36 protein-coding genes, 1 tRNA gene and 2 rRNA genes (1 of these 39 only partly in view) are annotated in these 43,766 nt (G+C 41.7%); 25 read left to right on the top strand and 14 right to left on the bottom strand.

All coding sequences use genetic code 11. The features are described 5' to 3' along the window. Positions 1-236: 236 nt before the first annotated feature. The 14 genes from AC2SLT_RS10695 to yjgA all read left to right on the top strand — a co-directional run bounded on the left by AC2SLT_RS10695 (position 237) and on the right by yjgA (position 15,622). A tRNA-Ala gene (locus AC2SLT_RS10695) sits at positions 237-312 on the top strand. Positions 313-669: 357 nt separating this feature from the next. Further along, positions 670-3,523, top strand: a 23S ribosomal RNA gene (locus AC2SLT_RS10690). A gap of 151 nt (positions 3,524-3,674) precedes the next feature. Further along, a 5S ribosomal RNA gene (gene rrf / locus AC2SLT_RS10685) occupies positions 3,675-3,788 on the top strand. Between the two features lie 379 nt (positions 3,789-4,167). Continuing rightward, on the top strand, positions 4,168-5,265 hold the full coding sequence (locus AC2SLT_RS10680; RefSeq protein ID WP_486547636.1) for a TRAP transporter substrate-binding protein: 1,098 nt from the start codon (positions 4,168-4,170) through the stop codon (positions 5,263-5,265). 15 nt (positions 5,266-5,280) lie between these two features. Further along, entirely contained in the window at positions 5,281-5,811 is a 531-nt protein-coding gene (locus tag AC2SLT_RS10675; RefSeq protein WP_486547635.1) for a TRAP transporter small permease, read from the top strand. Next, positions 5,808-7,097 (top strand): TRAP transporter large permease, encoded by a 1,290-nt coding sequence (locus tag AC2SLT_RS10670; RefSeq protein WP_486547634.1) that lies wholly within the window; start codon positions 5,808-5,810, stop codon positions 7,095-7,097. Before AC2SLT_RS10675 ends, AC2SLT_RS10670 begins: the two co-directional genes overlap by 4 nt. A 263-nt stretch (positions 7,098-7,360) precedes the next feature. Further along, the gene (locus AC2SLT_RS10665) at positions 7,361-8,386 is read left to right on the top strand and encodes a 5'-nucleotidase (protein WP_486547633.1); all 1,026 of its coding nucleotides are present in this window, start codon (positions 7,361-7,363) and stop codon (positions 8,384-8,386) included. Between the two features lie 118 nt (positions 8,387-8,504). Next, on the top strand, positions 8,505-9,110 hold the full coding sequence (locus tag AC2SLT_RS10660; RefSeq protein ID WP_486547632.1) for a rhomboid family intramembrane serine protease: 606 nt from the start codon (positions 8,505-8,507) through the stop codon (positions 9,108-9,110). Positions 9,111-9,246: 136 nt separating this feature from the next. After that, complete coding sequence (pcnB, locus tag AC2SLT_RS10655) at positions 9,247-11,448, top strand: polynucleotide adenylyltransferase PcnB (protein ID WP_486547631.1); 2,202 nt, start codon at positions 9,247-9,249, stop codon at positions 11,446-11,448. Between the two features lie 169 nt (positions 11,449-11,617). Next, entirely contained in the window at positions 11,618-12,103 is a 486-nt protein-coding gene (gene folK / locus AC2SLT_RS10650; protein WP_486547643.1) for a 2-amino-4-hydroxy-6-hydroxymethyldihydropteridine diphosphokinase, read from the top strand. A 149-nt stretch (positions 12,104-12,252) separates the two neighbouring features. Further along, positions 12,253-13,065, top strand: a complete 813-nt coding sequence (panB, locus tag AC2SLT_RS10645; RefSeq protein WP_486547630.1) for a 3-methyl-2-oxobutanoate hydroxymethyltransferase — start codon at positions 12,253-12,255, stop codon at positions 13,063-13,065. Between the two features lie 29 nt (positions 13,066-13,094). Continuing rightward, positions 13,095-13,961, top strand: coding sequence for a pantoate--beta-alanine ligase (gene panC, locus AC2SLT_RS10640; RefSeq protein WP_486547629.1), 867 nt, complete (start codon positions 13,095-13,097; stop codon positions 13,959-13,961). Positions 13,962-14,134: 173 nt separating this feature from the next. Next, entirely contained in the window at positions 14,135-15,079 is a 945-nt protein-coding gene (gene rapZ / locus AC2SLT_RS10635; protein ID WP_486547642.1) for an RNase adapter RapZ, read from the top strand. Between the two features lie 33 nt (positions 15,080-15,112). Continuing rightward, entirely contained in the window at positions 15,113-15,622 is a 510-nt protein-coding gene (gene yjgA / locus AC2SLT_RS10630; RefSeq protein ID WP_486547628.1) for a ribosome biogenesis factor YjgA, read from the top strand. Between the two features lie 61 nt (positions 15,623-15,683). Here yjgA and AC2SLT_RS10625 read toward each other — a convergent pair whose 3' ends face one another. From AC2SLT_RS10625 to dapA, 4 genes are all read right to left on the bottom strand, one after another. Then, on the bottom strand, positions 15,684-15,995 hold the full coding sequence (locus AC2SLT_RS10625) for an NGG1p interacting factor NIF3 (protein ID WP_486547627.1): 312 nt from the start codon (positions 15,993-15,995) through the stop codon (positions 15,684-15,686). A 192-nt stretch (positions 15,996-16,187) separates the two neighbouring features. Next, positions 16,188-16,907 carry a phosphoribosylaminoimidazolesuccinocarboxamide synthase gene (purC, locus tag AC2SLT_RS10620; protein ID WP_486547626.1) on the bottom strand — a complete coding sequence of 240 codons (720 nt, stop codon included), beginning with the start codon at positions 16,905-16,907 and terminating at the stop codon, positions 16,188-16,190. A gap of 300 nt (positions 16,908-17,207) precedes the next feature. After that, a complete protein-coding gene (locus tag AC2SLT_RS10615) occupies positions 17,208-17,546 on the bottom strand; it encodes a hypothetical protein (protein ID WP_486547625.1) in 339 nt (112 codons plus the stop codon). A gap of 258 nt (positions 17,547-17,804) precedes the next feature. After that, the gene (dapA, locus tag AC2SLT_RS10610; protein ID WP_486547624.1) at positions 17,805-18,713 is read right to left on the bottom strand and encodes a 4-hydroxy-tetrahydrodipicolinate synthase; all 909 of its coding nucleotides are present in this window, start codon (positions 18,711-18,713) and stop codon (positions 17,805-17,807) included. Positions 18,714-19,192: 479 nt separating this feature from the next. On the opposite strand from dapA, the gene AC2SLT_RS10605 reads away from it, so the two are divergent. Further along, on the top strand, positions 19,193-20,674 hold the full coding sequence (locus AC2SLT_RS10605; protein ID WP_486547623.1) for a saccharopine dehydrogenase family protein: 1,482 nt from the start codon (positions 19,193-19,195) through the stop codon (positions 20,672-20,674). A gap of 102 nt (positions 20,675-20,776) precedes the next feature. Here AC2SLT_RS10605 and AC2SLT_RS10600 read toward each other — a convergent pair whose 3' ends face one another. After that, on the bottom strand, positions 20,777-23,320 hold the full coding sequence (locus tag AC2SLT_RS10600) for a Tex family protein (protein WP_486547622.1): 2,544 nt from the start codon (positions 23,318-23,320) through the stop codon (positions 20,777-20,779). Positions 23,321-23,640: 320 nt separating this feature from the next. On the opposite strand from AC2SLT_RS10600, the gene ompR reads away from it, so the two are divergent. Further along, positions 23,641-24,390 carry an osmolarity response regulator transcription factor OmpR gene (gene ompR / locus AC2SLT_RS10595; protein WP_486547621.1) on the top strand — a complete coding sequence of 250 codons (750 nt, stop codon included), beginning with the start codon at positions 23,641-23,643 and terminating at the stop codon, positions 24,388-24,390. 174 nt (positions 24,391-24,564) lie between these two features. Beyond that, positions 24,565-25,239, top strand: coding sequence for an exopolysaccharide biosynthesis protein (locus AC2SLT_RS10590; protein ID WP_486547620.1), 675 nt, complete (start codon positions 24,565-24,567; stop codon positions 25,237-25,239). Between the two features lie 137 nt (positions 25,240-25,376). On the opposite strand, the gene AC2SLT_RS10585 is transcribed toward AC2SLT_RS10590, so the two are convergent. From AC2SLT_RS10585 to ubiG, 4 genes are all read right to left on the bottom strand, one after another. Then, positions 25,377-25,643 carry a DksA/TraR family C4-type zinc finger protein gene (locus AC2SLT_RS10585; RefSeq protein WP_486547619.1) on the bottom strand — a complete coding sequence of 89 codons (267 nt, stop codon included), beginning with the start codon at positions 25,641-25,643 and terminating at the stop codon, positions 25,377-25,379. Positions 25,644-25,805: 162 nt separating this feature from the next. After that, positions 25,806-26,600 carry a YciK family oxidoreductase gene (locus AC2SLT_RS10580; RefSeq protein ID WP_486547618.1) on the bottom strand — a complete coding sequence of 265 codons (795 nt, stop codon included), beginning with the start codon at positions 26,598-26,600 and terminating at the stop codon, positions 25,806-25,808. A 91-nt stretch (positions 26,601-26,691) separates the two neighbouring features. Next, complete coding sequence (locus AC2SLT_RS10575) at positions 26,692-27,399, bottom strand: HAD family hydrolase (protein WP_486547617.1); 708 nt, start codon at positions 27,397-27,399, stop codon at positions 26,692-26,694. A gap of 34 nt (positions 27,400-27,433) precedes the next feature. Further along, positions 27,434-28,345, bottom strand: a complete 912-nt coding sequence (ubiG, locus tag AC2SLT_RS10570) for a bifunctional 2-polyprenyl-6-hydroxyphenol methylase/3-demethylubiquinol 3-O-methyltransferase UbiG (RefSeq protein ID WP_486547616.1) — start codon at positions 28,343-28,345, stop codon at positions 27,434-27,436. Between the two features lie 782 nt (positions 28,346-29,127). Here ubiG and AC2SLT_RS10565 point away from each other — a divergent pair. From AC2SLT_RS10565 to AC2SLT_RS10545, 5 genes are all read left to right on the top strand, one after another. Next, entirely contained in the window at positions 29,128-29,784 is a 657-nt protein-coding gene (locus AC2SLT_RS10565; RefSeq protein WP_486547615.1) for a thiol:disulfide interchange protein DsbA/DsbL, read from the top strand. Between the two features lie 317 nt (positions 29,785-30,101). Then, a complete protein-coding gene (locus AC2SLT_RS10560; protein ID WP_486547614.1) occupies positions 30,102-30,311 on the top strand; it encodes a (2Fe-2S)-binding protein in 210 nt (69 codons plus the stop codon). 450 nt (positions 30,312-30,761) lie between these two features. Then, positions 30,762-31,250: a bacterioferritin gene (gene bfr, locus AC2SLT_RS10555; protein WP_486547613.1), complete on the top strand. Its 489-nt coding sequence runs from the start codon at positions 30,762-30,764 to the stop codon at positions 31,248-31,250. 59 nt (positions 31,251-31,309) lie between these two features. Beyond that, a complete protein-coding gene (bfr, locus tag AC2SLT_RS10550; RefSeq protein WP_486547612.1) occupies positions 31,310-31,780 on the top strand; it encodes a bacterioferritin in 471 nt (156 codons plus the stop codon). A gap of 279 nt (positions 31,781-32,059) precedes the next feature. Then, entirely contained in the window at positions 32,060-33,205 is a 1,146-nt protein-coding gene (locus tag AC2SLT_RS10545) for an aminotransferase class V-fold PLP-dependent enzyme (RefSeq protein ID WP_486547611.1), read from the top strand. A 438-nt stretch (positions 33,206-33,643) separates the two neighbouring features. Here AC2SLT_RS10545 and AC2SLT_RS10540 read toward each other — a convergent pair whose 3' ends face one another. After that, entirely contained in the window at positions 33,644-35,326 is a 1,683-nt protein-coding gene (locus AC2SLT_RS10540) for an AMP-binding protein (RefSeq protein ID WP_486547610.1), read from the bottom strand. 284 nt (positions 35,327-35,610) lie between these two features. Here AC2SLT_RS10540 and AC2SLT_RS10535 point away from each other — a divergent pair, with 284 nt between their 5' ends. From AC2SLT_RS10535 to AC2SLT_RS10525, 3 genes are all read left to right on the top strand, one after another. Beyond that, positions 35,611-37,827 (top strand): 2,4-dienoyl-CoA reductase FMN-binding domain-containing protein, encoded by a 2,217-nt coding sequence (locus AC2SLT_RS10535; RefSeq protein WP_486547609.1) that lies wholly within the window; start codon positions 35,611-35,613, stop codon positions 37,825-37,827. 73 nt (positions 37,828-37,900) lie between these two features. After that, positions 37,901-38,026 (top strand): hypothetical protein, encoded by a 126-nt coding sequence (locus AC2SLT_RS10530; RefSeq protein ID WP_486547608.1) that lies wholly within the window; start codon positions 37,901-37,903, stop codon positions 38,024-38,026. Positions 38,027-38,221: 195 nt separating this feature from the next. Next, a complete protein-coding gene (locus tag AC2SLT_RS10525) occupies positions 38,222-39,460 on the top strand; it encodes an outer membrane protein transport protein (protein WP_486547607.1) in 1,239 nt (412 codons plus the stop codon). Between the two features lie 405 nt (positions 39,461-39,865). On the opposite strand, the gene AC2SLT_RS10520 is transcribed toward AC2SLT_RS10525, so the two are convergent. From AC2SLT_RS10520 to proW, 4 genes are all read right to left on the bottom strand, one after another. Next, positions 39,866-40,819, bottom strand: a complete 954-nt coding sequence (locus tag AC2SLT_RS10520; RefSeq protein WP_486547606.1) for a calcium/sodium antiporter — start codon at positions 40,817-40,819, stop codon at positions 39,866-39,868. Positions 40,820-41,244: 425 nt separating this feature from the next. Beyond that, positions 41,245-41,625: an aspartate 1-decarboxylase gene (panD, locus tag AC2SLT_RS10515; RefSeq protein WP_486547605.1), complete on the bottom strand. Its 381-nt coding sequence runs from the start codon at positions 41,623-41,625 to the stop codon at positions 41,245-41,247. A 317-nt stretch (positions 41,626-41,942) separates the two neighbouring features. Then, on the bottom strand, positions 41,943-43,025 hold the full coding sequence (gene proX, locus AC2SLT_RS10510; RefSeq protein WP_486547604.1) for a glycine betaine/L-proline ABC transporter substrate-binding protein ProX: 1,083 nt from the start codon (positions 43,023-43,025) through the stop codon (positions 41,943-41,945). Between the two features lie 146 nt (positions 43,026-43,171). Continuing rightward, positions 43,172-43,766 carry the 3' portion of a glycine betaine/L-proline ABC transporter permease ProW gene (gene proW, locus AC2SLT_RS10505; RefSeq protein ID WP_486547603.1) on the bottom strand. 533 nt of this gene lie beyond the right edge of the window, so 595 of the gene's 1,128 nt are visible here — the last part of the coding sequence; its start codon lies beyond the right edge, outside the window; it ends in the stop codon at positions 43,172-43,174.

Raw genomic sequence — 43,766 nt, 5'->3', positions numbered from 1 at the left:
TTAGAGCACCGTGTTGATAACGCGGGGGTCATAAGTTCAAGTCTTATCAGACCCACCATATTATTAGCACGGTAGATACAACAGCTTATTGTAAAAACGCTCAATGCGTAAGCAATTTTCTCTTGCTAAGAGTTAATAAAAAGAGCTCAGAAAGTAATTTAAGCTTTTTGAAAATCCCCTTTAAGGGATTTTCCTTGCGAAGCTAAAATTGCGATGCAATTTTTTAACGCTTCTCAGGGGCCATAGCTCAGTTGGTAGAGCGCCTGCCTTGCACGCAGGAGGTCAGGAGTTCGACTCTCCTTGGCTCCACCATATTACAGACTAACAGAGTCAAAGAAAGCATAGCAGTAAGACAAAGCCATAAAATAGAACTAAGTGATTATAAGGTTACTCAATAACCGGTAAACAAACAATTACTTACTTCTGTTTTATACAGAGAGAATATGACGACTGGATGACAGCGTCATTACTATTTAAAAACATAGATATGAGTTGTAATACGGTTAATACCTAAACTTTCACGTTTAAGTATTAACCAGTAACCAGCCTTTTAACGACATCAGTTGTTATCCCAAGAGGTTGGTTACAAAGTAAAGAGAACTGAATCAAGCGTAAATTATCAAGGTGATATCGTTATAATTGCTGACTAAAGACCCTTTGGGGTTGTATGGTCAAGTAATTAAGCGCACATGGTGGATGCCTTGGCAGTCAGAGGCGATGAAAGACGTGACAGCCTGCGATAAGCTTCGGGGAGATGGCAATAATCTGTGATCCGGAGGTTTCTGAATGGGGAAACCCACCTAACGTAAGTTAGGTATCCTAATTTATTAGGAAGCGAACGAGGGGAAGTGAAACATCTCAGTACCCTTAGGAAAAGACATCAAACGAGATTCCCCTAGTAGCGGCGAGCGAACGGGGAGGAGCCGACTTAATTTTATGTAGAAGAACAGAGTGGGAAATCTGGCCATAGTGGGTGATAGCCCCGTATTCGAAACATAAATGCAAGCATATTAAGTAGTGCGGGACACGAGAAATCCTGTATGAAGATGGGGGGACCATCCTCCAAGGCTAAATACTCCTGACTGACCGATAGTGAACCAGTACCGTGAGGGAAAGGCGAAAAGAACCCCTGTGAGGGGAGTGAAATAGAACCTGAAACCGTGTGCGTACAAGCAGTGGGAGCCCACTTGTTGGGTGACCGCGTACCTTTTGTATAATGGGTCAGCGACTTATATTCTGTAGCGAGGTTAACCGTTAGGGGAGCCGTAGGGAAACCGAGTCTTAATAGGGCGTTTAGTTGCAGGGTATAGACCCGAAACCGAGTGATCTATCCATGAGCAGGTTGAAAGTGCCGTAACAGGCACCGGAGGACCGAACCCACTGTCGTTGAAAAGCCAGGGGATGACTTGTGGATAGGGGTGAAAGGCTAATCAAACTCGGTGATAGCTGGTTCTCCCCGAAAGCTATTTAGGTAGCGCCTCGGACGAACACCATTGGGGGTAGAGCACTGTTTCGGCTAGGGGGTCATACCGACTTACCAAACCGATGCAAACTCCGAATACCGATGAGTGATATCCGGGAGACACACGGCGGGTGCTAACGTCCGTCGTGGAGAGGGAAACAACCCAGACCGCCAGCTAAGGCCCCAAATTCCTAGTTAAGTGGGAAACGAAGTGGGAAGGCATAGACAGCTAGGAGGTTGGCTTAGAAGCAGCCATCCTTTAAAGAAAGCGTAATAGCTCACTAGTCGAGTCGGCCCGCGCGGAAGATGTAACGGGGCTCAAACTAGGAGCCGAAGCTGCGGATTTGAACATGTTTCAAGTGGTAGGGGAGCGTTGTGTAAGCCTGTGAAGGTGTGTTGTAAGGCATGCTGGAGGTATCACAAGAGCGAATGCTGACGTGAGTAACGATAATGGGTGTGAAAAGCATCCACGCCGGAAGATCAAGGGTTCCAGTCCAACGTTAATCGGGGCTGGGTGAGTCGACCCCTAAGGCGAGGCCGAAAGGCGTAGTCGATGGGAAATCAGTTAATATTCTGATACTTGTTTATGATGTGATGGAGGGACGGAGAAGGTTATACCAGCCTGGCGATGGTTGTCCAGGTGAAAGGATGTAGGCAGACTACTTAGGTAAATCCGGGTGGTTATATGCTGAGATCTGATAGCAAGCCAGTTTACTGGCGAAGTGGTCTATACCATGCTTCCAGGAAAAGCTTCTAAACTTAAGTCATAAACGAATCGTACCCTAAACCGACACAGGTGATCAGGTAGAGAATACCAAGGCGCTTGAGAGAACTCTGCTGAAGGAACTAGGCAAAATGGTACCGTAACTTCGGGAGAAGGTACGCTGCTGGTGGTGAAGCCCTTTGCGGTGTAAGCTACTAGCAGTCGCAGATACCAGGCTGCTGCAACTGTTTATTAAAAACACAGCACTCTGCAAACACGAAAGTGGACGTATAGGGTGTGATGCCTGCCCGGTGCTGGAAGGTTAATTGATGGGGTAAGCCGTAAGGCGAAGCTCTTGATCGAAGCCCCAGTAAACGGCGGCCGTAACTATAACGGTCCTAAGGTAGCGAAATTCCTTGTCGGGTAAGTTCCGACCTGCACGAATGGCATAATGATGGCAGCGCTGTCTCCAGCAGAGACTCAGTGAAATCGAAATCGCAGTGAAGATGCTGTGTACCCGCGGCTAGACGGAAAGACCCCGTGAACCTTTACTACAGCTTTACATTGAACTTTGACCTGACTTGTGCAGGATAGGTGGGAGGCTTTGAAGCAGATACGCCAGTATTTGTGGAGCCAACCTTGAAATACCACCCTGGTCATGTTGGGGTTCTAACTCAGGTATAACAATACCGAGGACAATGTATGGTGGGTAGTTTGACTGGGGCGGTCTCCTCCTAAAGAGTAACGGAGGAGTACGAAGGTGCGCTCAGAACGGTCGGAAATCGTTCAAAGAGTATAAAGGCAAAAGCGCGCTTAACTGCGAGACCCACAAGTCGAGCAGGTACGAAAGTAGGTCTTAGTGATCCGGTGGTTCTGTATGGAAGGGCCATCGCTCAACGGATAAAAGGTACTCTGGGGATAACAGGCTGATACCGCCCAAGAGTTCATATCGACGGCGGTGTTTGGCACCTCGATGTCGGCTCATCTCATCCTAGGGCTGAAGCAGGTCCTAAGGGTATGGCTGTTCGCCATTTAAAGAGGTACGCGAGCTGGGTTTAGAACGTCGTGAGACAGTTCGGTCCCTATCTACCGTGGGCGTTGGAAATTTGAGAGGATCTGCTCCTAGTACGAGAGGACCAGAGTGGACGAACCGCTGGTGTTCGGGTTGTCATGCCAATGGCATTGCCCGGTAGCTACGTTCGGATTGGATAACCGCTGAAAGCATCTAAGCGGGAAGCCAACCTCAAGATTAGATTTCCCTTAAGAGCCGTTCAAGACTAGGACGTTGATAGGCAGGATGTGGAAGCGCAGTGATGCGTGTAGCTAACCTGTACTAATTGCTCGTTTGGCTTGACCATACAACACCCAAGTGGTTTTAGTATGTTGCCAATTATTTCGATATCATCCTGATGATTGCTTATAAATAGCAACCTTGATTCAGGTTCTTGATACTATAGTCAATACAACGTTAAGTAAATAACTTAACCAACTCATATCTATACCCCCTTTGCTGACGACAATAGCACGATGGAACCACCTGATCCCTTCTCGAACTCAGAAGTGAAACATCGTCGCGCCAATGGTAGTGTGGTTCGCCCATGTGAGAGTAGGTCATCGTCAGCTCCTTATACTTAAAAGCCCCCAACAAATTTCATGTTGGGGGCTTTTTCTTTGGTCTAAAATTATATTATTAATTTAAGCAGTTAGCTTATTGAAATCATGATTAATATTAAGGAGCTTTATTAAGGTAAATTTTATAAAATGATTTGACTTATATCAGTATAGTTGCTACTTTCATGATATAGTTTTTTCTTAATTTAACGTAGCTATTGTCTAGAATAACTTAAAAGTGTTCTTTTAAGTAATTAATACTTTAAAATAACAGCTAATTATAATTCGAGCTTGTTAAATAAGTATTCGAATTGCTACAAGTTAAAGCTATATCTCTTTTAAGCCTATTAAGGATTAATAGGTATTTATAATTTTATCAAAGGATCTGATAATGAAACTCCGCACCTCCCTTTCAGCTGCTATCTTAATTTCGTTTGGACTTTTTGGCTGTTCAAATCAATCTTCGGAAGAAACAACAGACAGGTCAGCGACATCTGATACTTCTACTGAAACCACCGCTAGCAAATCGAACTCTGACGAAGTTACCACACTTCGTTTTTCTCATTTTTGGCCAGCGACCTCTTCATTTAGCAAAGAAGTATTAGAGCCTTGGGCTAAAACTATCGAAGATGAATCTAATGGACGTTTGAAAGTTGAGCTCTATCCTTCGGCAACCTTAAGTAAACCGCAGGTGACCTATGAAGCAGCCGTAAAAGGCACCGCTGATATTGGCTCACAAGCACATGGTTATACTAATGGTCGCTTCCCTTTAACTCAGATTGCTGAGCTACCAGGTTTGTCCAGTTCTGCTACTCAAATGGGCTGTATATTACAAACACTTTATGAAGATGGCACCATTGCCAGTGAATATGAAGATTCGCATGTTCTATTCATGTACGGTGCAGGCCCTGGTGCATTGCATACCACCGACAAACTTATTAAAACTCCTGATGATATGAAAGGACTACGTATCCGTCGCCCATCTGCTGTCGCTGGAGATATTATCGAAAGTATGGGCGCTTCACCTGTAGGCTTACCTGCGAATGATATATATACCGCTTTACAACGTGGTGTTGTAGACGGCTTAAGCTTTCCTTGGGAAGCAGTGACTACCTTCAAGATTGATGAAGTCACCAAATATCATACCAATATTCCATTTTATAGTTCAGGTCTGATGGTCGCCATGAATAAGGATACGTATCAAAACCTACCTGACGATTTAAAAACTGTTATAGATAATAATTCAGGCATGGCACTTGCTAAGAAAGTGGGTGAAGTTTTTGATAAACATGATAAAACAGCTTTACAACATGCGAAAGATTTAGGTCATGAAGTGATTGAAATTCCAGATCCCTTAAATGATCCTGCTTGGAAGGGACCTTTAGAGAAAGGTACCAATAAATATCTGAGTGATGTAGAAGCTTTAGGGCATGACGCTCAAGGTGTTTATGAAAAAGCAAAAGCTGCCAGTGAAAACTGTGAAGCGTAATCGTCAGGATAAAGAATGATGTTATTTTTAAATAATATAAGCCGCTTTTTAGCTCGTATATGTGAAGTCATTGGTGGTATAAGCCTGATTGTCATAGTATTAGTGACGATATCTGATGTCATCACGCGTTATATTTTCAAGCTCACGGGTGGCGCGTTTGGTTTTACCATCAAGGGTACAGTTGAAATTGTGTCTTACATGATGCTATTTGCTTTACTGGCTGCCTTTGCTGCCTATGTTGAACGCTCTCAAGTAATTGTGGATGTTTTTACTCAAAAAATGTCTCAAAAGATGAAAGGTTATATGATGGGCGTATTTATGGTGGGTTTCTTTGCTCTAGGCATTATATTTGTCTGGGGTCTTTCCGAGAGTGCAGTGGATGCGGCTGAATTTGGAAAAGTAACTCAGGACTTAAGGATATCAATGACACCAATATACGGGTTTAGTGCATTCTTAAGCGTGATGTTAGCCATACGCTCATTTATAGAGTCTATCAAAATCTTTGTTACGGGCGAGTTTTATGATGCCGAGGAGACAGGCGCATGAGTCCAGAAATTATTGGTGCATTTGGCTTGGCAGCTATGATTTTGCTGGTGTGTTTGCGAGTGCCAGTAGCGTTAGCCATGTTGGGAGTTGGACTTGTTGGATTTGGTGCTGTGACTAGCCCAAGCAGTGCCTTGCAAATGCTAAGAGATATTCCAACCGATGTATTAGCAAAGTATGATTTTAGTGCCATTCCTCTATTTATCTTGATGGGAGTATTTGCAGCCCATTCGGGAATGGCAGGAAAGTTGTTTGATGCAACAAGAACTATTTTTGGCGGTGTACGTGGTAGCCTGGGGATTGCAGGTATTGGTTCTTCCGGTATCTTTGCCTCTATCTCAGGATCATCATTGGCGACGGCGTCAACGATGACTCGAGTCGCTTTACCCGAAATGGAGAAGTACGGTTATAATCCTGGTTTTGCTTGCGGAATTTTAGCAGCCGGTGGTACCTTAGGTATTATGATTCCACCAAGTATCGCACTACTTGTCTATGCGATCTTAACCGAGCAGTCCGTCGGTCATATGTTTATTGCTGGTTTCCTACCCGGTATACTGGGTATGGTTATGTATTCTATTACCGTGATGATTATGGTGCGATGGAAGCCTCATTTAGCTGAGCGAGGCGAGAAAACATCATGGAAGGCTAAGTTCTTCTCATTAACTGGATTGATACCTTTTAGTTTCATTTTTATCATTATTATCGCCGGTATATTCTTTGGTCTATTTACCCCAACTGAAGGCGCTGCTGTAGGTGCTTTTGCCTCATGGCTATATGCAGCATTTAAAGGCATGCGTCTCAAGGGCTTAAAGCAATCTTTGATAGAAACTCTCGCGTTATCAGCAGTTGTTTTCTTTATGCTATTAGGCGCTGAAGCATTAGGATATTTCATCTCAGTCTCTAGAATAGCAAATTCATTAGCTGCTTGGATTGGGGCATTAGACGTTAGTCCTCTTGTTGTACTGATTTGTATTTTAATCATGTATTTCTTGCTAGGGTTGTTTATGGACGCTCTTGCAATGCTGGTAATCACAATACCTGTGGTATTCCCAATTATTCTAGCATTAGGGTATGATCCAGTATGGTTTGGTATTGTGGCAGTGCTAACGGTGGAGCTTGGATTAATCACACCGCCAATGGGAATGAATATTTTCGTTATTAAAGCGATGGCCCCACATATTAAGCTTGGTGATATGTTTAAAGGGGTAACGCCCTTCATTGTCTCTGATGTAATACGTTTGGTTATACTGGTGGCTTTCCCAGCGATATCATTGGTGTTATTAAATTAATTCGGTCTAACTCAGCAAGTCAGTTATCATTTACCTTTTTCGATCACGTTTTTCGACCACACTATTTAAATAATGGTGTGGTTTTTGTTTTTTCATCTAGGCGTTCATAATAACGAACCACGAAATTATCCTGTCATAGCGCTTAAAGTATAAAAGGGTGAATGAAACATTTTTAAACTCACTAAAGAGGGATAACCTATATAATTGTTGATAGCAAAAATTTATTTATCATATATTCAATTAACTTTCCTGGTCTAGCGTCAATGTCTATAGATTTATCAAATACACTTATCGTAGCAATATCAGCCACTGCACTGTTTGATTTAACCGAGTCAGAAGAATATCGCGAAACGCTTTTAAACAGCCACCCTCAACAAGCGGCGCAGTTGTTCCGTGACTATATGCAAAAAAGTGAAAATGAACCTTTACAGATAGGGGCAGGTTTTCCGCTTATTCAAGCCATATTAAATCTTAATAAATACAATCGCGACAGTAAGGATCAAGACAACTGTATTCCGGATGAAGAGATTGATATTTATGCCGATAATGCCCCTTTGGTCGAGGTGGTTATTATCTCAAAAAGCTCACCTGAGACAGGTATCCGAGTGTTAAATGCTATTCGAGCGAGAGGCTTGAATATTACCCGTTCAGCCTTTATATCTGGCGGTAAAATTGCAGACTATATCGCAGACTTTAAGGTTGACTTATTCTTAACAACAAACCGAGAAGATGCACAGAGCGTGACGGATGCCAAAATATGTGCCTGTGCTATTTTAGATGCCACACCAGTTAATACCTTTAAACTGGATACAGAACAATTACGCATCGCATTTGACGGTGATGCCGTACTGTTTGATGATTCTGGAGAATTATTGTATAAACAAAAAGGGTTAAAGGCGTTTCATGATAGAGAAGCTGAAATGGCAGATTTACCTATAGAAAAGGGCCCTTATGCTGATTTGTTAATAAAATTGTCCCATTTACAACGTCGTTTGCCTTGTTGGTTAGAGCATTCGCCGATTCAAATCGCTTTGGTCACTGCACGCAATTCTCCAGCTGATCTGCGAGCCATCAAGACGTTACGGCAATGGGGCGTCACTGTCGATATGGCGTTCTTTTTGGGAGGACTGGAGAAGACGTCTGTGTTAAAAACCTTTGCGCCTCATATCTTTTTTGATGATTCTGTTCAGCATATCGAAGCGGCTAGACACTATGTACCTACAGCATTGGTGCCTTATTACTCAACCTCAGAGCTTCATTCACATACCTGGCACTTGGCTCATAAATAGAAATAACCTTTGATTGATCTTCTTCTCAAAAGTTTAGACTATGAGTCTAAACTTTGAAGAGATGAAGCCTATTTTTCCTAAACTGATTTTGATCTAAATTAATAATATGGCGTTGCGTATGAATTGGCAGAGGATATTGACACTAATACGGCATCGTGTTAGTCAAGTTTTTGGATTGTATGGCTTTGTATTTATCCCCATGTGGGTAATGTATGTCTTAAATAATACGGTGTTGTTCAATTTTTGGAACTCGCTAGGGATTGTTCCACGGTCACTAAGTTTGGGCAGTATGATCGGTGTGACAGCGTCATGGACAATGCATGGCAATTTTGCGCATATTTTTGGAAATACCATAGTATTGGCACAGATATTGTTTTTATTCGGTCTCTTTGAGCGAAATGCTTACCGTACTGTGGTAAAGCTTATTATAGGGTCCGGTTTGATGACATGGGGTCTAGGCTCACCCTTTTCTATTCATATTGGGGCGTCGGGACTAATATTTGCCATGTTAGGCTATATGATAGGCGGTGCGGTATTTGCTAGGCGTTGGGGTTATCTAATCGCCTGCATTGTTATGGGCGCAAGTTATTGGTTAATTCTCAAAGAGGGACTTATGCCGCAGACAGGCATATCGTTCGCCGCCCATTTTGGTGGCTTATGTGTAGGGCTATTAATCGGGTCAAATTCCAAACATTACTATCCTAATAGTTATTTAGAACGGTAGTTGTGACGTAAAAGTAGAGTATGTTAGGCATTTATAGTGAAAATTTGTTACACTAACATATATATATGCTTTGTATTATCGGTACTATTCACCGAACTAAATACAAGGCTTTGATTTGGTTGTAGGGAGTATATGCATGGCAGAACGTTCAGCCAAGCAATTAGGGTTAAGTAAGGCGGATTTACCCAATTCGATTATTGAAGTAATTTCCACTTTGAATAAAGGTGGTTTTGATGCGTATATTGTCGGTGGCGGTGTTCGTGATACGCTTATGGGTTTAAACCCTAAAGATTTTGATGCCGTAACTGATGCTAAACCGCATGAAGTAAAAGACTTATTTGGCAAACGTTGCCGTATTATTGGACGACGATTTCAGCTGGCGCATGTATACTCAGGTCGCGACATGATTGAGGTCGCCACTTTTCGTGCGCCACCCAATGGAGATGCTCATACTACCAGTGATGGTATGATTGTACGTGATAACGTATGGGGAACTATTGAACAAGATTTTGCCCGTCGCGACTTTTCTATCAATGCTATGTACTATCAGCCTATTAAGGGTACAGTGCTTGATTTTTGTAATGCCCTTGATGATATTAAAAATAAAACGTTAAGATTGTTAGGCGATGCGCCTGTGCGTATTGAAGAAGATCCGGTACGCTTGTTACGTGCCCTAAGGTTTAAGGCAAAACTAGGCTTTGAGTTTGATGCAGCCCTAGCTGAGCAGTTCCACGATGACAATTGGGCTTTATTAGATCAGGTGTCGCCGCATAGACTGTACGATGAGTCACAAAAAATGTTTACCGGTGGGTATCTGGTGCCTTTATTGCCTTTATTATTCGAATATGGTGCAATACGTCATTTAATTATATATCCGCCTAAACAACCCACGGCACTGGTCAATCAAGTGGCTATAAATACTGATAAACGTATATCTCAGGGCAAAAGTATAAACCCTGCATTTTTTTATGCGGCTCTTCTTTGGGATAATTATCTGTATCAGCTGGCGAAGTTTAAGAAAAAGAACATGCCCTTTCATGATGCGCAGCTTCAAGCGGGTAGTAAGGTTATTGAGCGTCAGCGTATAAAAACTGCGATACCTCGTTTCGCAGAACAATTTATTCGTGATATTTGGATGTTGCAACCTAAGCTTGCAAGCCCCCGAGTCAAACAAATTCCGCAATTGGCGGAGCACCCTCGTTTTCGTGCAGCCTTTGATTTTCTTTTATTACGTGAACAGTGTAATGATGACGCCAATCCTTTATCCGAGTCTACCAATGGCATGGGTGAATGGTGGCAGAATTATCAGACTTTGTCTGAAAAGCAAAAACAACAGGCAATGGATGATTTTGCAGGAGACAGTCGCCGCGGTGCCAGTAAGTCTAGTCGTAATCGCAATCGCAGACGTAACAGAAATGAGGGGAATGTTGAGGCTCATACCGATCCGTCTCAAACTTCGAACTCATCTACTGTAGCAAATTCTGAATCTGCTACCCATAAAACTACTGACGTAACATCGAAATCGCCTAAACAAACATCAAGTGATCACACTCGTGGCCGATCAGCTAAATATCTAGACCACTATGCACAAGAGCGTGCTCAGCTTGAGAAACTGTCATTAGGCAATCTTGCGAGGGAGGCGCCTAACACGCAAAATCAACCAAGTCCATTGTTTACCATTAATGCGGATAAAATGGCAAAACAAGTACCTCAGCAATCCGATATTGAAGCTCAGGTAGTACAACCAGCTCTTAATGAGAAACCTAATGACAAACCTAAAGATAAAAAGGAACCGCAAGCGCCGAAAAAAGAGCAACAGTTTACTTCGCGCGCTACTAAGAACAATGAGCCGGTATCTACACAAGCAGGTGCTTCAGATGACGGTTTGCTAGCGAAAGCTGACTTGGTTTTATTACCTAAGTTTGAGCCTATTCCTAATAAACGTCGTCGTCGCCAGCCTAGTCAACAAGGTGGTCATGATGCAAATCCTAACGTTAGTCACAAAGCAAGTTCTAAAGTAAATGACGATGAAAATAGTAGTCAGCAGTTCCAGCAATCGACTGGTGACATTAAGTCGGATAACCAAGCGGACTCAAATAGCAGGCAGGTGAAGGATAGCAAAACGGTTGCCCCATCTGTTAACACTATAAAGCCAGCTAAGACGAATAAGACAGCTAATAGTACTAAATCAGAATCTATCGTAGCGGATAAAGATAAGGCTTCAGTTGCTGACAAGCTTATCACCAAAAGTGATCGAATACCGGCTACTCGACGCCGCCGACTGCCGAGCTCCACTTTAAGTGTTAGCGAAAAAAAGAACGTCAGTGAAGGTGTGTAATACCTTTTTATATAAAATAACTTATCTTTGTCAGGCTCACTGAATCTCTTATTTACAGCTTTCGTAGCCTTCTTCGATAGGTTAATTTATGGATTCGCTATAACTATCAATGGTATTAAATTGAATGAAGGCAGATTACATAATGGATAAAGACTCTTTATCTGACAATATGTATCAGTGTTATCTTGGGGTAGGGGGCAATATCAGTAATGAGTTAGGCACACCCAAGGACCATATTCAAAACGCACTTGAGTATTTAAAGGCCCATCCCAGTATCAGTCACGTACGTACATCGTCATTGTATGCTTCTAAGCCATTGGGCCCACAAGACCAGCCAGATTTTATCAATGCTGTTATAGAGATTGATACCTGTTTATCACCTCAAGACTTATTGTCGCTGTGCCAATTACTTGAGCAACAGGCACAGCGGGTGCGGGTGCGTCACTGGGGAGAGCGTAGTCTAGATGTCGATATCCTATTATATGCGGATAAGATAATGTCTACTCCGACATTAACGGTGCCCCACCCTGGAGTAACAGAGCGTAATTTCGTTTTAATACCGCTAGCCGAGCTAAACCCCGAGTTAAAAATTGCAGGAAAGCGAATAACTGAATACAAACAGAGTCATAACTGGTCTGGACTGACTAAACTGTAGTTCTGTCTACTCTTTAACTTTACACCTGTTTTACGCCTTGTTCTTTGGTCTTTTATTCTGCCAGAAATATCCTTTTCAAAACCTATTAAATCCTAATCGATGTTTAAAACACTTATTTTACCCCTATACTTACTTCGGGATGACCCACTATGATTACATTATCTACCTTAAAAAAATATAAAAAAGAGGGTCGTAAATTCAGCTGCTTGACATGTTACGATGCTATGTTTGCTAAGATGATGGAGAAAGCAGAGATTGATGCTATCTTAATCGGTGATAGCTTGGGCATGGTCGTTCAGGGTAATGACTCTACGCTGCCAGTAACTGTTGCAGATATTGTGTATCATACGAGAAATGTTGCCCGAAGTAATAAACATGCACTTATATTAGCTGACCTACCTTTTATGAGTTATGTCACTATTGAGGATGCCATTGCCAATACTCGGCAAGTCATGCAAGCTGGAGCTCATGTTGTCAAATTGGAAGGGGGTGCTGAGCTCAGTGAGTTAGTGGCTACTTTAACTCGTGCAGGGGCGCCTGTTTGTGTGCACTTGGGACTAACACCTCAATCCGTCAACGTGTTTGGTGGCTATAAAGTTCAAGGGAAAACCGAAGACAGTGCCAGCAAGCTTATGAATGATGTCAAGGCAGTCGTAGAAGCAGGGGCTGCCATTATACTGTTAGAGTGTGTTCCAGCACCGCTGGCTAAAGCCGTTACGGAAGCTATTGAGGTGCCTGTGATTGGTATTGGTGCCGGAGCAGATACGGATGGTCAAGTATTGGTAATGCACGATATGCTAGGTGTCACACATGGAAGAACAGCACGGTTTGTGCACGATTTCTTAACAGATGAGCGTAATCAACAAGGCGATCATGCGGGAAGTGTTGAAGGCGCTTTTTCGCTATATCATCAGTCCGTTTTAGAGGGAAGCTACCCCCAGCCTCAGCATCAGTTTAATTAGGAACCTAAGTTTATTTTTGGATGCTTAATATGACCGTGACATTTAGTTCAATAAAAGAGTTACGTGAGACATTACAGCCACTTAGAGCAGATAATAAGATCGCCCTTGTGCCAACCATGGGAAATCTGCATGATGGGCATATATCATTAGTGACGCTAGCAAAACAGCACGCCGATATCGTTATTGTTAGTATTTTTGTGAACCCTACACAGTTTGGTCCTGGTGAGGATTTAGACAGCTATCCTCGCACGTTGGACGAAGATACCGCTAAGCTTAAACAAGCAGGGGTGGATTATATATTTGCTCCGACAGTTGCTGAGATGTATCCCGTTATGCCACCACCAACACAAGTTTTAGCAGGCGGTATTGGTCAACAGCTATGCGGGAAATCAAGACCGACTCACTTCGATGGGGTAGGTATTGTAGTGACTAAACTGTTTAATATTGTGCAGCCAGATATAGCGGTATTTGGCAAAAAAGATTACCAACAATTGGCGATTATCAAACAACTGGTTCGTGACTTAAGTTATGAGATAGAAATTTTAGGGGGCCCTATTGTACGTGCAGAGGATGGCTTAGCTCTATCTTCACGCAATCAATACTTAAGTACAGATGAGCGTCAAATAGCGCCAATGCTTCATCAAGAAATTCAAAAGTTAGCTGACAAGCTGGTACAGGGTCAAGCTAAAAGTAGTAAAGAGTTACAAACTTTAGTCTCGCAATCTATTGTCAGTATTGAGAGTCTAGGTTATAAAGTAGATTATCTAGACGTTCTAAATCGAGACTTAACTCAAATAACCAACTTTGATACTGAGAAAAAGTGGGTGATAGCCGTTGCCGCCTGGTTGGGTAAAGCCCGGTTATTAGATAATCAAGAAATAGACCTTATTGATTAAAACGTAACCCGAGAATTTTAAGATCATCATTTAGAGTCTGTTCGATAAATGCTCCTTGAGTATTAAATAAATCTCAAAGCCTTACCGATTTTTGAGCTTATGTGGAGAATGATCAAACAGACCCTATTGTTAATGTGCTAGTGTCATAATGGATTTTGGAGATCCTCATGTCAATGAATAAGGGCGCAGTCAGTAACGCAATTGAGCAGCAAGTAGTCCTAAAGAAGGCGACTGTGAGCATAATAATTGTTTCTGGTCGTTCAGGGTCAGGTAAAACCTCTGTGCTGCATATCCTAGAAGACTTGGGGTATTATGCCATTGACAATATGCCATTGTCGTTAGTACCCGATGCTATTGCTAAGCTGATCAAAGATGGTGCTATTCATAAGTTAGCTCTCGGTGTCGATATTCGTACCTTGCGTGCCGATAGCTCAAGCTTTTCTTCAATAAAGGATGAGCTGGTAAATAGCTATGGCGCGGGTAGCATTAAGGTGATGTACGTGACCGCGCAAGAGTCAGTATTAGTGGCTAGATTTGCCGCCTCTCGGCGTGTGCACCCGTTAATGGCAGTGACTGAAGAACAAGTCAAAAATTTACCCAGTGCCATTCGGATTGAAACCGAGACACTACGACCTATTGTCAGTAATTCAGACATCATTATCGATACTAGCCAACTGAATATACATCAATTAAAAGATCAAGTTAGAGAGTATGTTGGTGTTGATAATGAAGTGACGGTAAACTTGCTGTCCTTTGGTTTTAAATACGGTGTTCCTATTGACGCTGACTTTGTTTTTGATGCTAGAATACTGCCAAATCCGCATTGGGAACCAAAACTTCGCGCCATGACGGGCAAAGATTCAGAAGTGATAGCGTTCTTTTCTAAATTTCCAGAAGTGGAAGAGCTGCTGCAAGATATCTATCAATTTTTAAACCGCTGGTTGCCTGAGTTCTTGCATAATAATCGCCATTCTATCACTGTGGCAGTTGGCTGCACGGGCGGGAAGCATCGGTCCGTATTCATTGCCGAAACCTTGTATGCTAAGCTTTCAAATAACTTACCTTCAGAACTAAAAATGACAGTTAAGCATCGTGAAAAAGCCCATTGGAGTGCTTAGCGTTTTAATCTTTATTATTAATTTGAGAGTTTTATGATTGATTGGTCCGAACACGATATGCGCGTATCGCGTACAGAGCTTAAAAAAGCCCACGAGCGTTTGCAGAAACTGTCTGTGCCTTTGGCTGGCTTATCAAAAAAACAAATGAAGAAACTACCTGCCAGCGAGTATTTTTTAGCAGAGCTTATGACACTCACTGATATTACCAGTCCCACTGCGCGTAACCGTCAGATTAAACGGGTGGGTAAACTGATTAGTGAAGAAGATCGCCATGCGTTAGTAGATGCGCTGTTTCAGACGCGCTTTAGCAATGAGCAAGCGGCTAAGATTGAAGGATGGTTTACTCGACTTAACTTTAACGATGAAAGCACGTTAAAGCAATTTTGCCAACAGTTTAAAGCAGCTGAGCGCAACAGTGTCTATCAACTACTACTGTGGATAGAATATGCTAAGCACATGAATGATGATGAGCTGTTACTCGAATCTGAAAATGACTTAAAAAGCTATATTAAAGAAGTGGCTATATTGACGCAATTGAACTAATAACAGTGGTTCTAAAAAAAAGCAAATCTAATAGGCGTTAATCTTATAACAACCTATAGACTTATATATCTAACAATTTGATAACATCATAAGCAGGCGTCTCGTAAGGATGAGCCTGCTTTAATATATCTATGACACGATGAATGTTCTCTTCAGCAACCACCATTTCAACTCGCCACTCAGTCACCTTTTCAACATTGTTTTGTTGTCCAATATGGGGTTGGCTACCTTCAAGTGGCATAAATTGACCGGTTCCCTGAACCTGCCAACAGCAATTAGAATAATTTCCAATATGACCAGCCCCTGCCGAAAATAAGGCGTCTTTCACGTCATCTAGCGCAGTATCCGGAATAAAAACAGTCAACTTATACATGGCAACAGGCCCGAGTTAAAATACTGGGTGAAATAATGTGTGTCGGTTTAAATGCTGTGTGTCTGACCAAAAACCACTGTTAAAAAAGCTGACTATAATTTGATCACAGTCAGCGATGTACAATTAGTACAATACAATTTTATTAGAGCAATAACACAAAACGAGTAATCGACATCACATCAAAGATCTAACCTAATCAATAGGAACGCCAATACGTTGTGCGACTTCCTCATAAGACTCAATAACGTCACCAAGACTTTGGCGGAAACGGTCTTTGTCTAACTTTTTCTTGGTCTCTTTATCCCAAATACGACAGCCATCTGGTGAAAACTCATCACCAAGGATAATACGATTATGGAAAACGCCAAATTCGAGCTTGAAATCAACCAGCATTAAGCCACCTGCATCGAAGATCTCTTGTAACACCTCATTGACTTTAAAGGTTAGCTCTTTCATAGTTGCTAACTGTTCTTCAGTCGCCCAGCCTAATGAGACTGACAATGATTCATTGACCATTGGATCACCTAGTGCATCATCTTTAAAGAATAACTCATAAGTAGGCGGGGTTAACTTTTGGCCTTCTTCTAAACCAAGACGACGTACTAAGCTACCTGCCGCAAAGTTTCGTACCACACACTCTACAGGAATCATCTGTAAGCGCTTCACCAACACTTCATCTTGTGAAAGCTGCTTTTCAAAGTGAGTCTCAATGCCTGCCTCTTCAAGTTTTTGCATAATATAGGCATTAAAACGGTTATTGACTTGACCCTTACGGTTTAATTGTTCTACGCGCTCGCCATTAAAAGCTGACGTATCGTCTCGAAAATGAAGAATCAGATAATCTGCATTTTCAGTTTCATAAACTGATTTAGCCTTACCTTTATAAAGAAGATCTTGTTTTTGAAGTTGCATGATTTACGTCCTATGCCTATAGCTATGTTTAATAAGCGTCACATTAGCTAAAGTTTTTAAAAAGGTTGAAAGGGTTTAAAGAGTAATGATATTTAAAAAATAAATATGAATATAGAATTTTGAGACCAACGCTGTTAATCGCCAGTCTATAACAATAAATTAAAACTATTTTATAAGGGCTATTCTAGTAAGGGGCTAAGCATTCCCAATTGAAAACAATACGCTTAAACGTAACCCCATATTTATATTAATCATGACAATTAATGAGTAATCACGATAATTAATGGGTTAATTTAATTATTAATTGGCAGGTACTTGACGATAAGGTGGTGGTAACTCATAGCGATTACCAGAGTCATTCTCAAGATCCAGTGTATTCACACCCACAGCGGGCGTTGGATAAAGAGGGGTGAAAGGTGCTGTTTCTTGTTCTGCGGGCAGCTCAATGGGCTCTAGCTTTTTTGCGTCTTGATACTTCAAGCTGCCATTATCAAACTTACCAAAAAAGTTACTAGTGGCTTGGCAACCTGTTAAAGCGATAATACTGGTCAAGCCAATAACTTTCACACTCACCATGAAAGCCTGAACGCCTTTGCGAAGAGCCGTATTAGAGCCTTGATGTAAGTCAAACTGTTGCATGGATTATCCTTATGAGTCGTTTGCTATTTAATGCAATAATCAAAAATCTAATGAATAGGTAATTAAGACTGACGCAGAACTAAAATATGGGTGACTGGCTATCATTCATTGGCACTGCATGAATAAGAAAGCCGGACGATTTATAAATAATTTCCAGTCGCTCATATATTTAAATATTGCTATATGCGTAAGTCCTAGTAATAAACGACTTGTATTCACGTATACCTATAGTTAATGAAGAACAATAAAATAAATGATCTATGAGATCAAACCTGCTGTTCTCAGACCAGCATCCACATCATCATGGAATCTACGATCTAACCAAACTAAAGGCAGACGTATTCCCTTTTCAATGATACCCATTTTATTGAGGGCATATTTAACCGGTATTGGACTTGATTCTATAAACATAAGTTTATGTAGTGGCTCGATAAGGTCGTGCGCTTTTTGAGCGGTGTCATAATCACCTTTTAGAGCTGTGCTAAAAATGTCGCTCATGGCCTTAGGAATAATATTGGCAGTGACGGAGATATTACCTTTTGCGCCATATGGCATCAGCTTAAGGGCGGTACCATCATCGCCAGACAAGACAACCATACGATCGCCTAACGCTTCGATAAGTAATTTGCCACGTTCAACTGATCCAGTCGCATCTTTGATAGCCACAATATTGTCAATATCGGCCAAACGTTCAACCGTTTCTTGAGCTATGTCTACCACTGTACGACCAGGCACATTATAAAGCATTTGAGGCATATCTACCGCTTCAGCAATGGCTTTGTAATGCTGGTATAACCCTTCTTGAGTTGGCTTATTGTAGTAAGGCGCTACCAATAAAGCACAATCAGCCCCAGCGTCCTTTGCCTCGGACGTCAGATGAATGGCCTCTTTGGTATTATTTGCCCCTGTACCGGCTATAACGGGCACACGACCTTTTACATGATTGACATAAAATCGAATCACATCGCTGTGCTCTTGCATAGACAAAGTGGCAGATTCGCCAGTTGTACCCACGGCCACTAAGCAATGTGTACCTTGTTCAATCTGCCAATCGATTAAATCTGCTAGGCGGGGATAATCAACCTCTCCATTAGCATGCATAGGAGTTACAAGGGCTACCATTGAGCCTTGTAATTGCGACTGGAAATCAGAATAGGGGTTACTCATAATATCGCCTTGTTAAATCAATTGTATACTGTAATCTAAACTGTTATTTAAACTATATTTCAATGAAAATGTTGCCAAAATTTGCGGCATGAGCGTTCGTTCTGTCATTTAAAGTTATTTTAATTTATATGTCTGTTAATCATTCAACATATTCTAAACTAATCTGGGAATTTGCGGATGCAAATAGTGTAGCACATTCCCCCTACCGCAATCATTAAGCTATTTTACGTCTAAATGGTGATTAGTGATACCATGCGCCTAAAAAAACTATGAATATACCGTGAAAAAGGGCATATAACCTCCTTTTGAAGCACCTTTATGCACGCGCATACTCTTTTTGGTATTGAATCTTTCTTACAATCTGTAGTTTAGTCAATACAATAACTGTGCTTAAATGAACAAGTCTAAATCAATACTTTGATTGATAACCTTAACAACTAACTTTGATAATTATAACTGACGCCAAGGGAGTATGACGCATGGATAACCACGAGACAAAGACGACTAAAGATTCATATAAAAAAGAGGTACAAGAGGTGCAAGCAACACAAGACACGAGCAATAAAAAGGAAGCTACTAATAATGAAGCCACTAATAAAAACGAGACAATGAAAGTATCAGATAACCTACAAGACAATCCGCAAGACAATCCGCAAGACAATCCTCAAGACAATCCACTTAATAATAAACCACAGGAAAATGATAGCCGTCAGTTTGATATCATTTTATACGGAGCAACTAGTTTTGTGGGTCAACTGTGTGCCGCTTATTTACAAAAGTTTCTCTCAGAAAATAGCAGTGCTATAAGTGACAATCCTCATTCAGGTTCTGTTCGCTGGGCGATTGCGGGGCGTAATCAAGATAAGTTAGATCAAGTCAAAAAAGATATTGGCAATGATAACTTAGCGACGATTATTGCAGATAGCGAAGATGCAGAAAGTCTGGACAGGATGACAGCGCAAACTCAGGTCATTATATCCACTGTCGGACCCTATTTAAAATATGGTGAGCCTTTAATTAAAGCTTGTACAGATAACGGAACAGACTATGTTGATCTGACCGGAGAGGCCATCTTTATTAAAGATATGATGGATAAATATCAGCAATCAGCGCAAGCGTCAGGGGCCCGTATTGTGAATGCCTGCGGTTTTGATTCTTTGCCTTCTGACTTAGGCGTATTATATACCCAAAAGCTTGCTCAAGAGCAATTTGGAGAGTACTGCGATACCATTAATATGCGCGTAAAAGCAGCCAAAGGGGGTTTGTCAGGTGGCACAGTAGCCTCAATGGCGACTATTTTTGAAGCTGTTGGTAAAGACAAGTCGCTTCGCAAGCAGTTGTCAAATCCATATCTATTAAATGATGATAGTTCACGGCCCGATATTCGCCAAGTCAATATCAGCAAGCCACAATGGGACGCTAAGAGTGACCATTGGTTAGCACCCTTTATTATGGCGACCATCAATACGCGAATTGTGCATCGCAGTAATCAATTGCGTGATTATCAATATGGACGTGATTTTAAGTATGACGAAGCAGTATGGATGCCAACAGGCGTAAAAGGACGTCTCATGAGTTATGGTATGACTGCAGGGATTGCGGGCTTTGCTGCAGGCATGATGTTTAAACCCAGTCGTGACTTCTTGAATGACCATGTGTTACCTAAATCAGGAGACGGTCCTTCTCAATCAGAGCGTGACAATGGGTATTTCGATATCCGTTTCTTCGGCTATACCAATAAACACCATAAGATTGAGACAAAAGTCACGGGTGATAAAGACCCAGGGTATGGCAGTACGTGTCAGATGCTATCGCAAAGTGCGCTATGTTTGTTGCAGGATATACCCAAAGATAAGGTAGGCGGTGGGTTCTGGACGTCAGCATCTGCGATGGGTGAGCCCTTAATCGAGCGCTTAGAAAAATATGCTGGAATTGAGTTTTCACAGCTTGCTACTGAATAATAAATGATCCCATTAAACATAAAACAAAGAGCCTCTTTTTTTAGAGGCTCTTTGTTTTATTTAAGGTCTATAGACCTTAATCGTACATCGATAAACTATTGATTATTTCAGACCCGCTTGTTTTAACAAAGCGCCTAATGAACCAATTTTATTATCATCTGCTTTAGGCTTAGACGATTTACCAGATTGACTAGGTCTGGGCTTATCGCTACGCGAATGATCTCGCTTACCTTTCGCATTAGGTTTATTCGATCTAGGCTTGTCCTTAAATGAACGACGTGCGGCGTGTTCTGGTTTGGCAGAGGTCGATTTATCATTAGATTGCTTGCCATCTAAGCTAGGGCTTTCAGAACGACGCTTGGCCGGTGCGGCATTTTCAGACTTCATACTAAAGCCAATGCGATTGCGTTTTTCATCAACTGACAGTACACGTACGCTCACGATATCGCCAGGCTTAACTAAATTCATTGGGTCTTCAACGAAGTCATTAGCCATCTCAGAGATATGCACTAAGCCATCTTGATGTACGCCCACATCCACGAAGCAGCCAAAGCCTGTAACATTTGTCACCACACCTTCAAGCTGCATACCCTCTTCAAGATCACTCACACTGTTCACATCATCTCTGAATTGAGCCGTTTTGAACTCAGGGCGGGGATCGTGAGCAGGCTTAGCCAACTCTTGCTTAATCGCAGCAATGCTAATATTGTCGTCGTTAGCCGCTTCTATACCGTCGACGGCTAGAGTATTAATGACACTATCATTACCCAAAACCTCAGTAATCTCTTTACCTGACTGGTTAAGTATCTCTTTGACCAATGCATAGCTTTCTGGATGGACACCCGTGGCATCTAATGGCTCTTCGCCATCACGGATACGTAAGAATCCAGCAGCCTGCTCAAAGGTTTTAGCGCCAAGTCTTGGCACATCTTTGAGTTGCTCACGGTTGGTAAAGGCGCCATGTTCTTTACGATAGTTGACAATCTGTTGAGCGACATTACGGTTAAGACCGGCAATATGCGCCAAAATAGCAGGACTGGCAGTATTGACATCAACGCCTACCGCATTCACACAGTCTTGAGTGACTTTATCTAGGCTATCAGAGAGTTGAGTTTGGTTAACATCGTGTTGATATTGACCAACACCAATGGCTTTGGGTTCTACTTTGACCAGCTCTGATAAGGGGTCTTGTAGGCGGCGAGCAATAGAGACTGCGCCCCGTATTGAGACGTCTAAGTCAGCAAGCTCATCGCTGGCAAGCTCACTGGCAGAATAGACCGAAGCGCCAGACTCATTAACCACCACTGCTTTGGCAGTAATGGCATCGTCCTCGTCAATAAGCTCTTTGATCATGGCATCCGTTTCACGGCTGGCGGTGCCATTGCCAATTGCTACCAGATCTACTTGATGAGACTTCAATAAGTCTGCAATAGTTGCCTTCGCTTCGGCCATTTTATTATCTGGCGCAAACGGATAGACGGTTGCCGTCGCAGGCTTGCCTTCGTCATCTCGGATCACTTGACCTTGCGGATCGATAACCGCCATTTTGACACCATGGCGAATGCCAGGATCGACACCGAGTATGACTTTACGCCCAGCAGGTGCGGCCATCAGTAAGTGTTGTAAGTTGCTTGCAAACACATCAATGGCATCCGCTTCTGCTGTTAAACGCTTTTCAGTCAGTAAGCGATGCTCTAAATGAGGACGCCATTTGTCTTTCCATAAGCTATTGGCCGCATTTAATAAAAACTCACGGCGTGCTTCAGGCAGCTTTGCGTCAATCTCAAATTTACTGATAATCTTTTCTACAAAGGGAGCGTCTTCACCGTCAACTTTTAACACCAGTACGTTCTCTTGTCGACCACGTAGCATAGCCAACAGGCGATGATTGGGTAGACGTGCTAAGCTTTCACTATGCTCAAAGTAGTCTGCAAACTTTTCACCAACGTCGCGCTTATCTTCATTAGCTAAGCTTGAGTTAATGGTGGCTGTTTTAGCAAATCCCTGGCGTAGATTGTCAAGCAGTTCAAGCTCTTGCGTCCACGTATCAATGATGATCGCTTCGATACCGGCAAGCTGCTTTTCAGTATCTGAAAAGTCAACATCAATCTCCGTACCTGCATCATCGGTAATAGTCTCCGGCAAGGTATAGTTTGCTAGCGCATCGAGTGGTGCGATGTCATTATTTAAAATATTATTCGCTACGTCTCCTAAGCCAGCTGCGCGTGCTTTGGCTGCTAGTGAACGGCGACGAGGACGATAGGGCAGATAGATGTCTTCAAGCTCAAGCTTAGACGTCGCTTGCTCAATACGAGCTTGCAACGCTTCTGTCAGATTACCTTGGCTCTGGAGAAGATCGAGAATCTTAGCACGGCGTGTCGCCATATCCCGTTCGTAATTTAAGCCCTTCTCTAAAGCACGTAATTGACTGTCATCGAGGCCCTGCGTTTTTTCCTTACGATAACGAGCGATAAACGGCACCGTCGCACCTTCGTCGTAAAGCTTAACAAACGCATTGACTTGCGCAGGCTTGATGCCCAGTTCTTTTGCAAGCTTGTTATGAATGTTGGCAGTGACATCAGTCGGCAATGTTGAAGTGCTCTGACTGGTGGGGGTGATGTTAGTGTTAGTATCGGTTTGGGTCATATCCGTATCGAGTTTAAGTAAGTGAGGTTTGCATTATAGCAAAAGCTGACCTATAAAAAACGATTTTGCTTATTTTGTTTATTTCTATGGTTTTTACACGGTTAATTAACAAACACATACAGCATTGCACTGTATTAGGTGTGTAATTTGCGTCACAATCTTATACACTAAAAGATAACATAGATTTGAAATAGACTGTCTAAATGAATAGTTCATAGACTGTCATAATGAATAAGTGCAAACTAAAAAACCAATCAAATAGGCATAAACTGATTAAAGGGTATTTTATTCCATAAACCCTAAGTAAAAGGATACAAAGTATGTCGGACAATAAAATAAACAATACTGATAGCTTGACCCACCGTATATTAGTGGTCGATGACGATGCACGCCTACGCTCACTCTTACAGCGCTTTCTGGAAGATGATGGCTTTGTGGTACGCACCGCCCATGACGGCAGTCAAATGGACAAGCTTATGCAGCGCGAGCTGTTTTCCCTAGTGGTGTTAGATCTGATGCTGCCAGGTGAAGATGGTATTAGTATCTGTAAGCGCTTGCGTGAAGACAATAGTGATATCCCCATCATTATGTTGACGGCAAAAGGCTCAGACAGTGATCGTATTGCGGGTCTTGAAGCAGGTGCAGATGACTATTTACCCAAACCCTTTAACCCAAAAGAGTTGTTAGCTCGTATTAAAGCTGTTTTACGTCGGCATAGCCGTGAACTGCCAGGCGCGCCGTCACAACAAGTCGAAGTCGTTCAGTTTGGCCCTTGGACGCTGGACCTATCGACGCGGACGCTTAAGCGTGATGGCAACCTAGTGACGCTGACGACGGGTGAATTCTCTGTATTAAAAGCCTTGGTACAACACCCGCGTGAGCCGTTGACTCGTGACAAATTGATGAATTTAGCACGCGGCCGTGAGTGGGGCGCAATGGAGCGCTCTATTGATGTGCAAGTTTCCCGTCTACGTCGTTTGATTGAGGACAACCCCTCACAAGCTCGATATATTCAAACGGTTTGGGGCGTCGGTTATGTATTTGTTCCTGACGAGGAAGATAGTGAATAACTAGCTGTGTATATATAGGTTATAGGCTCAGACATGTTATGTAGATGCCGATAGAAAAAATGGTCTGTTAAACGCACTTTAGGGCATGGTTTTATGGTATTAACAGACCCCTAATTTTCTTAACGCTTTAGTTTATTTATAGCTCACATTTAATTAAAAAGGCTAAAACGTAGTATGGGCAACGATACACACTCAAATAATTTTCAAAACAATGATAATAGGACCAAACCCAATCAAAACAACGACAATCAAAACAATGATAAAGACTCATCATCGAAGCGCTTAACCGAAGTACTAAACAAAATAGATCCTAAAGATGAAAACGGTAAAGCAAGTATCGGCGATATTATGGATACTCTTGAATCAAGAGGTTTTGGTCCGTTATTATTTGGTCCAGCGTTGATAGCCGTTATGCCGACAGGTGGTATTCCTGGAGTTCCCACGGTCTGCGGTATTATTATTACGCTATTAAGTGTTCAGATGATCTTTGGTAAACGTAATCCTTGGCTACCGAACTTTGTGAATAAGATCGATTTTGAAAAGGAAAAGCTTGAAAAAGGGGTGTCTATCGCCTCTAAAGTAACTCAGAAAATTGACAAGGTATCTAAACCGCGTCTTGAGCAGCTCTCTACCGATAATGCTAAGAAAGTTATTGCGGTGGTATGTACCTTTGCGGCGCTGTCGATGATACCGCTTGAAGCGCTCCCCTTTGCAGTCATGATTCCTGCAAGCTCAATTATTTTATTTGCAATTGGTTTGATTACCAAAGATGGCTATTTTACTTTAGCAGCCTTGCTCTTAAACTTGGCAACCTTTTACTTTTTAGTAACGAAAGTCATCGGTGGGTGAATTCGGATATCGTTCGTATTATTGAATACACTCTCTTTTAAAGCCCTGCTAAACATTAGCCTTAAGTCTTCAGTATTGGTAGTAGAGACAACTTTAGTGCTAAACCTCTAATAGCCATCTAATCGGCTATAATCATATTAGCGAAGCTGACTGTCCTTACTGCCACGGCGGTTGAAGAGTTCTTGAGATTTAGTGTATGCTTCAAGCTCACTTTGACAACTGACACAGTATTCGACGCCAGGCAGCGCCAGCCTACGTGCTTCAGGAATGGCGTTTCCACACTCTTCACAATACTCTAAACTGTCCCCCTTTGGAAGCGCTCGTCTAGCACGCTCTAAGGCGTCGTTAACAGTAGCATCCATTTGCTCATGTTCTGCGCCATCACGCGCCCATCCTCCGGCCATAGCAACTCCTATCTATCTACAACTAGATTATATAAATAGAGACATGGGCAGATAATTTCAAGGATATGCGATAGCAAGCTATATTCTTTTTAATTTAATTTTCTACTTAATTCTTAATTCAATTATCTGGCTAATGATCTATTCTATTATCTACCTAGAAAGCTATTTGGGTTGCAGTGCGATGACTTGCCCACGTACCCCAATGCTGGCATCACTCATCAAGCACACATAGGCAGGCATGATATCCTCCGGTGTCTTTAACGACATTGGATCTTCACCAGGGTAGGCATGGGCACGCATATTGGTACGGGTCGCACCAGGATTAATACAGTTAAAGCGCAGGCTGGTGGTATTTTTGGTTTCTTGAGTGAAAATATCACTCATCCCTTCGACAGCTTGTTTAGATAAAGCATAAGCACCCCAAAACGCTCTAGGATGGGTGCCGACAGAGCTGGTGGTAAATACAAACGAGCCATTATTTACCGCTTTAACTAATGGCATCAACACTTGAGTGAGCATAAAAGTAGCCGTTGTATTCACACGCATGACCTGCTCGAAGGTCACAATATCGTACATCTCTAATGGGGTTAATGCGCCTAAAACACTCGCATTATGAAGTACACCATGTAATTCACCGATTTCAGTTTCAATCAGGTTAGCTAATTTTTGCATATCGCTATAGCTAGCAGTCTCAAGGTTTAGTGGCATTATGGCAGGTTGTTTACCGCCCGCCTCTTCAATCTCATCATAGACGGCTTCGAGTTTACTGAGTGTTTTCCCAAGTAGCAGTACGGTTGCTCCATATTTTGCATAGGTTAAGGCGGCAACTCGCCCGATACCGTCACTTGCGCCTGTGACTAAGATGGTTTTACCTTCTAAGCAATTTGGCGTTGGCATAAAGTGTCGAATTTGGTCGTGATTTAAGATTTTTAAAGCGTTTGAAGCGTCGTCAGTCATAATTATACTACTTTGGTTGTCATACTAAATTTTAAAATTAACGTATCTTTTAATAGCGATAATACCTGTTCAACAGGCCCTAATAAATCATTTATAGATAATCAAACTCTTTGGAGCGTAACAGCTTAACCAAGTCTTTTGGGGATTTGACGATATAGTCTGCTCCCCAAAGATGCAAGTCTTTTTGATCTTCTGGGGGTATATAGCCGTAACTGGCTAATACAGTGGTCATACCTGCTGCTGCACCTGCTTGAATATCCCGAATATGATCACCGACATAAATGACACTGTTGGCAATACCACGAGGAAGCTCAAGCTTTTCTAACGCTAAATATAAGGGCTCAGGGTCAGGCTTGGTATTACGAACATCATCTGGACAAACCACCACTGTACAACGCTCTTCTAAATTTAGAGCCTCTAATAGCTTGAGGGTTAAATGGCGTGGTTTGTTAGTGACTATGCCCCAAGGTATGTTGTTATGATCATAAAACGCTAGTAACGCATTAATCTCTGAAAAAACGACGCTATCGACACAGATATCTGCCTCATATTCGTCCAAAAACTGCTGACGATACTGCCCCAACGTCTCATCATCTATAGGCTGACTATTAAACTCAAGCATGAGGCGGACCATAGCCCCAGCCCCTACTGATACCTGCTCGCGGATAGCATCACTTAAGGGGACTTGCCAGCCATTTTGATCTGACATTCGCTTAATGATACGAACAAAGTCTGCGGCGGTATCTATTAAGGTGCCATCTAAGTCGAATAGGACGGCTTTGATATAATGAGTGGACATAATTTTATACTTATTAATGTTTTAGTTGTAGTGGTTAAGCGGGCTTAACGACTGCCATCATATAATTGACATCGACGTTTTGTGCCAGCCAATAGCGTTTGGTAATAGGATTATAATGCAGACCAATTAAGTCATAACGATTAAATCCAGCAGAGATAGCCATTTTATCAAGCTCTGCTGGAGTGATAAATTTTGCATAATCGTGAGTGCCTCGGTCTAATAGCCCTAAGACGTATTCAGCACCGATAATAGCAAATAGGTATGATTTGGGGTTACGGTTAATGGTGGATAATACGCAGACGCCGCCCGGTTTTAACAGATCAAAGCAGGCCTGTACAATTTGACTGGGATCTGGCACGTGCTCAAGCATCTCCATACACGTCACGACATCAAAGCTTTCAGGTTGTTCTTTAGCCAGACGCTCAATCGCAATATGCTGGTATCTCAGGGTGTCAGTTAACCCACTTTGCTTGGCATGGACACTGGCCGCTTTTAAGTTTTCAACTCCTAAATCAATCCCCGTTGCATCAGCTCCTCGGCGCGCCATTGATTCGGTTAAGATACCACCTCCACAGCCAACATCTAATACCTTTTTACCGGTCAGACCACTTCCCATATAACGACTGACATTTTCCTCAATCCAATTTAACCGTAGTGGGTTAATTTGGTGCAAGGTGGCGAAGGGGCCTTGCTTGTCCCACCATTGGCTGGCAAGTTGAGTAAATTTACCGACTTCACTCATATCGACATTGCTGTCCAAATCTTTGTCTAAAGAGCTGTCTAAGTTATTGTCTATAGAGTTGTCTAAATCGTTGTCTAAATCGTTGTCTAAAGTAGTGTCTTCTACGATAGGGGTCTTTGAAGCGGCGAGGGGAGTCTGAGTCTGAGTCTGAGTATGATTATGAGTATCTTTATCGGCGTTGAAATCTGTCTGAATCTGAGTCATGTGCATTCCTAAACTAAAGAATATTATAAGTATGATTTTGGGTAAAACATCTTTGATAAATAATTAACGCATAGGCATTCAAAACAAGTATTCGATATTATTGAGACTGACCCTATCTTACCATGCTTCATAAGCTAGCTTAAGAAAATAGGGTATCTCTTAAGTTATTCGGCTGCATTAGAATATAAAAGGATTTTTAGACATTTTTAGTCAAATTGACTCTAATATATAAAAAGAAAACGGTATACATGACAATTTTTTATGTAAGTTTAAGCTATGTAAATTAAAGCTATGTAAATTAAAGCTATGTAAATTAAAGCTATGTAAATTAAAGCTATGCAAATTAAAGATTTCGATGTAACTACACTTATCTCAAAGTCGGTTAAGTCTCAAAGTTAGTTAAGCCTAAAAGATGCTTAAGTTGTATCCTAGCGTACTATTTTTAATAAAGCATAAATCAAATCTATGCTCTCATCATTTAAAATTCGTTTAAAATTCGATATATGATTTAAGGGTATCTACATTAAACGTTGTGAGCATTTAATAACGCATGTCAAACCATTAATTAAGGTTTTAGCAAGGCTAATAGTTCACAGAACCTTATCAAATGCGGTATTATAATCAAATACGTTATCATTACCATAATTGTATACTATTGGTCGCATTATATTTAAGTCGCAGTATGCAATAGTTTGCTGTTTTTATTAGTAGCGGGGAATCGGTAATGAGTCGAAAAATCTAAATCCAACCCATCATATTTAAAATTTTCTTAAGGAATTACAATGAAGTCTTATTCTCAACGAGGTTTTAGTTTGCCCTCTTTTGCTTTAGCCTCATTAGTAGCGGCTATTAGTTTTGCCTCAATGCCAGCAAATGCAGAGAACTATGTCGCAGGTAAAGACTATAGAGTGTTAGATAATCCAGAAAAAATTAGTGGTGACAAAATCATCGTACGTGAGTTCTTTTGGTACGGTTGTCCACATTGTTACGCTTTAAATCCGCATATGCAGAAATGGGCTAAGAGCAAACCTAATGATGTGGTATTTTTAGAATCTCCAGCGGCGCTTAACCCCACTTGGGAGGCAAATGCTCGCGGATTTTACGCAGCACAACTGATGGGATATCAAAGCCAAACTCACAATAAGCTATTCGACGCTATTCATAAAGACAATAAGCGTTTATTTGACCAAAGCTCTTTATCTAAATGGTATGCCAGCCAAGGTTTGGATCAAAAGAAATTTAACAGCTTATACAACTCTTTTGCTGTCAGCACCAAGGTAGCTCGCTCTAAAGCAGGTGCTATGCGTTATCAGTTAACAGGGGTTCCTGCTGTTGTCGTGCATGGTAGATATGTGGTACAAGGTGAGAGTGAGAAAGTACCCAAGGTCGTCAATTATCTCGTGAATAAAGTGCGTACTGACTTAAAAGCAGGTAAATAAGACACTGTATTCATAAGCTGATATTACGCTGTTTTAAAAAAACAAACCATTTTCACCTGTGAATACAGATTTTCGTAAGGACTAAGCGCTGCTTGGTCCTTTTTTTTGAAATATTGTAAGGTGTTTCATTAATTTAAAATAGTCAAAAAAAATGTTGTAAACAAGAACTATTATCGTTATCATACGTATTAACAAATTAAATAATTATGATTTAAATTACTAATGTTAATCGAGCTATGCTTAGCGAGTGTGGCGAAAATAGCAGAAGCATATAGAGCATTGGTAACCACTGGAATACGATAAAAAAGGATTCTGAAATGGTCGTTTGTATATGTAACAATGTGAAAGACCGCCAAATTAAGGCCGCTTTGGCATCAGGTATTGATTCTATGGAAGCACTGAAAGAAACCCTTGATGTGGCAACTTGCTGTGGCTGCTGTGAGCCAATGGTTAAAGACTTCATAGATGACCATCATGCGATGAATATTGATCGTGATGTAGTCAATCAATTGGCGTATGCTGTGTAATCATAATAATCCTTTCTATCTTAATTGATTGATTAAATAAAGTGTTTAACCTTTTAATGTTAAGCACTTTTTTTTGGTTTGCGGCTTCCTGATTGATGTACAGGGCTTGATGTTTTCGGTCTTAGTATGTTTCTCTTTATCGGTTAATCCTAAGTGCGCTTAAGTGCAAGTGTTTCTTATTCGTGATTGCACCTTCATTCTCTGTTCTAAAGACAACTGTGAATCTTTCTAAGTTTTGTTATGCTATATAACATCATCAGATTGAATATGAGTTTGATTACATTTAAGTTTGTTTCATTTAGCTATGGAAACATTCAGCTATGTAAACATTTAGCTATTTAAATGACTTATAGAGATTATGAGAGCAGAGGTTATTAGGGTTGATTCGACACCCCTTAATTGAACTTGTTTTATTGAATAAATTTATTGGTATTAAAAAAGGTACATAGTATGCAAGGCAGTCAAAAAGTAATAGATTATTTAAACTTCCTATTGGGTGGAGAGCTTGGTGCTCGTGACCAGTATTTTATCCATTCAGAAATGTATGGTGAATGGAACTATGGCAAATTGTATGATCGCATCCATCATGAAATGCATGATGAGACTCAACACGCTCAAGCCATTATTCGCCGTTTATTAATGATTGGCGGTAAGCCTGATATGTCGGTGGATGAGATTAAAGTCGGCACCACAGTTCCTGAAATGTTACGACTTGATCTTGAGCTTGAATACAAAGTACAACAGCATCTTAAAGAGGGTATCGCAATTTGTGAGCAGGAGCGTGACTATGTCACACGTGATATGCTAGTGGAGCAACTTGAAGATACCGAAGAGGACCACGCGCACTGGTTAGAGCAGCAGTTGCGTTTAATTGATATGATCGGTCTGCAAAACTATCTACAAAGTCAAATAGCTGACGTATCAGACGACGAATCGTAAATACGAGTCTAACAATATGAAGCTAATAAACTAGATAAATGGACTAAGTGGAGAAGATTATGCAGGGTGATAAAGAGGTTATCCAAGCCTTAAATAAGGTGTTAGGACAAGCATTGATTGCGATTAATCAGTATTTTTTGCACGCCCGTATTGCAAAAAACTGGGATATAGAAGAGCTTAATGAGATGTTCTATAAGCAATCAATTAAAGAGATGAAATGGGCAGACGAAATAATCGAACGTATACTGCTATTAGAGGGTCTACCAAATCTACAAGACTATGGTAAGTTACTGATCGGTGAAAATGTCGCTGAAATGATTGAATGTGACTTGCGACTTGAAGACAGAAAATACCAAATCATTGCCGATGCGATCACTTTGTGTGAGCAAAAGCAAGACTATGTGTCACGTAAGCTGTTAACCAGTCTTAAAGATGGTAATGAAGAGTATCAAGATTGGTTAGATACTCAGCAAGACTTAATACGCGATGTGGGTATCGAAAACTATATTCAACAGAAGATTGAAGACTAGTTCTGTTGTACTAATATGCTTGGTGAATTATAAGTTTTATCTAAGACCAGCTTTCTATAAGTTGGTCTTTTTTGTATTCAGTTCTTTCTCTAACTTTGTATTAAGGGGCCGTATAAGTCGATAGGGTTAGGATAAAAGGGCTGATAAGTTGTACTCGCCGTCGAGTTAAGGCTATACTTAGTAGGCATCAAATAGCCAGTACTTTGGCTGATATCAGAACAAATAACCCAATATATACAAGTTCTTATCAAGTTCATATAAATAAAATTAGGAGTCGGTATGCCTGCATTACTTCCCCATGTTGATCCAGATGGATTACTAGAATATTCAGTGGTCTATACTGATCGCGCTTTAAATCATATGTCTAAAGCTTTTCAACAAGTTATGATCGACTTATCAAGCAACTTAAAAGAAGTCTATAGCGCAGACGCTGTCGCCATTGTTCCAGGGTCTGGTACCTTTGCAATGGAGGCGATTGCCCGTCAATTGGCGACTGATAAAGATTGTATGGTCATACGTAATGGCTGGTTTAGCTATCGCTGGACACAAATTTTGGAAAAAGGAAAAATTGCCAAGTCAGTTGCCGCTCTAAAAGCACATCCTGTAGAGGCAGAAGCCGAAGAGGGCGCGCCCCAACCCTTCGCACCAGTGGCTATTGAAGACGTTGTAGCGGCTATTAAAGAGCAAAAGCCAGCGCTGGTATTCGCACCTCACGTGGAAACGGCGTCGGGTATGATATTGTCTGATGACTATATTAAACAGTTGGCAGATGCGGTGCATAGCGTTGGTGGCTTATTGGTAATCGACTGTATCGCTTCTGGCTGTATCTGGTTAGATATGAAAGCGCTGGATATCGATGTTTTGGTTTCTGCACCACAAAAAGGGTGGAGTAGTACACCATGTGCGGGCCTCGTTATGATGAATGATAAGGCAGTCGCTGAAGTTGAAGCGACAGAGTCTGATAGCTTTAGTTTAGATCTTAAGCAGTGGCTCACCATCATGCGAGCTTTTGAAAATGGTGGTCATGCGTATCATGCAACCATGCCAACCGACGGGCTGCGTATCTTCCGTGATGTGATGCTTGAAGCAAAAGAAGTAGGCTTTGAAACACTAAAAGAAGCTCAGTGGGAACTGGGAAATCGTATCCGTGATCTGCTAGAAGATCGTGGTATTCAAAGTGTGGCCGCGGAAGGCTATCAAGCACCAGGGGTCGTGGTTTGCTATACCCAAGATGAGGAGATGCACAAAGGGCGTGCTTTTGCTAGTCAAGGCATGCAGATTGCTGCGGGTGTGCCGTTACAAGTGGATGAGCCAGAAGGATTCAAAACGTTCCGAATCGGCCTATTTGGCTTAGATAAGCTGACGGATGTGGATGGCGCCGTTGAACGCTTTAAAGAAACATTAGACAAAGTTCATCCTTCATAGTTGACTAGCGATTTAGTTTGAAATCCTCGATTAATTATATCCGTGAAAAAGCCAGCTTAATAGCTGGCTTTTTTATGCAATGTTGAAAGGTTTTTAACAGATGGCGACAAATCACTACGGCCTTTAATAAATCGTAAGTCCTGAATTGTTAGGCTAGCAGTGTTATATGGCTAGCCTGAATTCGGGATAAGAGTTTTTGCAAGCCATTGTTTTTATTTGGGTTAAAAAATCCATCCCCAACCCTTCCTTTGGAAAAGGAAGGGAGCTAACCTTTCCAAAGTTAAATAGGAATGAATTGTTCCGAATTCAGGTTAGACTGGTATTGTTATATATAGTCATAGGCAACTAAATGAGATACAAGGCAACCGAGCGCAAGTACTACTATAGTAGGCTTAGTGAGGTTAACACCGTAACTCTTTAGTCAGGCTATGACTATAGCTAATGTTTGACCTTAGGCTCTTGCATTGCCATAGATTGCGCTGCTTGTCGTAATTCAAATTTTTGGATTTTACCGGTACTGGTTTTTGGTAATTCGGCGAATATAATGTGCTTGGGTACTTTAAACTTCGCCAGATGCTGACGACAGTGTTCAATGACTTGATCTCTCGTCAAAGTCGCTCCTTCTGCTATTTCAATAAATGCTACAGGAACCTCACCCCACTTCTCATTAGACGCCGCGACAACTCCGCAACTATCAACCTCGGGCAAACGGTACAATACATTTTCAACCTCAATACTAGAAATATTTTCACCACCGGAGATGATTATGTCTTTGAGTCGATCCATGATTTTGATATAGCCATCAGGATATTTCACGCCTAAGTCCCCAGTGCGAAACCAACCGCCTGCAAAAGAGTCTGCAGTTGCTTTCGGATTTTTAAGATAGCCTTTCATGACCATGTTACCTTTTAAGGCAAGCTCCCCCATGGTCGTGCCATCTGCCGCAACAGGTTCATTAGTACCTTGTTTGAAAACCTCAAACCCTGTCATCAGATGCGACACCACCCCTTGACGGGACTTCTTAGCAGCACGTTCTTCAACCGCTAAATCTTGCCATTCGTCATGTTCAGCACAAATGGTAACAGGGCCATACACTTCAGTGAGGCCATAAACATGGGTGATGTTGACGTTCATGGCTTCCATCTTCTCAAGCATAGCTTCCGACGGGGGCGCACCGGCGACAAAGCCATTCACACTATGGCTAATAGCTTGTTTCAACGACTCGTCTGCAGCGGCAATCATATTATGTACTATTGGCGCTGCACAATAATGAGTAATCTCATATTTAGCAATCAGCTTTAAGATAAGATCCGCATCAATGTTGCGTAGACAGACGTTTATGCCTGCACGCTCTGCAATGGTCCAAGGGAAGCACCAACCATTACAGTGAAATAAAGGCAGTGTCCATAGATAAGTGCTATGCTTAGGCATGTCCCAGTCTAGGATATTGGATACGGCATTTAAGGCAGCACCTCGGTGATGATAGACGACCCCTTTAGGCCTACCTGTAGTGCCAGACGTATAATTGAGTGAAATGGCATCCCATTCGTCCGTAGGATATAGGGTATTGTCAAACTCTAAGATAGCTTGCTGGTTGTCAAACTCCCCATATTGTATAAGCGCCTCATAGCTCATTTTGCCAAAAGGCTCAACGCCCGCAACAGCCATATCAGTCGCATGGATAATAATTAAGTTAGGAAAAGCCTCTTCAATAAGCTCAACATGATGTGCGTATTCGCTGTCTATAATGAGTAACTTGGCTTCGGAGTGTTGGAGGCAGAAGGTAAGCGCATTAATATCTAACCGAGTATTTAGAGTGCATAAGACCCCTTGCGCCATCGGTATGCCAAAAGCGGCTTCAACCATAGTGGGGGTATTGGGGGCCATAATCGCAACCGTGTCATCTTTTCCTATACCTAGAAGCCTTAATCCATGAGCCAATTGGCGACAACGCTTATACGTCTCAGACCAGGTATAAGTAACGGGTGAATGCGTTAGATCATCGTAGATTATCGAGGTTTTATGGGGATAGACAGTGGCTGCGCGAGTGATAAACTGGATAGGTGTTATCGGTTGATAGTTGGCGTCTGTTTTGCCAAGACCAGAGCTGAAGTCAGTCATAGATGATATTCCTTTATCAAATGTTTACAATGTGGCTTATAAGTGTCTATTCGGTCATGGCTTAACCTTTGCATGACCAATCTAAATAGGCTTATGATACGGTATTATTTGTGATTAAGACATTCAGTGAGTATATGTTAACTGAAATTGTTTGGTCAACACTATTATTTTTTTAAGCATTCATGCTAAATAGTACATTATTCTCATAGATCGTTCTCACTGATTTATTAACTGTGACCTAGTCGACAGACCCTAGTCATTACTTTATTAATAAGGATATTCGTATGGCAGCTGCCGCTACCGCTCATCAAACATCTCAAAATAACAAGGCTAATCATCAGTCCAAGGATATTGCTGCTACCACTGTCCCTTATCCATATATATTTGAACCATTAGACCTAGGTCATACGACGCTAAAAAACCGCATCGTTATGGGATCTATGCACACTGGATTAGAGGACCGCTTTTACAACTACGGCAAGCTTGCTGCCTACTTTGCGGAGCGTGCAAAAGGCGGTGTGGCAATGATGATTACTGGTGGCATATCACCCAATCGAGAAGGCTGGTTGCTGCCCGCAGGCGGCACCATGAATAGCAAGCTCGATGTGATAAACCATCAGCGTGTTACTCGAGCGGTACATCGCCATGAGAGTAAAATAGTGATGCAAATATTACACAGTGGTCGATATGGGTATCATCCTTTTGTGGTATCAGCGAGCCCGTTCAAATCCCCAATCTCGCCCTTTAAACCGCGCGAAATGAGTGTCAAAAATATCCAGAGCACTGTTGAAGACTATGCCCGTTCAGCCGTTCTTGCCAAGCAGGCAGGTTATGATGGTGTGGAAGTGATGGGTTCTGAAGGCTATCTGCTTAATCAGTTTTTGTCCCGTCACGTGAACCAACGTACAGATGAATACGGTGGCGATATCCAAGGTCGTATGAAGTTTCCATTAGAGATCGTGCGTGCCGTTCGTAAGGCAGTAGGTGACGACTTTATTATCGTGTTCCGCCTATCGGTTATGGACTTGGTAAAAGATGGCAATGTCATGGATGAGGTCATTACCGTTGCCAAAGCACTTGAAGAGGCCGGTGTGACTATTATTAATACCGGCATTGGTTGGCATGAAGCCCGCGTTCCGACCATTGTCACTAGTGTGCCTAGAGCCACCTTTGTCGACTATACAGCTGAGGTCAAAAAACACGTCTCGATTCCTGTTATGGCGGCCAATCGTATCAATATGCCAGAAACTGCCGAGCAGGTCTTGTCCTCAGGAAAAGCCGACCTAATCCAAATGGCGCGTCCGTTCTTAGCAGATCCTGACTGGGTTAATAAAGCCAGAAATGGTCAATCAGACCGTATTAATACTTGTATTGCGTGTAACCAAGCATGTCTGGATCATACCTTTGAGCACAAACGTTCTACCTGTCTGGTCAATCCGCAAGCCTGTTATGAAACTGAATTAACGTATGAACCAACCAAGTCGCCGAAGTCGGTAGCGGTGATCGGTGGTGGCGTGGCCGGTATGGCAACTGCCGTTATTGCAGCTAAACGAGGTCATAAAGTAACTTTGTATGAAGCCAAAGATATTTTGGGCGGTCAGTTCAATTATGCCAAAGTTATCCCAGGTAAAGAAGAGTTCTTTGAGACGACCCGCTATTTCCTCACTGAATTGAACCATAACGGGGTAGAAATCAAGCTTAACACCAAAGTTACCAAAGAGATGCTCGATAAGTCTGACTATGATCATGTCGTTGTTGCCACTGGTGTCGTGCCACGTAGCTTAGAGGGCAAGCTTGAAGGGGCTGATAACCCGAAAGTCATCAGCTATGCTGAACTACTATCCGGTGAAAAAGCCGTGGGCGATACGGTCGCAGTTATTGGTGCCGGGGGTATTGGCTTCGATGTCAGTGAGTACCTAACGGCACGTCATGGTCAGCCGCTACATGAATTGGGGCCTGAAACCTTGAAAGATCCCAGTTATCGTCCTGAGCCTCAGTCTGTAGCAGACTGGAAAAAAGAGTGGGGTGTCAACGATGAAGACAACTATCAGACAGATGGCGGACTGATTAAACCCGAAGCCATCACTCCGATTCGTCAAGTATATCTCATGCAGCGCCGAAGTGATCGTTTGGGTAAAGGCCTTAATAAAACCACGGGATGGGTACATCGCGCGCACATTAAATCGCATGGGGTAATTCAAATGCCTGGAGTGACCTATGATAAAGTGACAAATGAGGGTTTGTGGATTACTACGCCTCAAGGACACAGTCAGTTATTACGAGTCGATACGATCGTGGTATGTGCCGGTCAAGTCTCGGTCAATGACTTGATGCCTGCAGTGACTGATGTCAAAAAATCCGATGCCAAAGCGTCTAAAAAAGGCAAAGCCGTGAAAAAAGGCAAAACCCAGTATCATATTATCGGCGGCGCGAAGTTGGCTGCTGAGTTAGATGCCAAACGCGCCATTCGTGATGGTGCGGAATTGGCGGCCAAGCTTTAGGTACTGTAAATAATAGGAAATAGGATTAAATAATAGGGCTGAATAAATAGACTGGTTGCTGGTTTGATTAGAAATGGGCTTAGAGTCTGCGATGAATTTTGAGCGTCAGGCATTTTCTTTGCTAGCGTCCACTGAGGATAAAGCTGAAGGGATATTGGCGTTCAAAGAAAAAAGACAGGCTATTTTTACAGACAAATAAAATAACTTATCTACATTTTAATCCTAACAGACCTTTATACGGCTTAATATAATGACTATAAATTGAATGTATTATTGGCGTTTATTTTAGTCACAGAAACATAATTAAAATAAACAATTTATTGACAATACAGTAAGATAAGTATTTAATTTAAACATACTTTACACTTCAACTGTCATTGACAAAGGAACTGTCATGTCTCAAAAGACGCTTCAAAACGCTATCAAGTTTGCTATTGCTTCAAGTGTGGTCACTACGGTTGCCGCCCATGCATCAGGCCTAGAATATAGCAAACAATCCATTTTACCCTTGTTTGAAGAGGGCAATTATGCTGAGCTTTCTTATGCTTATGTCGATCCTAAAATTGAAGGGACAGATGTCGCAGGCGGTATTGAAAATCCAGAGCAAAATCAGAAAATTGACGATATGATGGATGATTTTAATATTTTTGGTGCGGCAGTTAAGGTTGCTCCTACTGAAAATACCGCTTTAGCGTTGATATATGACGAGCCTTTTGGGGTTGATACGATATATCCCTCTGGTAATGAGTTTAATAATAATATGGGCACAACTGAAGCAAGAGTTGATACTCGTGGTTTAACCTTATTAGGCGGTGGTAAAGTTGCAGACAACTTGTGGCTTTATGGCGGGATGGAATATCAAGAAGCTGAAGGGTCTTTACAGTTAGCACAAAATTTTGAAGGTTTGCCCATTTATTATGATCTAGAAATTAAAGATAAGAGTGACACCTTAATACCTGTAGTAGGGGTGGCTTATGAAATACCAGAAATTATGTTAAGAGCTGCAGTAACATGGCGCGGTGAAGGACAGCACGATCTTCAAGCAACTGAGAACTTACTGGTAAATCTTGGACAGCCTGTTGATTATAACCAATTAGGGGCCTCACAGCCCGTACCTGCAACCTTTGGAGATACTAATTTAAGGTTTAAAACCCCACAATCAGTAAACCTTGATTTCCAAACTGGCTTAAGTGAAAAGTATCAACTACTCGGTATGTTAAATGCTCGTTGGGTTGAGTGGACAACATTTGAGATTGCCCCCGAAGCGATTACCTCTGTGGTGGGTGAGCCTTTAGCTGAATATGGAAAAGATGCCTATAGCGTAGAGTTGGCGCTTGGTAAACAGTTCACACCGAAGTTTGCTGGTGAAATTAGAGCAGGGTATGACTCAGGTACGGGAGAGCCTTTAAGTTTATTAGGCCCTTATGATTCAATCAAGACGCTAGCGCTTGGTGGTAGTTACGATATGACCGATAATTTTAGTGTCTCTGCTGGTGCACAATATATGTGGTTTGAAGGGGGTACAGCTTACTCCAAATTACCGATTGATAAGAGCTTATCAGATAGAACCTTAGCTAAGTTTGATGATGGGACAGGATATGCGGTGGGTATTAAGCTCGGCTACCGTTTCTAGTTATCAGTTATCAGTTATCAGTTAGCGTTATCGTTTTTATCTATGTTTTCATGCTTAGGTCCAAATAATATCTAGTATAAACTTGCTAATTTAAGTCCGCTTTTAGCTAAAACAGCCCCTTATTATTATGGGGCTGTTTTTTTATAAATATCTACCTCATTCTCAACTCTTAATGTAGGCTGTGGCTTTAGCCCAGCATTATTCATTAAAGGTCTTGATTTGCTGGGATGAAGCACCAGCCTACAGTGAATTTTAATAAGTTGAGTACGGGGTAAATATCTAATAGCTGATGTATAAGTTGACATCATCTAAGTCAAGTGCAGTCGTTGTAAATAGTAGGTTTAGTGAGCCTGATAAGGATATGTAATTTCATAGAAAAGGTGGCATCTTTAAAAAGGATATAATTTATAGTGTAGACATACCAAGCCATATTGAATAACCGATAAAGGTTAAAATCAGTACTAAGCCACTACCACGATTCATTTTTCCTTGACGGTTATAAGCAACCACGGCGAGTACAAATAATAACAGCGTCACTACACCGACCATCACCATATCACGTGATAAAACGTCTGACTCAATCTGTTGCATCGGGCTTATTATGGCAGCGATACCGACCACGCCCAATGTGTTGAATAAATTGGACCCAATAACATTGCCCAATGCCATATCATGCTCGCCACGCCTTGCAGCGGTGACGCTAGCGACTAACTCAGGCAGCGAGGTACCAATAGCAACAATGGTTAAGCCAATAATCAGCTCACTTATTCCCCACAAGGTCGCCAATTGAACCGCGCCCCAAACTATGGACTGAGAGCTGGCAATCAACAGTATTAAACCCACTATTAAAGTAATAAATGCCTTACTGGTATTGATTTGAGACTCAGGTTTAATCTCTTCGCTAATATTATTACGAAGGGTTAAATATATCTGAAGACCTATAACGACAAAAAGTGCCGCAATTAATACCACGCCATCATTAAAAGACAGCGCCCCATCCGCTAACTGCCAAGCGGCTAAAGCAGTCACCCCTATGAGTAGCATCAAATCGTGACGCAACACATTTTTACGAATTAACAGCGGGCTAATCAGTGCCGTTGTGCCTAATACTAAAGTTATATTTAAAATATTAGAGCCATAGGCATTACCTAGGGCAATACCGGGACTGCCTGACAAGGCTGCTAATGCAGAGACTACCATTTCTGGGGCAGAGGTACCGATGCCTAATATCACCACACCAATTAAGAAGCTGGGAACATTAAAACGTACGGCTAGATTCGTTGCACCATCGATAAAAGTGTCTGCACTCCAAACCAAAACGATAAGGCCAATAATGACAGCAAGGACAGCAAGCCCCATCTAAACTCTCCAAAATAAACAGTAATTGTATGAATGTATTGATTAACATGATAAATAGTTAAGGTATTTATCTCGAGCGGTGGGTACTTCTAAGATAATAATAGGATAAATAACAGATAAGAAAATAGTTAGTAGTGAGTTCTCAGCTATCTTTACCCTGGATTAACTGCTTTTGAGATTATTACCTAGATAATTTATAACTGAAAACCTTAACTCAAAAACATGACTCAAAAAAAAGCTAAGCTTGGATAGGGCTTAGCTTTTTTTAAAGTTATTGATAAATTATATTGGTAAAGAATATTGGTAAAAATATAGATAAATAGGATCAGGCTACATTTGTCTTAAACTGAATTACGCAACGTATTAGTCACTTAAATTTAACTGAACATGGCCTTTACCACAAAAGGACTTTACCGTTACGAAAATTAGGAAACTTGCACAGGGATGGTATTTGCAGTGTCTTTAACTGTATTGTCTTCATTGCAATACACTAACTTGGGCTTATGAGTATCCGCTTCTGCTTCATCCATTTGGGCATAAGCACAGATAATAACAATATCCCCTAAATCTGCCATATGAGCTGCCGCACCATTTAATGAAATGATGCCTGAGCCGGCTTCTGCACGAATCACATAGGTGCGAAAGCGCTTACCGTTAGTCACATTATAGATATCAATAGATTCGTTTTCACGAAAGCCCGCTAGATCTAGTAAATCACTATCAATCCCACAAGAGCCTTCATAGTGTAAGTCAGCATGGGTGACACGGGCACGATGGATTTTGCCTTTTAATAAGGTCAATAACATGATGAGTTACCTGTAAATAGTAAGTTGTGAGACATTTTAGTGCCCTATAATAAGAATACAACATAAGAATTGTAAAAAATTTCATATTATCATTCATAGCGGATTAAAAAAAGATAAAAAAATGATTGGATTTGTTAAATAATGACTAAAAAAAGAGTGGGGTTAGATAATAAACACCTGAAAAAGGGATAACTGATGTTATCCCTTTTTTTATAAATTGTTTATTGAGTCTGCTACCAGACCCCGTTATTGAAAGTTGCCGTCATTTAACAATCTGGTCATTTAAAAATCTGATCATTTAAAAAATATAAATGCCTTTAGATAGCAGCGGCACGTGCTTGTTCTAACCAACTATCGTAAGTGTCTTGATTGGCTTTAATCCAGTTTAGAGCGTGCTGTTTGATTTGTTCTTGAGAGTCCTCACCGTTGGCAATCAGCATATTTTCTTCACTAACCGCATTCAAAGGAAGTTTGGCCACTTCGAAAAGTTTTGCTGCTGCTGGATTTGCATCAGCAAACGCTTTGTTAGCGACCACGCGCTCACTATTGACTGCAAAGCCATAGTTTTTGCCGTTTGGTGCGGTTGTGTCATCCGAATTAGGATTTGCTGTAAAGGGTACTTCTAACCACACAACATCTTCACCAGGTACCAGTTTTCCTGACACCCAATAAGGCGTCCAAGTGTAATAAAAGACGGGTTGTCCTTCATTATAGCGAGCGATAGTATCAGAAATAATAGCTGCATATTGCCCTTGGTTATGAGTCACGGTATCACGAAGTTTATAAGCGTCTAACTGATGCTCAATAACCGCTTCACAACCCCAACCAGCCTGACAGCCTGTCAAATCTGCAGTACCATCGCCATCGGTATCAAATAGTTTGGCAATTTCGGGCTTAGCAAAATCAGAAAGGTTGGTGATACCATGTGCCTCAGCGGTCTTTTTATCGATCAAATAGCCCTGTGCGGCACCTTCGATGTAATGTCCAGCACGATAAAACTTGTCATCACCCCCCGCATTTTCATACATATCATTATGAAGCGGATACCAATTAACTGTCATATAGTCGACATCACCCGAGGCAATAGCCGTATATCCTGCACTATAATCTACCTCTTTAATAGGCTCAACGTCATATCCTAAGTCCCGCATGGCTTGATTTAAGACCATCGTTTGAAATGTCTCTTCAGCAATGGGGCTTTGGAATGCTTGAGCACTAATGCCTTCACCGGGCTTGGTATTTTCTACAGAGTCTGTTGTTGCCGATTCACTCGTTGTCTCGCTTTGGTTTTCCGTTGGTTGGGCGTCGTTGTTGTCTGCATCAGGTTGAGTACAGGCCACCAGTGATATACCAGTGATGCCTATAGTGAGAGATAATAGAGTCCGTTTAAATAATGTCATAATATTATTCCTTAATAATGAGTGTTGAAGAGATTGCTTATAAAGCTAACTAAGTTCTTAAATACCGTTATTTAACGATACTTTTTTTAAAACATTTGATGAATAACAATAAAATATCAATGCGCTTATCAATACGCTAATTAACATCATGACTTATTGACTAAGCCATAAATTAGTCCAACTGGACCCGTTTGATACCATTTTTGATGTGCTTTATTACGGTTGTTTTGACCTAATGACTGGGTCATACGATCAAGTATAATCGCTAAAATTACGATGCCTAATCCGCCCACCGTCGCTAAGCCAATATCTAATCTACCAATGCCGCGCAGTACCATGAGTCCTAACCCTGCGACTGAAATCATTGAAGCAATAACCACCATCGATAAGCTGAGCATCAAGGTTTGGTTAACGCCTGCCATGATGGTAGGCATCGCTAAAGGAAGCTGAACTTTGTACAACATCTGTTTGCTATCTGCACCAAATGAATGCGCGGCTTCAATTAAGTCTGCGGGTACTTGGCGAATACCGAGGTTTGTCAGACGAATAACGGGAGGTACGGCAAAAATAATAGTGACAACCACGCCAGGCACGTTACCTATCCCAAACAGCATAACGATGGGGACTAAATAAACAAATGCAGGCGTGGTCTGCATCGCGTCTAAAGTCGGACGCATAAATTTTGCCACAGTCTCATTACGCGCCATCATAATACCTGACGGAATACCGATCAGCATGCAA

Source organism: Psychrobacter sp. CX18, from assembly GCF_057396215.1.
Note: the sequence above shows the minus strand (reverse complement) of the source record. Positions and strands in the feature narration are given on the sequence as shown.

What these genes read in the sequence shown, in the direction of transcription:
- AC2SLT_RS10680 (WP_486547636.1), top strand. Translation starts at nt 4,168, where the DNA reads ATGAAACTCCGCACCTCCCTTTCAGCTGCTATCTTAATTTCGTTTGGA.
- AC2SLT_RS10675 (WP_486547635.1), top strand. Translation starts at nt 5,281, where the DNA reads ATGATGTTATTTTTAAATAATATAAGCCGCTTTTTAGCTCGTATATGT.
- AC2SLT_RS10670 (WP_486547634.1), top strand. Translation starts at nt 5,808, where the DNA reads ATGAGTCCAGAAATTATTGGTGCATTTGGCTTGGCAGCTATGATTTTG.
- AC2SLT_RS10665 (WP_486547633.1), top strand. Translation starts at nt 7,361, where the DNA reads ATGTCTATAGATTTATCAAATACACTTATCGTAGCAATATCAGCCACT.
- AC2SLT_RS10660 (WP_486547632.1), top strand. Translation starts at nt 8,505, where the DNA reads ATGAATTGGCAGAGGATATTGACACTAATACGGCATCGTGTTAGTCAA.
- pcnB (WP_486547631.1), top strand. Translation starts at nt 9,247, where the DNA reads ATGGCAGAACGTTCAGCCAAGCAATTAGGGTTAAGTAAGGCGGATTTA.
- folK (WP_486547643.1), top strand. Translation starts at nt 11,618, where the DNA reads ATGTATCAGTGTTATCTTGGGGTAGGGGGCAATATCAGTAATGAGTTA.
- panB (WP_486547630.1), top strand. Translation starts at nt 12,253, where the DNA reads ATGATTACATTATCTACCTTAAAAAAATATAAAAAAGAGGGTCGTAAA.
- panC (WP_486547629.1), top strand. Translation starts at nt 13,095, where the DNA reads ATGACCGTGACATTTAGTTCAATAAAAGAGTTACGTGAGACATTACAG.
- rapZ (WP_486547642.1), top strand. Translation starts at nt 14,135, where the DNA reads ATGAATAAGGGCGCAGTCAGTAACGCAATTGAGCAGCAAGTAGTCCTA.
- yjgA (WP_486547628.1), top strand. Translation starts at nt 15,113, where the DNA reads ATGATTGATTGGTCCGAACACGATATGCGCGTATCGCGTACAGAGCTT.
- AC2SLT_RS10625 (WP_486547627.1), bottom strand. Translation starts at nt 15,995, where the DNA reads ATGTATAAGTTGACTGTTTTTATTCCGGATACTGCGCTAGATGACGTG.
- purC (WP_486547626.1), bottom strand. Translation starts at nt 16,907, where the DNA reads ATGCAACTTCAAAAACAAGATCTTCTTTATAAAGGTAAGGCTAAATCA.
- AC2SLT_RS10615 (WP_486547625.1), bottom strand. Translation starts at nt 17,546, where the DNA reads ATGCAACAGTTTGACTTACATCAAGGCTCTAATACGGCTCTTCGCAAA.
- dapA (WP_486547624.1), bottom strand. Translation starts at nt 18,713, where the DNA reads ATGAGTAACCCCTATTCTGATTTCCAGTCGCAATTACAAGGCTCAATG.
- AC2SLT_RS10605 (WP_486547623.1), top strand. Translation starts at nt 19,193, where the DNA reads ATGGATAACCACGAGACAAAGACGACTAAAGATTCATATAAAAAAGAG.
- AC2SLT_RS10600 (WP_486547622.1), bottom strand. Translation starts at nt 23,320, where the DNA reads ATGACCCAAACCGATACTAACACTAACATCACCCCCACCAGTCAGAGC.
- ompR (WP_486547621.1), top strand. Translation starts at nt 23,641, where the DNA reads ATGTCGGACAATAAAATAAACAATACTGATAGCTTGACCCACCGTATA.
- AC2SLT_RS10590 (WP_486547620.1), top strand. Translation starts at nt 24,565, where the DNA reads ATGGGCAACGATACACACTCAAATAATTTTCAAAACAATGATAATAGG.
- AC2SLT_RS10585 (WP_486547619.1), bottom strand. Translation starts at nt 25,643, where the DNA reads ATGGCCGGAGGATGGGCGCGTGATGGCGCAGAACATGAGCAAATGGAT.
- AC2SLT_RS10580 (WP_486547618.1), bottom strand. Translation starts at nt 26,600, where the DNA reads ATGACTGACGACGCTTCAAACGCTTTAAAAATCTTAAATCACGACCAA.
- AC2SLT_RS10575 (WP_486547617.1), bottom strand. Translation starts at nt 27,399, where the DNA reads ATGTCCACTCATTATATCAAAGCCGTCCTATTCGACTTAGATGGCACC.
- ubiG (WP_486547616.1), bottom strand. Translation starts at nt 28,345, where the DNA reads ATGACTCAGATTCAGACAGATTTCAACGCCGATAAAGATACTCATAAT.
- AC2SLT_RS10565 (WP_486547615.1), top strand. Translation starts at nt 29,128, where the DNA reads ATGAAGTCTTATTCTCAACGAGGTTTTAGTTTGCCCTCTTTTGCTTTA.
- AC2SLT_RS10560 (WP_486547614.1), top strand. Translation starts at nt 30,102, where the DNA reads ATGGTCGTTTGTATATGTAACAATGTGAAAGACCGCCAAATTAAGGCC.
- bfr (WP_486547613.1), top strand. Translation starts at nt 30,762, where the DNA reads ATGCAAGGCAGTCAAAAAGTAATAGATTATTTAAACTTCCTATTGGGT.
- bfr (WP_486547612.1), top strand. Translation starts at nt 31,310, where the DNA reads ATGCAGGGTGATAAAGAGGTTATCCAAGCCTTAAATAAGGTGTTAGGA.
- AC2SLT_RS10545 (WP_486547611.1), top strand. Translation starts at nt 32,060, where the DNA reads ATGCCTGCATTACTTCCCCATGTTGATCCAGATGGATTACTAGAATAT.
- AC2SLT_RS10540 (WP_486547610.1), bottom strand. Translation starts at nt 35,326, where the DNA reads ATGACTGACTTCAGCTCTGGTCTTGGCAAAACAGACGCCAACTATCAA.
- AC2SLT_RS10535 (WP_486547609.1), top strand. Translation starts at nt 35,611, where the DNA reads ATGGCAGCTGCCGCTACCGCTCATCAAACATCTCAAAATAACAAGGCT.
- AC2SLT_RS10530 (WP_486547608.1), top strand. Translation starts at nt 37,901, where the DNA reads ATGGGCTTAGAGTCTGCGATGAATTTTGAGCGTCAGGCATTTTCTTTG.
- AC2SLT_RS10525 (WP_486547607.1), top strand. Translation starts at nt 38,222, where the DNA reads ATGTCTCAAAAGACGCTTCAAAACGCTATCAAGTTTGCTATTGCTTCA.
- AC2SLT_RS10520 (WP_486547606.1), bottom strand. Translation starts at nt 40,819, where the DNA reads ATGGGGCTTGCTGTCCTTGCTGTCATTATTGGCCTTATCGTTTTGGTT.
- panD (WP_486547605.1), bottom strand. Translation starts at nt 41,625, where the DNA reads ATGTTATTGACCTTATTAAAAGGCAAAATCCATCGTGCCCGTGTCACC.
- proX (WP_486547604.1), bottom strand. Translation starts at nt 43,025, where the DNA reads ATGACATTATTTAAACGGACTCTATTATCTCTCACTATAGGCATCACT.